Source organism: Pseudoalteromonas sp. TAE56, assembly GCF_000497955.1.
In the GTDB taxonomy this organism is placed as follows: Bacteria; Pseudomonadota; Gammaproteobacteria; order Enterobacterales; family Alteromonadaceae; genus Pseudoalteromonas.
Map to the genome: position 1 here is coordinate 1 of NZ_AUTN01000158.1, position 57,671 is coordinate 57,671.

A 57,671-nucleotide genomic window follows, 5' to 3' on the forward strand; every position below is an offset into this window, starting at 1 on the left:
GGCGAAGCCTTTGATAAAACGGCTAAGTTACTTGGTCTTGACTACCCAGGAGGTCCGCGATTAGCTAAAATGGCCGAACAAGGCGTTGCGAAGCGTTTTATTTTTCCTCGCCCGATGACCGACAAACCAGGTCTTGATTTTAGTTTTAGTGGTTTAAAAACTGCAGCATCCATCACTATTCGTGAAAATGACGACGACGATCAAACTAAAGCTGATATAGCGCATGCATTTCAAACAGCGGTTATTGATACGCTGGTTATTAAGTGCAAGCGAGCGCTTAAACAAACAGGTATTAAGCGTTTAGTAATCGCCGGTGGCGTAAGTGCAAATACACAGCTTCGACTGCAGCTTGAACGCGTAATGAAAGGTATGAAAGGCGAAGTTTTTTATCCGCGTACTGAATTTTGTACCGATAACGGTGCAATGATTGCTTATGCCGGAATGCAACGTTTAAAAGCAGGTCAGTTTGCAAGTCTTGATATGAAAACAAAACCGCGTTGGCCAATAGATAGCCTTGAGCCGATTTAACTGCTCAAATTTTAAAGATTTTTGTTTTCATCAGTGGGCGCTTTTTTAGCGCCCACTTTTGGTTCTTCCCCACTAAATAATCTAATAATATTAGTACGATGACGAAATATAATTAACAGCGTAATAAAAGTAACCGGAAGAGTATAAAGTGGTTTTATTAGCCATGTATATAAAGGTGCTAAAGATACAGCTACAAGCGCCGCAAGTGATGAATAGCGTGTTATTGCCACTATAACCAGCCATGTGCAAACAAGTAAACCAGCCAATGATAAGCCAATAGGTAATAATGAGCCAAATGCCGTTGCTACGGCTTTACCGCCTTTGAAGCTAAAAAACAGTGGGTACATATGGCCTAAGCAAGCTGCTACAGCGACTAAACCAAGCTCTAAAGGTTCAACTTCTAAAAAATAAGCTCCCCATACTGGAATAGTGCCTTTTAAAATATCAAACACTAAAACCAAGCAAGCCGGAAATGCTCCGCCTAATCTATAAACATTTGTAGCCCCAGGGTTGTTAGAACCGCTATTACGAGGGTCAGGGAGTTTGAACAACCGCGACACTAAAATAGCCGACGAAATCGACCCAAGTAAATAAGCTAAAACAAACATTAAAGTGGCTAACACACGCTTCCTTATTTTTTAATTGCTATACCAATTGATAGTACTTTTAAGCTATTATTGGCAGCAAAATTTATCGTGAAAATTATTAACAGGCTATTTAATAGCTAGTTTGGTTGTTTTGCTATTGTAGAAGTTATTTTCACATATTTAAACACTGGCTAAACCATATACAGTATTAATTTTATTGATGCTTTGTATCGTTGCTTAGTCGTTTGTTGTTATTTGGAGTATCAATGGATAAGGTTTTTATATCTCAATTGCACGTCGACACTATTATTGGAGTGTACGACTTTGAAAAAGAAAGTAAACAGAGCCTTTATTTTGATATTGAAATGCTTAGTGATATTAAGCCTGCAGCCGAAAATGACGATATTAATTTAGCACTGGATTACTCAAAAGTAAGCGAACGCGTTATTAAGCACTGCACTGCAAAACCTGTTGAGTTGCTAGAAACTTTGGTTGAGCAGTTGGCTGAGATTATTTTAAGCGAGTTTAATACGCCACAAGTTACTATAAGAGTAAGTAAACCTGCAGCAGTAGCACAAGCACAAACTGTGGGTGTTGAAATTACACGTGTTAAGGCAACTGACTAAATGGCCCAAATTTATATCAGCCTAGGGTCAAATATAAATAAAGCGCATTATATACAATGTGCATTAATTGCACTTAAACAGCACTTTGAGCACATTGTGCACTCGTCTGTTTTTGAAAGTGAAGCAGTTGGGTTTGCTGGCAATAATTTTTATAATTCAGTAGTTGGCGCTACAACTGATATGTCGCTTGCTGATGTATGCGCTTTATTAAAACAAATAGAACGTGATAATGGGCGTACGGCAAACGATAAAAAATTCAGTCCACGAACGCTCGATTTAGATTTACTGTTTTATGATGATGTAACTTGCGATTCCCCAGCGCAATTACCACGTGATGAAATAACTAAAAATGCATTTGTATTACAACCTCTGAGTGAGGTTGCCCCAGATTTTTATCATCCTGTAGCTAAGCAAACGATTGCGCAGTTATGGAATGAATATAATAACCCTCAACAAAAGCTATGGAAGGTGGAGTTTTCTAACCTATGAGTATTATCGAAATAATTATTTTAGCCCTCATACAGGGATTTACTGAGTTTTTACCAATATCGAGCTCTGCGCATTTAATTCTCCCATCGCAAATTTTAGGCTGGAAAGATCAAGGGCTTGCGTTTGACGTAGCAGTACATGTTGGTACTTTAATAGCCGTCGTTATTTATTTTCGTAAAGAAGTAGTAGATATACTAAGCGCATGGTTTAAATCTTTTGGTAAGCAAGGCACTACCGATGACAGTAAATTAGGCTGGTGGATTATATTAGGTACAGTGCCTGCCGCTATTTTAGGTTTACTTTTAAAAGATTTTATAGAGTTGTACCTACGAAGCGCTTGGGTAATTGCTACTACCACTATTGTATTTGGTTTATTGCTTTGGTACGCGGATGCAAAAGGTAAGCAAATTAAAACTATTTATCAGCTTAATTGGAAAACAGCACTTATTATTGGTTTTGCACAAGCTGTTGCAATGATCCCGGGTACTTCTCGATCAGGTATCACGATGACCGCTGGTTTAATGTTGGGTATGAATAAACAAAGCGCAGCGCGTTTTTCGTTTTTACTAGCGATTCCGATTATTTCTATGATGGGGCTTTATTATATTGCAGAGCTTGCACTGGGTGACCATGTAGTTGATTGGAATACATTATTACTGGGTGTGGTGCTATCGTTCTTATCGGCTTATGCATGTATATTTATGTTTTTAAAAGTAATAGAGCGAATGGGTATGTTGCCATTTGTGATATATCGTTTATTACTCGGTGTCGGTTTGATTGTATTTTTAATGATGTAGAAAATAATTGACTAGATAAAAAAGCCTTCTAACTAAGAAGGCTTTTTTATTATCAAGTGGACATTTTGGCACGAGTGAAATGCTTACTCGCAATGGTAACTAAGCACGAATTTTGGCATTATAGCGCCATTAAACTTTGCATAGCGCTAAAGTGAGCATACGATTTAAGGAAAGTATATGCATATACATATTTTGGGCATTTGTGGCACGTTTATGGGTGGCATTGCAGCCATTGCTAAATCATTAGGTCATAAAGTAACGGGTTCTGATCAAAACGTTTACCCACCAATGAGTACGCAACTTGAAGAGCTTGGCATTGAACTGACTCAAGGCTACGATGTATCTCAATTAGAGCCAAAGCCAGATATGGTAGTTATCGGTAATGCAATGAGTCGTGGTAACCCGTGTGTTGAATATGTGCTTGATAAAGGTCTGCCTTACACCTCTGGCCCTGAATGGCTTAAACATAATTTATTACAAAACTCGTGGGTACTTGCTGTCGCCGGTACGCATGGTAAAACAACCACAGCAAGTATGCTTGCGTGGGTGTTAGAGTACGCAGGTTTAAAACCAGGGTTTTTAATTGGCGGCATAGTCCAAAATTTTGGTGTATCGGCCAAAGTCGGCGAAACGCCATTTTTTGTTATTGAAGCCGATGAATACGACACTGCTTTTTTTGATAAGCGCAGTAAGTTTGTACACTACCTTCCGCGTACGCTTATTTTAAACAATCTTGAATTCGATCACGCTGATATTTTTGAAGATTTAAACGCAATAAAAAAACAATTTCATCACTTAATGCGTACATTACCTCAAAGCGGCAAGGTAATTTGGCCTAAGCAAGACGTAGCGCTTAACGATGTAATAGCACAAGGGCTTTGGAGCGAAAGCGAAACGTTAGGCGATGATTGGAGCTATGAATTAATAAAAGCCGACGGTAGTGAGTTTAATGTGCTTTTAAATAACGAAAAGCAGGGCACTGTTTGCTGGCAAGCAATAGGCGAGCATAACGTTAAAAATGCAATTATGACTATCGCAGCAGCGCGCCATGTGGGTATAGCTGTTGATCATAGTATTGATGCCTTAGGTGAGTTTATTAGCCCTAAAAGGCGTATGGAGCTAAAGGCTGATATAAATAATATTAAGGTGTATGACGATTTTGCGCATCACCCAACAGCAATTAAAACTACGCTTGCAGGACTGCGCGCAAAAGTAGGCGATGAAAAAATTATCGCTATTTTAGAGCCGCGCTCAAACACCATGAAAATGGGTGTGCATCAATATACATTATTAGATTCACTGCGTGATGCTGACGACGTACTACTTTTTGAACCAGAGAATCTAAATTGGTCGCTAAAAGAGCAAGCAGATAAAGCGGGTATGCAGTGCTTTAGCAGCACACAAACAATTATTGATACGGTGCTTGAAAATATTGAGCCTAATCAACATATTTTAATTATGAGCAATGGTGGTTTTAATGGCCTTCATCAACACCTTGTTGATGGTTTAGCTGATAAATACAGCGGAGAATAGTGTGCAATTTAAAGATAGAATTACGCTCGCTTTTAGCGGTGCATCAGGTGCACCTTATGGTTTAAGGTTACTTGAAGTATTGCTTGAGCAGCAATTTCAAGTTTACGTACTAATCTCAAGTGCAGCACGAGTGGTGCTTGATACAGAATCAAATATTAAGCTCTCTGGTAACGAAGATAAAGCCACTGAGCAGTTAAGTACGCTGTTTAATGCTAAATCTGAGCAGTTAAAAGTATACGGTAAAGATAACTGGTTTAGCCCTGTGGCTTCGGGCTCTGCTGCACCTAAAAAAATGGTGGTATGTCCATGCAGTGCTGGGTCGGTTTCTGCAATTGCAGTAGGGGCGTCAGATAACTTATTAGAGCGCGCCGCCGATGTCGTTATTAAAGAACGCGGACAGTTAATTTTAGTGCCGCGCGAAACACCATTTAACGAAATTCATTTAGAAAATATGCTTAAGTTATCTCGTTTAGGTGTGACCATAATGCCAGCAGCGCCTGGTTTTTATCATAAGCCACAAAGTATTGAAGACTTAGTCGATTTTATGGTGGCAAGAATTTTAGATCATTTAAACATTGAACATAACCTAACAAAACGTTGGGGTTATGGTGAGGGTAAGTAATGAATAAGCAAAATATTGCTTTAAATATAGAAGGCCTTACCAAGGTTTACAAAAATGGTGTTGAGGCTATTAAAGGCGTTGATTTACAAGTTAAAGAGGGCGACTTTTTCGCTTTACTTGGTCCAAACGGAGCAGGTAAATCAACCACTATTGGTGTTATTTCGTCACTTGTTAATAAAACAAAAGGCAAGGTAGAAGTATTTGGTTGTAATATTGATACTGATTTAGAAGCTGCAAAAGCGCATTTAGGCTTAGTGCCGCAAGAGTTTAACTTTAGTCAGTTTGAAACACTTAGCCAAATACTTGTTAACCAAGCCGGTTATTATGGTGTGCCACGTGGCGAAGCCCACAAACGTGCTGATAAATACTTAGCACAGCTTGGCTTACTTGAGAAAAAAGACAAACAAGCACGTACGCTTTCAGGCGGTATGAAACGCCGATTAATGATTGCGCGTGCCCTTATGCACGAACCTAAGTTGCTTATACTTGATGAGCCAACAGCGGGTGTAGATATAGAATTACGCCGTTCAATGTGGGATTTTTTACGCCAAATAAATGAGCAAGGCGTTACTATTATTTTAACTACACATTACCTTGAAGAAGCAGAGTTACTGTGTAAAAACATCGCCATAATCGATAATGGCCGAATTGTTGAAAACACCACCATAAAAGCATTGCTTGCAAAGCTTGATAAAGAAACCTTTATTTTAGATTTAAAAATGCCAGCAAGCCCTGTCACGCTTGAAGGTTATAAATTTACCATGACGGACGATCATACTGTTGAAGTGGAAGTCGCTAAATCTCAAGGGCTAAATGCTGTATTTAGTGCATTAACAGCTCAAGGTAATACTGTGTTGAGTATGCGAAATAAAGCAAACAGATTAGAAGAGTTATTTGTAGGATTACTAGAGCAAGGGCGGGGCGAATAAATGTTTAAATATGGTGTAGCCTTAAAGAGTTTATGGATTAAAGAGTGTATCCGTTTTTTACGTATTTGGGTGCAAACTTTAGTACCGCCAGCAATTACGATGAGCTTATATTTTGTTATTTTTGGTAACTTAATTGGTTCACGCATTGGTGATATGGGCGGCTTTAGTTATATGGAGTTTATTGTACCTGGCCTTATAATGATGTCGGTTATTACTAACTCTTATTCCAATGTAGCCTCTAGTTTTTACTCAACAAAGTTTCAAAAAAGCATTGAAGAGCTTTTAGTTGCACCTGTACCTAACTACATCATTGTTCTAGGTTATATGGGGGGCGGTATGACGCGCGGCATTATGGTGGGCTTTATAGTGACCTGTGTGTCGTTATTATTTGTTGATATTCAAATTCATAATATTTTTGTAATTATGGCGACGGTTATTTTAACCTCAGCCGTGTTTGCTTTAGGTGGTTTAATTAATGCAATTTACGCAAATAGTTTTGACGATATAAGCATTATCCCCACCTTTATACTAACGCCATTAACTTACTTAGGCGGTGTATTTTATTCAATTACGTTGCTGCCTGAGTTTTGGCAGAATGTATCACAAATCAACCCTATAATTTATATGGTTAACGCATTTCGTTATGGCTTTTTAGGTGTGTCGGATGTTGATTTGAGCGTGGCTCTTGGGGTTATTTTAATATTTATAACAGCGTTATTTACATTAGCGCTTACATTGATCAAAAAAGGTGTGGGGCTAAGACACTAATGAGTGATGCAAATTCACGTAGTATTGTATCTAATCAAGCGGGTATTCACGAAAAGCTTGATGAAATAGTAAATAAGCACTTAGATGCTGAATTTAAAAAGCCAATTGCAGCGCATACCCAAGCCGCATTTGATGAGGTTAATGCCAAAGTACAAGCCTTTAGTGGTCCGCTTATTTTAGACTCGTGCTGTGGCGTGGGTGAAAGTTCAGCTAACTTAGCTAAGCGCCACCCTGATGCACTTGTAATCGGTATTGATAAATCGTCGCACCGCTTAGATAAGCACGATGTTGAATATAAGCAAACCGACAGTGGTCAGTACATCTTAGTGCAAGCAGACTTAAATGACTTTTGGCGTTTAGCGGTTGCTGCTAATTGGCAACCTACGCACCATTATTTGTTGTATCCAAACCCGTGGCCTAAATCTAAGCATATTCGTAGGCGCTGGCATGGCGCAGCTATTTTTCCATTTATCGTTAAGTTAGGTGGAAAATTAGAAGTGCGCAGCAATTGGGATATTTACGTTAAGGAGTTTGCTCGGGCGCTTGAATTAACAGGCAACCCTTGCGATGTGACACTTTATGAATCAGACGATGCAATTACGCCTTTTGAGCGTAAATACTGGGCCAGTGGCCAGCAAAGCCACCGACTCGTTATAAACTTACCTTGCTAAAGTAAGTTAAAGTGCTAATTCTTCTGTAACCGTATTAACATGTGGCACTGGGTGGGCAAAGTAGTTGCCTTGCATTAGTGTCACATTCGCCTTTTTAAGTGCGGTTACTATGGTTGCATTTTCTACGGATTCTGCCATTAATTGTAAACCAAGTTGATTAGCAAAACTGGCTATATGTTCAATAAACAAGTAGATATCTTTGTCATTCACTATTTGCTTTATTAGTGCGCCATCGAGCTTAATACCATCTACTTCCAGCTTAAGTACGTTTGATATATTTGAATAACCACTACCAAAGTCATCAATAATAACCTTAACGCCTTTCGTTTTAACCATTCCAATAAATGCTTTTACTTCAGAAAAGTTAGCAATAGCTTGGGTTTCTAAAAGCTCTAGTGTGATATTACCAGGATGCGGGTAACGCTTAAGTTCGTCTGCAATAAACTCACTTAAATTAGGGTCGAGCATATCTTGTGCAGTTATATTTAAACTCCAGCAAATATCTGTTTTTCTAAAGCGACTAACACATTGTGAAAATATAGTACGGGTAAGTATTCCGTCCATTCTTGAGCGAGTAACAACATTTAAAAATGCATCAGGTTTTAATACTTCACCTTGGGCTGTTACCATTCGAGCTAAACATTCGTATTGAACAACTTTATTGGTATTAGTATCAATAATGGGTTGAAAGTAAGGCACTATACGGTTGTTATCAAACGCTTCACGCACCTCTTTAGCCATTTCAACATTGTATTGATATTGCGTTTTTACATCGTGTAGCGCTTTTGAGTAGTTAACTACGCTATGCCTGCCTTGTTTGGCTTGCAGCGCCGCTATATGAGCGTTTTCAAGTAGTAGCGATTTATTGCCACTGGCAATACCTGCACATAGAGTTATATAAATAAAAGGGTCAGTTAACACTGGGGTATTAAAGTTATATGTTTTTACGAGATCGGTAAATTCGTCATTACTCATTTCTTTAGGCGCGAGTAATACTATTTTGTTGGTTGCTAGTCTGTATATATGGCAATGCGCAGAGCTTCTGAGTTTAAAGTGAATGAGTAAGTTTTTCATTACTTTATCACCCACTTCAGTGCCGTAGAAACTGTTTATATCTTCTATTTCATTAACCCAAATAACGGCTAACTGCATGTGATGAGCATTACTTTTTTTAATAAAGTACTCAAGAGCAATATGATTAGAAAAACCAGTACTTGAGTCAGTTGCTAAAGAGCGCTTTAGTAAATAAATATATATGGCGGCAACAAGTATCGCGATAAAAAAGAAGAAGCTCGCCATTGCAGCAGCTTTCGATACACTTTCTTTAAGTTTCTCGTTTAAATTGTAAATAGTTATATCGGCACCCGTTAAATAGGTATTGCCGTTAATAGGGTCAACGTAAGGAATAAAAATAGTTTTAAAGTGGCCCCACTGATCGCTCGATATTTCAAATACAGGCTCGGTTGAGTAAAAAGCACTTATATTTGCATCGGTAGCTTCAGGGTAGAGATCTAAAAATTGAGTTACTTTGCCATTATTCTGATCGTCTTGCGTGTAGCTTGATGAGCTAAAAAGAACCTTTCCGTCTTTTAAAATCATTGAATACACATAAGCAATATCAAGTGCTTGAGCAAACTCAGAGAGCTGTTTACTCTTATTTTGATAGTAAGAAAAACTTATGTTGTCGCCTTGATTAACCGCACTTAAGTAATTTTCACCTAGAATATGTTTAACGCTGGTGGCGGCATTAAGTAAGCGATTATCAACCGACTGCATTATTTCAGCACGCGTGGTTTGGTAAGTGTAGTAAACATAGGTAAGCAAGCTTATTAAAAATAAGCTAAAGCCTGCCACTATCCAACTAACTTTGACTCTTCCTTCTGGCATATGTGTCCCTTTTTTGTTATCAAATTTATTATACCCAAAATAAGTAAATGCCCAATAAATAATTAGGTTTAGTCAAATTTTAATTAAATTATCATTTTTTTGTCATCGCTTTGATTGCTTTTACAGGTTTAAACGAGACATTTTAGTTATATTGCAGTAAAGTTAGCGCAATTTTTAAAGAAACACGATTGCTCTAAATGTCCTAATAATTAGGAGTTTTTGATGGGTAAGCGCGTGTTTTAGCTACACACACTAGGTATTGAGATGGATCAAAAGCGTTGTGCCGTCGCCTCTAAAGAAAGCCTTAAGCGTATATTTACTGTACCTGAAGCGCCAGACTCAACTTTAAGCAAAATCGAGCTTGAAATTTCGAGTAATTTAGCAGGTTTCTTAAACGAAAATATAGCGGCAATTGAAAAACCATTACATGAAATCGAAAAAGATTTTCAGTCGGCAGTAATCCCAGAGGATCCAACGTTTGTATCTGCTTATGCTCAAGATATAATGGAGCAACTTGTTGCGCATTCTGTGCATACAGCTGCGCCTAGCTTTATTGGTCATATGACCTCTGCCTTGCCGCATTTTTTATTACCGCTATCAAAATTGATGGTAGGGCTAAATCAAAATCTAGTAAAAATAGAAACGTCTAAAGCGTTTACGCCTCTTGAGCGTCAAGTGCTTGGAATGATGCATCATTTAGCTTATGGGCAAGAAGATTCGTTTTATTCTAAATGGATGCACAGTGCTAAAACCTCATTAGGTGCATTTTGCTCAGGTGGAACGGTTGCAAATATTACTGCGCTTTGGATTGCGCGAAACCGCTTATTAAAACCCGATGGTGATTTTAGAGGTATTGGCGCACAAGGCCTAATTGCCGGTATGCTGCATTACGGCTATAAAGGTTTAGCAGTATTAATATCAGAACGCGGACATTACTCATTAGGTAAATCAGTTGATTTACTCGGTATTGGTCGCGATAACTTAATTGGTATTAAAACCTGCGAAAATAATAAAGTTGATGTAGGAGCTATGCGCGAAAAAGCACGTGAGCTTGAATCGCAAGGCATTAAAGTAATGGCGATTATTGGGGTAGCGGGTACAACCGAAACCGGTAATATTGACCCACTTGATGAAATGGCTGACTTAGCACAAGACATTAACTGCCATTTTCATGTAGATGCTGCATGGGGAGGAGCGACCCTTTTATCGAACACGCATCGCCCTTTACTAAAAGGGATTGAGCGAGCAGATTCAATTACCATCGATGCACATAAACAAATGTATGTACCAATGGGAGCGGGCTTAGTTTTATTTAAAGATCCCGCTGCCACAGATGCAATAGAGCATCACGCTGAGTACATATTACGTAAAGGTTCAAAAGACTTAGGTAGCCACACGCTTGAAGGCAGCCGACCTGGTATGGCAATGTTAGTACATGCTTGCTTACGTGTTATTGGTCGTAAAGGTTACGAAATGCTGATTGATCGAAGCATCAAAAAAGCACATTACTTTGCTGATTTAATTAAAGCTGATGAAGACTTTGAGCTTATTTCAGAACCTGAATTGTGCTTATTAACGTATCGTTATGTACCTAAGCAAATTAAACAAGCAATAGCCGATGCAGATGCTGCAACTCGGTTAGATATTTTTGCTTCATTGAATCGATTTACTGCCAGTATGCAAAAACGTCAGCGAGAGTCTGGTCGCTCATTTGTATCACGTACTCGTTTAACGCCTTCTAAATACGATAATCAACCTACAGTTGTATTTAGAGTGGTACTTGCAAACCCGCTTACCTCAGGTGCTATTTTAAAAGAGATATTAGCTGAGCAAAAAGAGTTGGCTGCAACAGATCCGGTATTCAAAAAATATTTAAGAAAATATATGTAATCTAAATACAAAAAAGGGTCCATATGGACCCTTTTTTAATATCAAAAGTATTTATTAATGTAAAATACGTGCTCTAATTGTACCCTCAACAGCGCTTAGTTCTTTAAGTGCTACCTCAGATTGATCTGTATCTACATCAATAACTACATAACCAATAGATGCGTCTGTTTGTAGGTATTGCGCAGCAATATTAATACCGTGCTGTGCAAACGCTTGGTTAATTTGCGTTAGTACACCAGGGCGGTTGTGGTGTACGTGTAATAAACGGCTACGATTAGCAAGCTCAGGCAGCGATACTTCAGGGAAGTTAACCGCAGTAATAGTTGAGCCATTATCTGAGTATTTAGCCAGTTTACCCGCTACTTCAATACCAATGTTTTCTTGTGCTTCTTGTGTAGAACCACCAATGTGCGGCGTTAAAATAACATTGTCGAATTGGCGCAGTGGCGATACAAATTCTTCATCGTTAGATTTTGGCTCAGTAGGAAACACATCGATTGCTGCACCACTTAGTTTTTTCTCTGTAAGCGCTTCTGCAAGAGCATCAATATCAACCACAGTTCCGCGTGAGGCATTGATCAAAATAGACCCCTGCTTCATAACAGCAAGTTCTGCGCTACCAATAAGGTTTTTAGTTTGCGGTGTTTCTGGTACATGTAAGCTAATAATATCAGAGCGTTGTAATAGCTGAGTTAGGTTATGAACTTGTGTTGCATTACCCAGTGATAACTTATCTTCGATATCGTAATATTCAACGTTCATACCGATATTTTCAGCCATAATACCTAGCTGAGTACCAATGTGACCGTAGCCAATAATACCTAAAGTTTTACCACGTGCTTCAAACGAACCATTTGCTGTTTTTAACCAGCCACCACGATGAGCCGCTGCATTACGCTCTGGAATACCGCGTAATAAAAGTAGAATTTCACCAAGTACAAGTTCAGCAACTGAGCGAGTATTAGAAAACGGTGCGTTGAACACAGCAATACCGCGTTCGCGTGCTGCATCTAAATCAACTTGGTTTGTACCAATACAAAAACACCCAACAGCAACTAGTTTGTCAGCTGAGTCTAATACGGCTTGGTTAATATGAGTACGAGAACGAAGTCCTACAAAGTGAACATCTTTAATGCGCTCTTTAAGCTCGTCCTCAGGTAAGGATGTTTTAACGTAGTCGATATTGCTGTAACCGTTACGTTTTAGCGTTTCAACAGCGCTTTGGTGAACACCTTCAAGCAAGAGAATTTTAATTTTGTCTTTTGCTAACGATACCTTACTCATAACCTCATCCTATTTAATTTGTGGCCCATTTTTGGTACCGATAATCACTTTATCAGCACCTCGCATCGCAAATAGGCCGTTGGTAACTACGCCAACAATTGAATTTATTTGTGCTTCAAGTTGTTTAGCATTGGTAATTTTTAAGTTAAATACATCTAATATCACGTTACCGTTATCGGTAACTACGCCTTGGCGATAAACAGGGTCACCACCAAGTTTTAATAATTCTCGTGCAACGTAGCTGCGTGCCATTGGAATAACTTCTACCGGAAGCGGGAAGTCGCCCAATGTATCTACCAGTTTTGTGTCATCAACAATACACACAAACTGTTTTGCAACTGCCGCTACTATTTTTTCACGTGTTAGCGCTGCGCCGCCGCCTTTAATCATTTCGTTTTGAGCGTTTATTTCGTCAGCGCCGTCAACGTATACATCTAAAGCAGCAACGTTATTAAGCTCAAATACTTCAATACCCAACGCTTGTAGGCGCGCGGTTGAGGCTTCTGAGCTTGATACAGCGCCTACAATAGTGTCCTTTACTGAGCCAAGGGCATCAATAAAGTGATTAACAGTAGAGCCTGTACCCACACCTACAATGGTGTTTTCTTTTACAAACTCGAGTGCTGCCCAAGCAGCTGCTTTTTTTAATTCGTCTTGTGTCATTGCTTTGTGCTCATGTATGTCAGAAATATGCGGTTAGTAATCAAATTTAATTGTTACCAACAGTATGTTTTATCTGGGGTGATAATGGTTTTAAGTGGTACATCCCACGACTCGATTGGTAGGGCCTCAACTTTTTGGCATTCATGTGCAAGGCCAATCAGTTGTGGTTTTTGCCAATTTTGTTCGTGTAAACGCGCCAAAGTCCGGTCGTAAAACCCACCTCCCATTCCTAGGCGATTACCTTGTTTATCAAATGCAACTAATGGCATAAGGAGGTAATCAAGCACTGGTAATGGGCATATTTGAGAGCAGTTCAGCTTAGGCTCCAAGATACCATAGCGATTTGCTCTCATGGGTGAGTTTTTCTCATAGCGCTGAAATAGTAAATTAGCGCCATTGAATGGGTGTATTATAGGTAGGTAAACGGTATGATTTAAACTCCATAATTCTTTAATTAACAATGAAGTGTCTAGCTCCCCATCGTTACTTAAGTAAATGGCAATATGCTTTGGATTCGTTGTTTTTTCGCTTTTTAAATGTTGAATAAAATTCATTTTTAGCGATTGCGCAGCAATTATTTGCTGATTGTTTGACAAGTTTTTACGGGTGTTACGAATTTCTGCTCTTATTTTTGTGCGTTTATTGCTCATTAAATTAATTAGCCATTCTTAAAAAGAGAATAAATCGGGAAAAATTAAAAAAACAGCCAGTACTACTAGCAAAATGGTGGCAGTTGCAATCAATGAATATAAAAGTAAGTTACTGCGTTTTTTAGGAGGCGCTAAATCCTCATCTAGCATTAGGTCGTCATCTTGCCATTCGTCAACATTTTCGTCTGGTGCTTTTAATTGAGCTTCAGGAAGGCGTTGCTCTAGCTCGTCTAACTTTTCTTCAAGGCGAATTAAGCTGCTAGTGATGTAATCAAGTGCATCAAAAATACGTTCATCACGTTGGTTGTTTGCAGCAGGGGCAGAGCTACTTTGAATAGCGTTTGAAACAGCTTGAAGCTTACTTTTAATGCCTAAGCTCGCTAGTAACTTAGCCTGTTTTAACGCTTTGTCTTTATCGCTTGGCGCAAACAGTGGCTTTCCTTTAAAAAAAAGAGCTACTTTTTCATCTGACGTTTTTAATTTTGCAGCTAAATTTGTACATGCTGTTTTTATATCAACGTTATCGGCAAGTCCTGCAAATATAACGCGAAAGTTATCGGCCATTTAACTATCCCTAAAGCTTTTATAATGAAATGAGTATATACCTAAAGTACAAAAGAATTCGAGGTCGATTTTATAGTTATTTTGTAGACGCTCTACAAACAATATAGCGAATAAGTTTTAGATGCAAAAACGACCCTTAAAAGGGCCGTTTTTAATTTATTACAACACTTTTGGCTTAAAGGCCAGCAGCTGCGCGAAGTGCGTCTGCTTTATCTGTACGTTCCCAAGGGAATTCGTCACGACCAAAGTGGCCGTAAGCCGCTGTAGGAAGGTAGATAGGGCGCTCTAAATCAAGCATTTGAATTAAGCCGTAAGGGCGTAGGTCAAAGTGTTCACGAATAAGCTCGATTAAACGGCTTTCTTCTAGCTTGCTTGTACCAAATGTTTCAACGCTGATAGAAGTAGGCTCTGCAACACCTATTGCGTAAGAAACTTGTAGCTCACACTTGTCAGCAAGACCAGCAGCAACAATGTTTTTAGCAACGTAACGTGCTGCATATGCTGCTGAGCGGTCAACTTTTGATGGATCTTTACCAGAGAAAGCACCACCACCGTGACGAGCCATACCACCGTATGTATCTACAATGATTTTACGACCAGTTAAACCACAATCGCCCATTGGTCCGCCAATTACAAAGCGACCTGTTGGGTTAATGAAAAACTTAGTTGCGCTTGTAATAAGTTCTGCAGGAAGTACAGGCTTGATGATTGTTTCCATCACAGCTTCTACTAAATCTTTTTGTGAAATGTCTTCGCTGTGCTGAGTAGAAAGTACAACAGCATCAATACCTACAGGTTTGCCGTTTTCGTATGCAAAAGTAACTTGAGATTTTGCATCTGGACGTAACCAGTTAAGCTCGCCGCTCTTACGCACTTGCGCTTGGCGCTGTACTAAACGGTGTGAGTAAGTAATTGGAGCAGGCATTAGTACTTCTGTTTCGTTACATGCGTAACCAAACATTAAGCCTTGATCGCCCGCGCCTTGCTCTTCTGGGCTAGTACGGTCAACACCTTGGTTAATGTCTGGAGACTGTTTACCAATAGTGTTTAAAATTGCACATGAATCGGCATCAAAGCCCATGTCTGAATTTGTGTAGCCAATGTCACGAATTGTTTTACGTGTAATTTCTTCGATATCAACCCATGCGCTAGTAGTGATTTCACCACCAACCATAACCATACCGGTTTTAACGTAAGTTTCACACGCTACGCGAGCCTGAGAGTCTTGCTCTAGGATTGCATCAAGTACCGCATCAGAGATTTGATCGGCGATTTTATCCGGATGACCTTCAGAAACAGATTCAGAAGTAAATAAATGTTTTGCCATTGTATTTCTGCTCACAAATATTGCGCTTCACAAATGTCGGTATTAGCGCTAAAAAATTAAGGGGCGTATTTTATCGAAAACAAAACGCATTGCATAGTGTTTTTACGCCTAGACGTCTAAATAAAATTACGAATGTCATTCTAGTCTCAAAAAAAATTCATAATGCTGCCTTTTCTGGGGTTTTTAATTGCACACCGCCCCCACAATAAGTAAGAATGGATACATAACAGTATCCAAGTTATTTGGTTACATAAACAAACACATAAATACCCGCGCAAATACACATATAAGGTAGGAGAATTCATGCCATCTCGCAAAGAACTTGCAAATGCTATTCGCGTCTTGTCAATGGACGCAGTACAAAAGGCCAAATCTGGCCACCCTGGAGCCCCTATGGGCATGGCTGATATCGCAGAAGTATTATGGCGCGATTATCTAAAACATAACCCAACGAATCCAGAGTGGGCTGACCGTGACAGATTTATTCTTTCAAACGGCCACGGTTCAATGCTTATCTATTCTCTATTGCACCTAAGTGGTTACGACTTACCACTGGACGAAATTAAAAACTTCCGTCAAATGCATTCTAAAACACCAGGTCATCCAGAATACGGCTATGCACCAGGAATCGAAACTACTACGGGTCCATTAGGTCAAGGGATCACAAATGCCGTAGGTATGGCAATTGCTGAAAAAGCGCTAGCTGCACAGTTTAACCGTGAAGGTCACGATATTGTTGATCACTTTACCTATGCATTTATGGGCGATGGCTGCCTTATGGAAGGTATTTCTCATGAAGCAGGTTCACTTGCAGGCACTCTAGGCTTAGGTAAGCTTGTTGCATTTTGGGATGACAACGGCATTTCAATCGATGGCGAAGTAGAAGGTTGGTTTACAGATGACACGCCAGCTCGCTTTAAAGCATACGGTTGGCATGTAATTAGTGGTGTTGATGGCCACGATAGCGATGCTGTAAGTGCTGCAATCGCAGAAGCAAAAAGCGTTACCGATAAACCTTCACTAATTTGTTGTAAAACAATTATTGGTTACGGCTCACCTAATAAGTCAGGCAGCCACGATTGTCACGGTGCACCACTGGGTGATGACGAAATTAAAGCGTCTCGCGAATACTTAGGTTGGACTGGCGATGCGTTCGAAATTCCTGATGATATTTACGCACAATGGGATAGCAAAGAAAAAGGTCAGCAGCTTGAATCAAGCTGGGACGAAAAATTTGCAGCATACGCAAAAGCATACCCAGAGCTAGCGTCAGAATACAAGCGTCGTATTAACAACGAACTTCCTGGCGATTGGGCTGAAAAATCTCAAGCGTATATTGAGCAATTACAAGCAAACCCAGCAAACCCAGCGTCTCGTAAAGCATCGCAAAATGCATTAAATGCGTTTGGTCCGTTATTACCAGAATTCATGGGTGGCTCAGCCGATTTAGCTGGCTCAAACTTAACAATTTGGGATGGCTCTAAAGGTTTAACGCACGACGACGCAAGCGGTAACTACATTTACTACGGTGTACGTGAGTTTGGTATGTCGGCAATTATGAATGGTATTGCCCTTCATAAAGGTTTTATTCCTTACGGTGCTACGTTCTTAATGTTTGTTGAATATGCAAAAAATGCTGTACGTATGGCTGCATTAATGAAGCAACCAAGCATTTTTGTATACACGCACGATTCAATTGGTTTAGGTGAAGATGGTCCAACTCACCAACCAGTAGAGCAAATTGCAAGCATGCGTTTAACGCCTAACTTATACAACTGGCGCCCATGTGACCAAGTTGAGTCGGCAATTGCATGGCAACAAGCTATTGAGCGTAAAGACGGTCCTACATCGTTAATCTTTACTCGCCAAGGTCTTGAGCAACAAGCCCGTGACGCAAAGCAATTAAGTGACGTTAAAAAGGGTGGTTACATCCTTAGCTGTGACGGCAACCCAGAGATTATCTTTATTGCAACAGGGTCTGAAGTGCAACTAGCACAAGATTCAGCAAGCGAACTACGCAGCCAAGGTAAAAAGGTACGTGTTGTATCTATGCCATGTACTGATGCCTTTGAAGATCAAAGCGCAGCATACAAAGAAAGCGTATTACCGGCATCTGTTTCACGCCGCGTAGCAGTAGAAGCAGGTATTGCTGACTACTGGTATAAGTACGTAGGCCTAAACGGCGCAGTAGTAGGTATGACTACCTTTGGTGAGTCAGCGCCTGCAGGTGAGTTGTTTGAGCACTTTGGTTTTACAGTGGCAAACATTGTAAGCAAAGCAAACGAGCTTTTTTAATCGCTTTGATTAAATAAAGTAAGTAATTGAAGAACCCGCACATGTTGCGGGTTTTTTTATGCCCTTACATGAAGCAACTTCACCTTGAACAATGCTGCTTTCCTTGCAAGAAAGTAAGCTATCAGGCAAGGTAGTGCGATAAAATTTATAAATAAAAATCTTAAATTAATAGCAGGAGCTAAAAATGCCAAAGTTCGATAACGTAAGTGTAGTAAAAAAAGCCAATGTATATTTTGACGGAAAAGTGTCGAGCCGTACCGTTATTTTAGGTGATGGAGAAGCGAAAACGTTAGGCTTTATGCAACCAGGTGAGTTTGTTTTTGATACAAACCAAAAAGAGTGCATGGAGCTTTTAGCTGGCCAATGGGATATTTTATTACCAGGAGCAAGCGAATGGAAAACATTTAACGCAGGTGAATCGTTTAATGTTGATGCAAATGTAAGCTTTAAAGTAAAAGTATCTGATTTTGCTGACTACTGTTGTTCGTACACAGATTAATCAGTACAGCTAGACGTCTGAAAGCCCATGCACTATGGGCTTTGCATAAACTTTGCGCAACGCATGATTTAAATCACCAAAAACCGCAAATAAACCTCAAATATCTCTCTTTTTTCCTTGTGTTAATCTAAATAGCCCCCAATACTATTTATGAGGTAACAAATAAAAGGATACCCTATGAAAATTAATCTTTCTGGTCACCATGTTGAAGTTACTGACTCTATTAGAGAGCACATCAACGAAAAATTTTCAAAAATCGAGAGCCATTTTCCATCACTTATTGCACTCGATATTATTTTGTCTAAAGAGCATCATAAAATCCAAGCTGAAATTAGCACTAATTACGAAGGCACGCGCATATCGGTAAAAGGGGAAAACGAAGTTATGTACCCAGCCATTGCAAGCGCAGCTAAAAAACTCGATGCGGCACTAAAACATCGAAAAGGGCAGATAAAAGCAAACTTACACGAAAAGCCTGTTAGCACTACACCTGAAATCGCACACGAGATCATCCAAGAGATGGATCTTAAATAAAATTTAGTCACAAAGTATTGTAAAAAAGAGCCGTATGGCTCTTTTTTATTGCCTGTAATTTAGGTAAGTTATGCGCTCTTGCAGTTTATTAATTATAAAAATTAATAAAAAGAACACACAACACACATATTTTGAGAAATTAATGCACACAACAAAAGCAGTATGGAAGTCTCGACTAGGTGCGCTTGGCCCTGGGATCCTAATGGCAACAGCCNGGTTCTCACTTAGTTGCCTCTACGCAAGCTGGGGCAATATTTGGCTGGCAATTATTTTGGCTTATCCTCGTTGTTAATGTTTTAAAGTACCCGTTTTTTCGCTTTGGGATGGAATACACACTCGCTACTAAAAATAGCCTAGTGGAGGGCTATAAAAGCAAAGGCCCGTTTTACTTTTACAGCTTTATTGGTTTAAACATTGTAGCTGCTGTAGTTAATACTGCCGGTGTATTACTGCTTACCGCAAGCTTACTGCATTACGCGCTGCCTATTGTGATTGAAGTAACCTTGCTTTGTTGGATGCTGTTAGGGGTATGTTTAGTTATATTGCTACTTGGGCACTTTAAAGCGCTAGATAACGTTGCCAAAGGCATTATGGGGCTGCTTACGCTCGCTACTTTGATTGCCCTTGCCATTGCATTTAGTAACGGCCCAATGGCACCTGCTGATTACATAGGGCCTTCACCGTATGAACTTGCCATGCTTAGCTTTATGGTGGCTTTAATGGGCTGGATGCCAGCCCCTATCGAAATATCTGCATTAAGTTCTTTATGGCTAAAAGAAAAACAAGCGCAACAAACAGTGTCTAAAAGCCAAGGCTTGTTCGATTTTAACGTAGGTTACTGGCTTACAGCAGGCTTAGCCTTAGTATTTTTTAGCTTAGGTGTATTAGTGCAGTACGGGCAAACCAGTAGTATAGAACTCGGCGGTGTCGCGTTTGCCAAGCAGCTTATTGATATGTACGCATTAACAATAGGCGAGTGGGCAAGGCCGCTTGTATCAGCAATCGCCTTTTTATGTATGTTTGGCACTACACTCACCGTACTAGATGGCTACGCCCGCACGCTTAACGAGTCTCATAAGTTACTTGGCTTTAAGCAATCCAAACACAGCCTAAATATTTGGTTAATACTACAAGCACTTGCCGGTATGGCCGTTATTTTATTTTTTAAATCAGCCCTTGGCCCCATGCTTACGTTTGCCATGACGCTTTCATTTGTTACCACGCCTGTATTTGCATGGCTCAATTTTAGCCTTGTGCGATCAGAGCCTGCTATAAAGCACAGCGTGTTATTACGTATCTTAACGTGGTTAGGACTAGTGTATTTAGTAGGCTTTGCAGTAGCGTTTGTAGTGTGGAAACTAGCAGCCTAAATATAGCTATTTACTTTAGGGTTTTAATTTAAGCCCTAAAGCTTAAAATTTAAACGAGGTATAAATGGATATTAGAATAGACGAGCTTTCAAACCCACACGTTATAAAGCTACTACAAGCGCATCATAACGATATGCTAAAACATTCGCCTGTTGAGAGCGTGCATGCACTTGATGTGAGCAAACTCACTCAGCCCGATATAACTTTTTATAGCTTATGGATTGATAATAATTTAGCGGGTGTTGGCGCTTTAAAAGCACTAAATGTGACCGAAGGCGAAATTAAATCAATGCGCACATCAAGCAACTATTTACGCCAAGGCATAGCCGCTAAGTTACTCACGCATATTATTGAGCAATCAACACTGCGAGGTTATAAAAAGTTAAGTTTAGAAACCGGAACAGCAGAGGCATTTTTGCCCGCACAAAAGCTTTACACTCAATTTGGTTTTAAAGAGTGCGAGCCGTTTGGGTGTTATGAGCTAGATCCGTATAGTTTGTTTATGAGTAAAGTGCTTTAAGTTGTATGCGCTCATTATTTATAGCGAAACGAAAAGTCATGTTCAAAAGCAGATCATAAAAAGCAATTAAAAGAGTTTTTAGAGGTATGGCGCAATGAGCAAACGTGATTTATTTTCAGAATTAACGACAGCACTTGTGGACGCTAAAGCGCATTCACAAGGAAAGCTAACGTTTAGGTACTCATTCAGTAAATGATATTAACGATCTTGTTATCTCCCCTGATGAAATAGTAAATATTCGAGAAATATTCAGCATACATCAGCAAGAACGCTCGAAAATTGGGAACAAGGACGCAGCGCACCAAATGGGCAAGCGATAACATTGTTAAAGCTTGTGCAGCGTCAACCTGAGACGCTAAATCATATAGCGGAGTTATAGAGATTATGAATCTCATTCAAGTAAATACGACACTTAGGCAAGTTTGATTTATTATGAATCATAAAAAGAGACGCGACCCCATCATATTAAATGTTTGAAACTTGAATAGCGTAAATATTTTGATTCCAACTTTTCTGATTGTGCTGTATGAGAGGGATGAAATAAGCTTCCATTCTCACCGCTAAAAACTGAGCAAAAATATAATGAGTTTAATATATTAATCAATCTAAAAAAATTACTTTCTGTACCGTAGTTACTTTCAGGTTTTAGGGCATGCAGTATTGAATGCCTATTTAGGCTATGAGATTCATTAAATGTATTAGTATGTTGGTATAAAGATTTTTCTAAAAACCACTTTAAAGATTCAATTACTTGGATGCTTTCATCATAAGTGTCATGCAACTTTATATCTAGGAAATCTTGAGGGACATAATCACAAGAATTAAAGATATAGTGCTTAATATAGTAGCGCTGGAGCTTGATGAGATTTTCCATTAACTCTTTGGAATAAACAGATGAAGCCTTTACGCCAAGATCCCTAATTATACCCTCTATACATGGTAATAATGAAATTACTGCAACTTTAAATAATCCTAAGTGGTAAGCTTTTAGCGACTCTCCTAATATTTCAATGTACTTAGAAATATGTTTGTTGGTTGAGTATGTGCTTGTTAAAAGTTCAGGTAACCCTAAAGTACTTTTGAAAAAATCGGCAATTATTTTTTCATTTATATTGTTATCTTGGTTTTCAGATAATGTCTTTAAAAGCATTTCTTGATCACCATTAGAGATTAAAGTTGGCAGAACCATACCAATTTTATAAAATTCATTTCTAAAAAATATCAACCCATTAAGTTTATTATTTTTAAGAGCTCTTGATTTACTAACAGGGAAAAAAGCTGTTCTTTTTCCTATAGTAACTTTATATCCTTTAATACCTAAAAACCTTCCTACTGTAATTTTTTCCAATTTAGCATGAGAGTAAATTGACTTAATTATCGAAGATGTCTTTTCAAAGTCATTTAGTGAGTTCTTCTTTAATAAATCTTTATAGAGCTTTCGAAATTTAAGATCGCAAATGGTAGGTTCTATCATGTCAAATCACTTTATTATTAACGCGGTAAGTTGGATTGTTTCTAGTAAATTCATCATTTTTGTCGGATGGCGCGGCTTTGCCACTTATCCGACCTACGTCAAAAGGTAGGTTGGTTAAGCCGAAGGCGCCACCCAACAGAGTTTCAGATAAACGCCTGAGGGTCCGCTACTGGAACTGAACTGTCGTTAATTTGCATCTAACTCAGCTCTTTTATCGCTCTACTTATCCCATCCAAACTCAGCGGGTACATTCTGTTACCCATCAACTCTTTTATAAAGCCAATAGATTGATAGTACGGCCAGTGTTCAACGGGTTGTGGGTTGAGCCAGGCGACTTTATCAAAGTGGTTGGTAATGCGTGCAAGCCATGCACTGCCGGGCTCTTCGTTGTAATGCTCTACCGAGCCGCCCGGGTAGGCTATTTCGTATGGGCCCATAGTGGCATCGCCGACAAATATTACTTTGTAGTCGCTGGTAAATTTATTAATCAGCGTCATGGTGTCAATCACGTTTGAATGGCGGCGCGCGTTGTCTTGCCATACGTGCTCGTATAAACAGTTATGAAAGTAGTAAAACTCTAGGTGTTTAAACTCGCAGTGGGCGGCGCTAAATAATTCTTCGCAGGTGTGAATATAGTCATCCATTGAGCCGCCAATATCAAACAGCATGAGTACTTTTACGGCGTTGTGGCGCTCGGGTGCCATTTTTACGTCCAGCATGCCGCCTTGTTTTGCAGTAGCGCGAATAGTTTCGTTTAAGTCCAGTGTGTCGCTTGCGCCAGTGCGGGCAAACTTACGTAACTTTTTAAGGGCGAGTTTAATAGTACGCGAGNGAGCCAATTTCTCTGTCGGTGTCGAGGTTTTTGTATTCTCGTTTATCCCACACTTTTACCGCTTGGCGGTTACGGTTGCCATCTTGACCAATGCGCACGCCCTCAGGGTTATAACCATAAGCGCCAAAAGGTGATGTGCCGCCAGTGCCCACCCATTTATTGCCGCCTGCGTGGCGTTTTTGTTGCTCTCCTAAACGCTCTTTTAGGGTTTTCATAAGCTCGTCGAGCCCGCCCATGGCTTTTAGTTGGGCTTTTTCTTCATCGCTTAGGTTTTTTTCAAACTCTTTACGTAGCCAATCTTCAGGTAAGTTGTGCTGTTGCTTTAAACTCTCGAGCAAATCAAGGTCAGCAATACCGCTAAAGTAGTCGCTAAAGGCTTTGTCGAATCGATCAAAGTGCGTTTCATCTTTTACCATTATGGTGCGCGCTAAATGGTAAAAGGCGTCTACGTCGGCAAATATAACGCCTTTTTTTAAGGCGTTAATTAAATCGAGTAGTTCGCGCAGGCTTACCGGTAAACGGTATTTACGTAGCGTGAAAAAAAACTGTACTAACATATAAGGGCCTGTTTATCTTTCGAGGTTAAATTTGCAGCAGTGTATTTGGTATTTAGGCAAGGCAGAGCCTATGTAGTGTGGTTATTCCCCATAAATAGGCGATAACACAGCATAAATACCAAACACGCGCTGCCAGAAGGTTCGTTCTAGGGACGATTAACTCTTTGTTGCTCGGCTTTTACTTAGCCCACTAGGTTACAAACCTCGCGCCACGATTAAATCGTCCCTAGTTAGAACAAATTTTAATCCTGAAAGGTCAACAGGCCCTAGCGACGGCTCATAAAGGCGAGCTTTTCGATTAGGCTTATGTCTTGCTCATTTTTAAGTAGTGCGCCAAACATGGGCATTAAACCGCCTTTTTTAGCTTTGTCGTGCAGTGTTTTAGCGTCTATGTCTTCTGCCATAAGCAGTTTAAGCCAATCGAGTAATTCGCTGGTGGATGGCTTCTTTTTAAGGCCGTTAGCTTCGCGCAGATTAAAAAATACTTCGAGTGCTTGGCGTACTAAATCTTGTTTAACGTTAGGGTAGTGCACGTCAATAATTTGCTGCATTTCATCGCTGCTAGGAAAATCAATATAATGAAAAAAGCAGCGGCGTAAAAATGCGTCCGGTAATTCTTTTTCATTATTGGAAGTGATGATCACAATTGGGCGCTCTTTTGCGACAATACGCTCATTAGTTTCATAAACATGAAACTCCATTTTATCAAGCTCAAGCAGTAAGTCGTTTGGGAACTCGATATCAGCTTTGTCTATTTCATCAATTAATAGTACAGGGCGTTTACCGTTAAGCTCTGCATACGTAAATGCCTGCCAAAGCTTACCTTTAACAATGTAGTTACTAATGTTGTGTACGCGCTCGTCACCTAATTGGCTGTCGCGCAGGCGCGAAACCGCATCGTACTCGTACAAGCCTTGCTGCGCTTTGGTGGTCGATTTTATATGCCACTGAATAAGCGTGGTGTCTAAACTTTTAGCAAGTTCTTCAGCCAGCATAGTTTTACCTGTGCCGGGTTCGCCTTTAATTAAAAGTGGTTTTTCGAGCATAATGGCAGCATTTACAGCTTGTTTAAGCGAGCTGCTAGCTATGTAATTATCGGTTGAATTAAATTGCACGAGTTAGCCTCTATCTGGTCAGAGCAGTATTGAATGTATTCATGATGCCATAGTTAATCTATTTCACCAATATAGGCAAAACGCGGTATTGTGTTGCCGTCTTTTTCTATTGTTTCGTTAAACATACTAAGTGGACGTGCCCAAATACCAAATTCACCGTAAAGAGCCTGATAAATTACAAGCTGTTCCTCGGTTTCGCTATGGGTGGCAACGTGAATAACTTTGTATTGCGGCCCTTTGTAGTGTTGGTATAAGCCTGGTTTGAGGGAAAGTGGTTTTATTGCTGTAGTCATGTTTTGATCTCTTGTATAATTTGGCTTTGCACTTTTAATGTTAACTAATTTGCCGACACTATGAACTATATTTCTTTAGATGATTACAAAAAGGCGTGGGTTTTTCGCCACAAAGATTTACCTGTATCTGATGAAGACGCAGCAAAAATAAAGCCTATGAGCGACGAGCGCGCAGCCGTACTTTGGACAACCATGGTAAGCCGTGAGTTTGATCACCCTGATTTTTTTGAAGACACCGATTGGTGTGGCCAAGAAAAAAGCTTTAGCCAAGAAGTAGATTGGCAAGATGCGTGGGAAAATGGGGATGCGCAACCTCCAGAAGCAATCTTAACGTTTTTAGATTGGGAAGCTAACACCACTGTTTATTTTTGTATGGCACGCGATAATATTATCGAAACAACATTTGATGTATTTAAACGCAATTGGCAAAATTTTATGTTTTTAGCTGATGGCAGTTTATTGATTGGTAAAAAGCGTAATACGGTTGTGCAATTTTTAGAATCAGGTAAAGCAAAATTAGGTGAAAAGCCAAGCGCTTAAATTAGTGCGCTGCGCTTAAAAAATATTCAATACTGTGTTATAAAACATTTACCTAAATATTTTTGAGTACAGCTTTTGGTCGCTAAAAATCAGTCACTTGGTGCTCAGCAGCAAGTTGAAATTTGGCAAACTGATGCACAAAAAGTGCTGTATGCACAATTGTGTAATGCGTTTTATCAGCGTGAGGTTCAGCGATTAGTTGCAGAGCCTAATGCGGATAAACTGCGCCGCCAGTTAAAAAGCCTACCTTATTATATTGAGCGAGCTGCAACGTTAGTTGCCAATGGTGACACGCCTTTTACGCTGGACGCACAAAATGGTACGTGGCTTGAAAAGCAAAAACCAACCCCACCCGATGTGAATGTTCAAGCTAATGAACTTTTTTATCAAACGTATGCCAAAGTGGGGCTTATAGTGCCCGTTATATTAAATGGCTACGATCAGGTGCGTCTTAGAATAGACAGTATCGATCAGTTAGGCGAAAATAAGCTGCATTGTAACGAGCTTGGTTGGTTTGATTTTTTAGGAAATGGGCTAGAGCAGCAAAATGCTCAGTTAATAAAGCCAAGTAAAGTGAGTTTAACGGGGGCATGTTGTGGGCACCAGTGGCAATTTTCGAAGCGTTGCATGCCACGGGTTTTATCACTACGCGAAATGCTTTTAGCGGGTAGTATTAATTGGCGCAATTTAAAGCGCCCCTTAGCGTATTAAAGCTAAGGTATTTGGAATTTAAAATAAGGAGTGTTAAATGCGTATTTTTCAAGTTGGCTTACTGTGCTTAGCACTGTTTGTACAATACAGATTATGGTTTGGTCATAATGGTTTACAAGACTACACACGGCTAAAAGGTGCTGTAGCGTCGCATCAAGTAACTAACGAAAAGCTCATTAAACGTAATAAAGTACTTAAAGCAGATATTGAAGACTTAAAGCTTGGCCAAGAAGGCATTGAAGAGCGTGCACGCAACGAATTGGGAATGATTAAACCGGACGAAACATTTATTCGTGTTTTACCGGGCAAACAATATGACAAATAAACAGACTATTGCAGCAATTGTACCTGCAGCGGGTGTTGGCAGTAGAATGCAGCACAATGCGCCTAAGCAATATATACAATTAGCCGGTAAAACCATTTTAGAACACACCTTAGCTAAACTTTCCCAATTATCTCAATTACGTACTATTGTTGTTGCTCTTAGCGACAGCGACCCTTATTTTGATGAACTCCCACTGCTTGATAAGCGCATTGTGCGAGCCAGNCCCGCCTACATGGGTATTGGTGCACGATGCTGCCCGTCCGCTAGTTAATATCAGTGATATAGAACGTTTGATTGATGAATGCGTAAGCGCTGATGAAGGCGGTATTTTAGCTAGTAAAGTAAAAGACACCATAAAACGTGGCCACGAGTACAGCGAACAAACGGTGCCACGAGACGATTTATGGCAAGCACTTACCCCGCAGTTTTTTAAATATAACGAGCTTAAAAGTGCGCTTCAAAACGCATTAGCAAGTGGGGTAACTATTACAGACGAAGCAAGCGCAATTGAGTGGGCAGGTAAACCGGTAAAGCTTGTAGCAGGTCGCAGCGATAATATTAAAATAACCACGCCAGAGGATCTAGATTTGGCTGGGTTTTTATTACACAAACAACAAAACGAGAGTGCATTATGATACGAATTGGCCATGGTTTTGACGTACATAAATTTGGCGGCGAAGGCCCGTTAACTATTTGTGGTGAAAAAATTGATTACCCACAGGGCTTTTTAGCGCACTCAGATGGTGATGTTGCTATTCATGCATTATGCGATGCTATTTTAGGCTCACTTGCAATGGGTGATATTGGTAAGCACTTTCCAGATACGGCAAGCGAGTATGAAAATATCGACAGCCGTATTTTACTTCGCCATGTGGTGGGCTTAGCTAAAGAGCAAGGTTATGTAATTGGCAATGGCGATGTGACTATTGTTGCACAGGCGCCAAAAATGCTGCCACATATTCAAGCTATGCGCGCTAATTTAGCCAGCGATTTAAATTGTGACCTTAGCCAAATAAATGTTAAAGCCACTACAACCGAAAAGCTAGGCTTTGAAGGACGCAGGGAAGGTATATCAAGCCATGCTGTGGTTATTATGAGTAAAGAGCTTACGAGTACAAAAAACGCATGAGCGATTTAAATTATTTATACGGTGCACCGCTTTCTAAAGCAGACTTTAAAACAACTGCTGAAGACTTTATGGTTGATGAAGATCTTGGTATAGAATTTACCGGCAGTGGCGAACACGTGTGTTTGCAGGTAGTTAAAAAGGGCGAAAACACGCAATATGTTGCAAAGCTTGTTGCCCAGCGTGCAGGTGTTTCACCGCGAGACGTAAGTTACGCAGGTATGAAAGATCGCCACGGTGTGTGCTCGCAGTGGTTTAGTGTAAAGGTGCCAATTAAAAAACCTATCGATTTTAGCGATTTAAATAGCGAGAGTATTTTTATTGTGTCGCAACAGCGCCACGACCGTAAATTACGTACGGGTTGTCACAAAGGCAATAAATTTACTATTACGCTTCGTAACGTAACCAAGCCGCTTGATATTTTATGCCGTATTAACGCAGTACGCGCAGGTGTGCCTAATTACTTTGGCGAGCAGCGTTTTGGACATGGCGGCCATAACTTAGTAATGGCTGAAAAAATGTTTGCCGGGGAGCGCATTCGCGATAAAAAGCTGCGCGGTATTATTATTTCAGCAGCGCGTTCGCATGTATTTAATCAAATAGTAAATTTACGTGTAGCCGAACACGGTTTAGCTAAAACAATGCACCGTGAAGTATTTATGCTCAGCGGCAGTAATGCATTTTTTGAAGATGCAATTAACGACGAAAACATAGAGCGATTAGCCACTGGCGATATTATGATGTCGGCACCTATGGTGGGTAAAAGTGAAAAAGGCTTAACCGAGCAAGAAAAAGTATGGCTCGAACCATATCAAACATGGTGTGATGGCTTAGGTGAGTTAGGCCTTAAAAATGAGCGCCGAATGCTGCGCTTAATTCCACAAAACTTAACTGTTGAAACACTTGATGAAACCACACTAAAACTAAGCTTTGGTTTGCCAAAAGGGTGTTTTGCAACCGCATTATTACGTGAGCTAGTGGATTACACAGATGCTAGCCCTCGAGAGCGCAAAGAAAAGGATAATGGCATAAATGAAGATACTGTTAAGTAACGATGATGGCGTAAATGCCAAAGGCATTGCGGTTTTATATCAGGCGCTTATACAAATTGCAGATGTAACCCTTGTTGCACCTGATCGCAACTGTAGTGGCGCGAGTAATTCTTTAACACTTATGAACCCGCTACGAGCAACTACACTCGAAAATGGTTTTATGTCGGTTAATGGCACACCCACTGATTGTGTACATTTAGGTGTAAATCAGTTAGCTGATGAAAAGCCAGATCTAGTTGTTGCAGGTATTAACCATGGTGCTAATTTAGGCGATGACACGCTTTATTCCGGTACTGTTGCCGCTGCAACTGAAGGTCGCCATTTAGGTCTGCCTGCAATTGCGGTATCGCTTTGCTCACATAATGGCGATCATTTTGAAACAGCCGCTGCAGTTACCGTCAATATTATTAAAGGCTTGGCTTCGCATCCGCTTCCAAAAGATCAAATAATAAATATTAATGTGCCAGATATTCCATTAAGTGAATTAAAAGGGGTGCAAGTAACACGTTTAGGTGCTCGTCATAAAGCCGAAACGATGACGAAACAAACCGATCCTTGGGGCCGTGATATTTATTGGTATGGATCGCTTGGCACCGAAAGCGATGCTGGTGAAGGCACCGACTTTTACGCAATCAATAATGGCTATGCCTCAGTTACGCCACTGAGTGTTGATATGACAGCTAAAGATAGCTTAAAGGCAGTAGGAGAATGGTTAGCCGATTTGGAGATTAATCGTGCTCGCTAATTATACCCGCAGTGCAAAAGCGCTTTCTGACTTACTAAAGCGTGAAGGTGTTGAAGATACGCAAGTACTTAGTGCTATAGCTGATATTCCGCGCCATATTTTTATAGATGATGTGCTAAAACACAAAGCCTATGAAAATACAGCGCTCCCTATTGGGCAAGGGCAAACAATTTCTCAGCCTTACATAGTAGCGCGCATGACAGAGCTACTTCGTTTAGCTGGTGTGCTCAATAAAGTGCTAGAAATAGGTACAGGATCTGGGTATCAAACTGCAATATTGGCCAAAACGTTTGCAAAGGTTTACTCGGTAGAGCGTATTAAAACACTTCAGTGGCAGGCAAAAAGACGTTTGCAGCAACTCGATTTATATAATGTAACCATGAAGCATGGTGATGGTTGGCAAGGCTGGCAATCACAAGCGCCGTTTGATGGTATTATAGTGACTGCTGCGGCCTCTAAAGTTCCGCAAGATTTACTTGCTCAGTTGGCCGATGGTGGCGTGTTATTAGCGCCCATTGGTGAGAGCGTTCAAAAATTAGTAATGGTTATCCGCAAAGGCGATAATTATAAAGAGCATGTTATTGCTCCCGTTAGATTTGTGCCGTTAGTACCTGGCGATATTGAATAGGAATTCATTTTGAAGTTGTTTACCAAGTTATACGATATGGCCCTAGTGTGGGCAAAACACCGTCATGCGGAACGTTACTTAGCTGCGATGAGCTTTGCAGAATCAGTTTTTTTCCCGATACCACCCGATGTAATGCTTGCACCTATGTCACTTGCGCAACCAAACAAAGCATGGCGATTTGCAAGCTTTGCCACAATAGCATCGGTTATTGGTGGAGTGGTTGGTTACTTACTTGGTTTTTGGCTATTTGAACCCGTTGTAGAGCCATTGATTGCACAAATGCACTGGCAAGAAAAGTTTGATATAGCGCTAAACTGGTTTAAGGATTACGGTGTTTGGGTTGTGTTTTTAGCCGGTTTTTCGCCTATACCATATAAAGTATTTACGATTGGCGCAGGCGTTTTACAAATGGCATTTTTGCCATTTTTAATAGCATCAGCCATTGGGCGCGGTGCGCGATTCTTTTTAGTTTCAGCCTTAATGAAGTGGGGCGGAGCTCAAATGGAGCGAAAATTACGTCAGTATATTGAAATACTTGGTTGGGGATTAGTGGTATTAATTGCGCTAGCTTACTTTTTATTGCGTTAAGCGTTAAAAATATCAATTTTCTAATTTAGGGGAAAAATACAATGAATAAACAGTGTTTACTGTATGTAACTATATTTATTAGTATTTTTCTCTTTGGTTGCTCTTCTCGCCATGTTCCTGCACCTGTTAGTAGCTTAAATAATAATGTTAATGATTTAGGTCATACTGTTAACATAAATGGGGCTAGCTATAAAGTACAAAAAGGAGATACGCTCTACTCTATTGCCTTTAGTGCTGGGCAAGACTTTAGATTACTTGCAAAAAACAATTCAATTCCATCACCTTACACAATTTTCCCAGGGCAAAACATCTCCTTACTCCCTAAGCCCGAAAAAACAAAAAGGGATGGAAATTATACGAATTCGAGTAAAAAGTCTATAAAAAAATCACAAAAAAATAACAAAATTTTAAAGAAAGAGCTTGATCCTCCAAAACAACGAGAGTATGTTCAGAAACAAGCCAGTAACAAAATTAGTAATACTAAACGTTTGTCGAGCAGTAAAGTTAAGTGGTTTTGGCCTGCACAGGGCAAAATTACCAAACGCTTCTCTAATAAGGAAAACGGTTATAAAGGTTTACAGATTACTAATCGCAAAGGGGCTTCAGTCTTAGCTGCGGCACAAGGAACAGTGGTATACGCGGGTAACGCCCTTCGAGGTTATGGTAGTTTAATCATATTGAAACATAATGATGATTACCTAAGTGCTTATGCACATAACTCGAAATTACTTGTTAAAGAAAAGCAGAAAGTTAAGGCAGGACAAAAAATAGCAGAAATTGGTAATTCAGAATCTCCGGTCACCGCGCTTCGCTTTGAAATTCGCTACCGAGGGCAAGCTGTCAATCCTGCTAAATACCTACCCTAATTTTTAGGTATTGATAATTGCTCGGGAGAAGGCTTATGGCTAGCGCAGCAAAACTTGACAAACATACTACGACTGACGAAAAGTTCGATGACATCGATGTTGATGAAAGCACAGCTCTACTAGATAAAGTAGACGACGATGAAATCTTTGCTAAAGAAGAAGTAACTAAAAATCTTGACGCAACTCAACTTTATTTAGGCGAAATTGGTTTTTCTCCTTTGCTTAGTGCTGAAGAAGAAGTGTTTTTTTCTCGCAAATCACTTCGAGGGTGTGAAGCCTCACGTAAACGTATGATTGAAAGTAACTTACGTTTGGTTGTTAAAATAGCACGTCGTTACAATAATCGCGGCCTTGCTCTACTTGATTTAATTGAAGAGGGTAACTTAGGCTTAATTCGCGCAGTTGAAAAATTTGACCCTGAGCGTGGATTTAGATTCTCTACTTACGCTACATGGTGGATACGTCAAACAATTGAACGTGCCATTATGAACCAAACGCGTACCATTCGCTTACCTATTCATGTAGTTAAAGAGCTTAATGTGTATTTACGTACAGCGCGTGAGTTAACTCAAAAGCTTGACCATGAGCCAACAGCTGACGAAATTGCAGCTTGCCTAGATAGACCCGTTGAAGACGTTACTAAAATGCTACGTTTAAACGAAAGAATTGCATCAGTAGACATGCCTATTGGTGTCGAAAACGACAGTGTACTACTTGATATCATCCCAGATGAAAAAAGTGCTGGCCCTGAAGGCGAAGTACAAAATAATGATATTAATAAACATATTGTAGACTGGTTAGGGGAATTAAACCCTAAACAACGTGAAGTATTGGCACGTCGATTTGGATTGCTTGGTTATGAGCCATCAACACTTGAAGATGTAGGTCGTGAGATAGGCTTAACACGTGAGCGTGTAAGACAAATTCAGGTAGAGGCATTACGTCGTCTAAAAGACATTTTGCAACAAGAAGGTTTAAGTACAGATAGCTTGTTTAATCAGTTTTCGTAACTAGTTAAATAGTTTAAGAGACTATGTGTGTTAAAAAGCCGAAGAATTTATTCTTCGGCTTTTTTTATGCTTGTAAATCAGATGATATAAATTACAACAATGCTTTTAGTTTATATAACAAATCGTGCGCTTGGCGTGGCGATAAATTATCAGGGTCAATTGCACTTAACTGCTCTTCAACTTCTGAAGGTGTACTTTGTGCAATTTCGTTATTAAAAGTAAAGGCTTGCTGCTCTGTATTTGGTGCAGTAAAGCTTTGATGATTTTCAAGCAACTTAAGTTTTTGCTTTGCTTGTGCAATCACAGCTTTTGGCACACCTGCAAGAGCAGCTACCTGTAAGCCAAAGCTCTTACTTGCTGCGCCATCAAGTACTGTATGCATAAAGGCGATTGTATCGTTATGTTCTATTGCATCAAGGTGCACGTTGACCAGACCTGTTGTCTGTTCAGCAAGTTCTGTTAACTCAAAGTAGTGAGTAGCAAATAATGTTTTAGCTGATATTTTTGACGCTAAATGATCGGCTGTTGCATACGCAAGCGAGAGCCCATCGTAGGTACTTGTACCGCGACCAATTTCATCCATTAACACTAAAGACTGCGCCGTGGCATTATTTAAAATAGTCGCTGTTTCGGTCATTTCTACCATGAAGGTTGAGCGACCTGATGCTAAATCATCGCTAGCACCAATACGTGTAAATATGCGATCGATATTGCCTATTTTAGCGCTGTCTGCAGGTACATAACTGCCAATGTGAGCCATTAATACAATAAGTGCTGTTTGGCGCATATAGGTTGATTTACCGCCCATGTTTGGACCCGTAATAATCAACATTTTACGTTGGCTGTTTAATTCAACAGGGTTGGCAATAAATGGTTCTTTCATTACTTGTTCAACAACAGGGTGACGACCTTGCTTAATGCTTATATTGTCGTTATCGCACAGTTCTGGTTTTGCATAATTGAGTGCAAGTGCACGTTCGGCCAAGTTATTTAACACATCTAAATCGGCCAGTGCTGCTGCCATCATTTGAAGTTGCTCTATGTGTGGAGCAATAAATCTAAACAACTCTTCGTATAGTTGCTTTTCAAGCGCTAAGGCTTTTGATTGGCTACCGAGTACTTTATCCTCGTGTTCCTTAAGCTCTGGAATAATGTAACGTTCGTTATTTTTAAGCGTTTGGCGACGAATGTAGTCGGCTGGAACCAAGTGCGCGTTAGCTCTACTTACTTCTATAAAAAAGCCGTGTACTCGGTTATAGCCAATTTTTAATGTACTAATTCCTGTACGTTCACGCTCGCGTTGTTCAAGCTGTTCAAGTACATCGGTGGCACCTTTGCTTAAGTTACGCCACTCATCAAGCTCACTGTTGTAACCAGGGGCAATAACACCACCGTCACGAATTAGTACCGGTGGGTTATCGATAACTGCACGTTCTAATAATTCTCGTAAATCAGGGAGTTCAGGCGAGTGCTTGATAATACCTGCTATACGAGGATCGTTAGCGTCAGCTAACAAAGTATGCAGTGGTGCAAGTGCTTGTAGAGCACTACGCAGGCGAGTTAAGTCGCGCGGGCGAGCTGTGCATAAAGCTAGGCGTGCAATAACACGTTCTACATCACCAATTTCTTTTAATGATTCGTGTAATTCACCGCCAAGCTGCGCATCTAAAATTGCACTAATTGCATTTAAACGTGAATTTAGCTCGTCTTTATTACGAATTGGTGTATGAATACGGCGCTTAAGTAAGCGAGAACCCATTGGCGTTGCTGTTTTATCAAGTACTTGAGCAAGTGTATTTTCAAACCCGCCCGATAGATTAACGGTAAGCTCTAAATTTTTACGTGTTGCGGCATCTAAAATAACTGCGTGCTCGTTGTGCTCAAGCGTAATTGCACGAATATGCGGCAATGCAATACGTTGTGTATCTTTTACGTATTGCATTAAACAACCTGCAGCAACAAGCGCGCTGTGGGCTTTATCTACCCCAAAACCCACTAAATCCTTAGTACCAAACTGATCGCATAATAAGTGCTGAGCCGTATCTAAATCGAACTCCCATTCTGGGCGACGGCGGGCACCTTTTATATGTTCAATTAAATGAATGTTCTCAAAGCTTTCGCTATACAGAAGTTCTGCTGGTGATAGGCGTTGAATAGTTGAGCTAAAGGCTTCGTCGGTATTTACTTCGACAATATTAAAACGACCAGAGTTAATGTCTAAATAAGCAATACCGTATAAGCCTTTTTTACTTTGCCAAACACTGGTAAGGAGATTGTCTTGACGCTCTTGTAAAAGCGCTTCATCAGAAATTGTACCGGGTGTAACTATACGCACTACTTTTCGATCAACGGGGCCTTTACTGGTTGCGGGGTCACCCACTTGTTCGCAGATAGCGACTGATTCACCCATTTGGACTAGACGTGCTAAGTAGTTTTCTACCGCATGGTAGGGTACGCCCGCCATAGGGATAGGATCGCCGCCAGCTTTACCACGATGAGTTTGCGAAATATCGAGTAATTGAGCGGCGCGTTTAGCGTCATCAAAAAAAAGTTCGTAAAAATCGCCCATACGATAAAACAATAAAATATCGCGATGCTCTGATTTTATTTTTAGATACTGCTGCATCATAGGGGTTTGTTGTTTTATAGTGTGTGGTGCATAAAGATCAAACGACATGTATTTACCCAAAGGCTGAATATGGAATTACATCAAGAGATTAAAACACTTGCTGCGCAATTAGGCGCTATTTTAACGGATAAATGCTTATGGATCACTACTGCTGAGTCATGTACTGGTGGCGGAGTGAGTTATGCGCTTACCGATACACCTGGAAGTTCAGCTTATATCGACCGTGCATTTGTCACTTATAGTAACCAAGCAAAGCAAGATTTGCTCAATGTTAGTGCTAGTACATTAAATCAATACGGTGCTGTGAGCGAGCAAACAGTCCATGAAATGGCAGTAGGTGCTATTAAAGCAACAAACGCTAATATATCTATAGCTGTATCGGGCATTGCAGGGCCTGGCGGGGCGACAGAAGGTAAACCTGTTGGACTTGTATGGTTTGGCATACAAATTGATGACAAAGTACTGACCTTTAAACAAATATTTACTGGTGATAGGGCTCAAGTAAGGCTGCAAGCTATTGTATTTGCATTAAAAAGTGTAATAGATGAGATAAAATGAAAAAATTAGCTTGATACTGTGATTTCATACAGTATACTTGTTCGCATTAGCTGGATTGGAGAACAAAATGAACGATAACAAACAAAAAGCGTTAGACGCAGCACTATCACAAATTGAACGTCAATTTGGTAAAGGCTCAATTATGAAATTGGGTGATAACAAAGCGTTAAATATTGAATCTGTATCTACAGGTTCACTAGGTATTGATATTGCCTTAGGCATAGGTGGCTTACCTATGGGACGTATTGTTGAAGTGTATGGTCCTGAGTCATCTGGTAAAACAACGCTTACTTTACAAGTTATCGCAGAAGCTCAAAAAGAAGGTAAAACATGTGCCTTCATTGATGCTGAGCATGCTCTTGATCCTGTATATGCACAAAAACTAGGTGTAAATATTGATGACCTTTTTGTATCTCAACCTGATACAGGTGAGCAAGCACTAGAAATTTGTGACATGTTAGTACGTTCAAGCGCAGTAGACGTCGTTATTATTGACTCGGTTGCTGCACTTACACCAAAAGCTGAGATTGAAGGCGACATGGGCGACTCGCACATGGGCTTACAAGCACGTTTAATGTCACAGGCATTACGTAAGCTTACTGGTAATATTAAACGTTCTAACACGTTATGTATTTTCATTAACCAAATCCGTATGAAAATTGGTGTTATGTTTGGTAACCCAGAAACAACAACGGGTGGTAATGCACTTAAGTTTTACGCATCGGTACGTATTGATATTCGTCGTATTGGTTCGGTGAAAGAAGGTGATGAAGTTGTTGGTAACGAAACCCGCGTTAAAATTGTTAAAAACAAAGTAGCGCCGCCATTTAAACAAGCTGAATTTATCATCATGTATGGCGAAGGTATTTCTAAGCAAGGCGAGTTAATTGATTTAGGTGTTAAGCATAAAATTGTTGAAAAAGCAGGTGCTTGGTACAGTTACAGTGGCAACAAGGTTGGCCAAGGTAAATCTAACTCAATTAAGTTTTTGAAAGAAAACCCAGAAATTGCAGATGAGATTGAAGGTAAGTTACGCGAAATGCTTTTACTAAAAGCAACTATTGAACCTGAAGACGGTGAAGATAAGTTAGGCGACGATCCAGACCTTTAAACTGCACCCAAATGAGTTTTTAAGCTTGATTTGACCCGAGCTTTGAAAAGCGCTAATCAGTAATGATTAGCGCTTTTTTGTTTATTCAAAATTTAAAGCAGGTAAAAATATACGCTATACATTTTAATCGGGTAAAAGCATTCTCTAATAATTAAGAATGCGCACTAATTAAAATAGAACTTTAAAAGCGATAAGTTAAGCTAACTTTACCGCTAATAGGTGAGCCATAAAAACCAACATTGGCTAAGCTAGTAATATGTTTTTCATCTGCGATGTTATCAATGTTAGCTTGAATCGATAAGTCTTCGCTAGCATCCCATCGAGCAAATGCGTTCATAAGTAAATAAGAATCCTGCTTAACATTACTGGCTATATTTGCTGTTTTTGATTGCCATTTACCGGCTAAGCCGAATTGGAACTGAGGTAGTTGAGGTGGCGTATAATCTAATGAAAAATTAACAACATTTTCAGGCTCCCACTCATGAGAGCTATCACCAGCATCATCATTGATATCTAAGTATGTATAAGCAAATACAGCGTTTAGATCATCAGTTATTTGTCCTGTTAATTCTAATTCAAAGCCCTGAGTATCTTGATCTGCTCCTTTATAGTAAGTAAACCCAGATGCATTTAGCCCAGCATAAGTTGCGATGTTATCTTGTTTTGCGCTAAATACTGCAAAGGTTGCAAGTAGTTGATCATCAAACCATTGAGTTTTAACACCTACTTCGTAATTAACACCTTTACTTGGATCTAAAAAATTACCATCGTAGTCGTATTGTTCTTGTGGTTGATAAATATCGGAGTAGCTTACATATAAGTTAACATCATCATTAATTGCATACGTTGTTGCTAGGTAAGGGCTTATCTCACTTTCATCATTATCTATATCAACGCCTTGACTAAAACCTGTGCGCTCATAATCGATAGCGTTAAAGCCTGCAATAACAAATATGTCACTTGTTAGATTTAATTTAGTTGAACCAAAAAAACGCTTCAAAGTAACATCAATATCAGCATATTTAGTTTGCTCGCCCCAAATAGGTTCAGCGATCGCATCTAAAGCATATGGAAAAGCAGGAGCTAAACCATAAGCTTCTGTCGTTCCAGCATCGTAAGAGTTAGTAAAAGAGTAGGATGTGCTTTGTGAAATACTTCCACCAAGCATTAACTCATGCTCTTGACCAAACAAGCTGTATTCACCCTTAGCCGTTATATCAAACAAATCAGCTGAGAACTCTGTATCATATCGTCCAGGAAGACTGGCTAAACCTAAATTAGTTTCACTATCAAACATTCCATAAGGGTCGTAAAGATAAAGTAATTTGCTTTGATCTTCTGAGTCTTGGTAATTATAAGTTGTTTTAATTTCCCAATTATTATCGAATACATAAGTATATTCAATAAAAGCTGTGGTATTAAGCGTATCCCATTTAGTCCACTCTTGAGTAGTACTAGTACCTACATCCCACTCTGCTTGTGTACCATCGGCATATGAAAGTGGTAATCCTCCCCACATGGTTCCATCTGTATTGGCATCTTGATGTGAAGCACCAAATGAAAGTGTTGAATTACCAGTAAGTTGTCCATCAACTACAGCAGAGAAGTAAGTACGATCGTTTTCTAAACCATCAAGGTATGAATCAGAGCCTTCTGCAGCACCAACAACACGTGCAGCCCAGCTACCAGAATCTGTTAATAAAAATGAATAATCAGCTTGTAAGCGCTTTAAACCATAAGTACCTACAGAAATGCTTACTTCACCTTCATTCTCATTTGTCGGACGCTTTCGAACATAGTTAATTGTACCCGCAGCATTACCAACGCCTGTTAATTGCCCATTAGCACCACGAATAACTTCTATTTTTTCATAACCATAACTTTCCATTGCACCTGTAACAAGGCCCCAGTTATTAGGCAGTCCAACTCCATCAACTTGTGTGCTTTTAATATCAAAACCACGTGATGTATATCGTGTACGGTTAGTTTCACCTTGTTCTACAGTAATACCCGTTGCCATTTTCATTGCGTCATTAATACTGTTTGCTGCAAAGTTTTGAAGTTGCTCTGCGCCTATTACACTAATAGATTGTGGTGTTTCGTTAAGTTCCATAGTTAAACCAGTAGCACCTTGGCTAACTCGGTCTTGACGTACACCAACTATTAATATTTCTTCCATTGTTTCGTTGTTATTTTCAACTGTATTTTTGGTTGATGTTTCTTGTGCTTGAGCTGAAAAGCCCATGGCTAAAACTAATGAAGAAAGTGCAAAAGTGCGATTGAGTTTCATGTTTTCCCTTAATTAATATTTAATATTATTTGTGTTTATTTAAATAATTGGGACATTCTACTATTTAGAATCAATAAACTCAAACAAAAACTATTATCATTTGCAAACGCGTTAGCGCTGTTTTAGGGGAAATTACTTAGCCTGTAAATAATATTATGATTAGGATAAACGATACGGCTTATAAAAATATGGTTGTTTTTTTAACTTAAATTGAATTACAAAAAAAGCGGCCTAGGCCGCTTTTTAAAGTAGTTAGCTTTTTAGCTATTAAAAAGAGTATTTAACAGAAAACTGTAAGCGGTCTAAATCGCCATCAACGCCGCTTTCAGTTTCACGCTCAGCATGCTTTAGCTCAGCACCAAAAGTTAGACGTTTAACCGGTGAGTATAGAATGTTAGCGCTATAGCTTTGGCTTGATTCAGTCGGATCACCAGAAATAGCTAATAAATCAGTGTTGTTATCAGCACTGAAGAATGAATATAAGAACGTTGAACGCCATTGGCTTGTCCACTTGTGCTGGTAAGCAACAAAACCAGAAGTCGAATCAATCGCATCTAGTTCATCGCCATTAAGTACTGCGCCATGTGCAACGTTTAAGCCTACGTAACGGCCTAAGCCTTTACCTTGAGTAAGCATAAACTTAAGGTTGTCTTCACCAAGGTTTATTTTACCTGATGCACTAATACCAAAAGAAGTTTCATCTGCATCAACACTGCCTACTTTATAAGTAAGTTGGCGAGCAAGCGCTGCAACCACAATGTTACCCCAATCGGCTTTGTGTGTGTAACGAGCTGTAAAGTCAGGCAATGATGCATCATCAGTTACTACCATACCGCTAGTAGTAGAAATTGTACTTTCTGGGTTTTCTAATGAAAACGACCATGCGCCAGTGGTGTATTTAATTTGCGATTGACGCACAAACACAGTGCCCTCAGCAGGGCCTACAAAATCAAGCGTTTCAGCAAGCGCCCCCACGTTTTGGAAGTTAGACCATGTTTGACCAAATAACCAACCATCGTAAGTCACAAAGGCATGGCGAATACGCGGGGCGTAAGAATTTGAAACTCGCTCATTACCGCCAGCAGCCGAGGCCAAAAAGTCAATTTCAATTTTAGTATTAACGGTTTTACCGTTATCCATAACAGTGGCTGTGCCAAAGTTAAAACGTGACTCACGAGCATGCATATCAAATACAGCATCTGAGCTGTTATCATCGCCAACTGTTAACGTACTTGGTACGTAAAAGTCACGACCTACGTTTGAGCCTGCAGGCGCACCCGCTGAATAATCACTCCACATAGAGTCGAGTTTAATGTATCCACCGTAAGTAAATTCCGTATCACCAATTTTTGCGGCAGTCGCTGCATAAGCAGTGCTTGATAGTGCACATAATACAGCGCTTGCTGCTAATGTTTTTAATGGGGTAAATTTCATTGTGGTGTCCTTTATAGGCTACTTGTTGTTTGTTGCTTTTTTTTTCATGTAAGGTTGTATTACTTGCTACTAGTATTACTTACGAATAAAAAAGGGTGTTAGTTTGGCTTCTCAATACACATATTGTTTTCATTCGTTAAATAAAGCTTTAGCAAGTAATACCGCAAATATCTTTATTAAAGTGCACAAACACTTTTGAATATGTGCAATATTTACTCAATTACCTATTGGTCTATAAGACTAAGGTTTTAGAGTTGATTAGTTTGCATTTACTTACATTTAACGCGTTGTATTATTTATGTAAAAAAATTGAAAGCAGGTGGATTATAAACTACAAATGAGCAAATTGGAGTAGAGTACAACTAAGGTCTAATACTTAATAAAGTACTGCTGAGTAATCCTTGATAAAAGCTTAAGGCAAGTAATTTAAATGGAGACGAAGATGTCACAAAGTATCTATCCAGTTCCTGCGCATATTAAAGATGCGACTCTCATTGATAAAAATAAATATAATACGCTTTATAAGCAATCTATTGATGACCCTGAAAGTTTTTGGCGTGAGCATGGCAAACGCCTCGATTGGTCTACTCCTTACATTAAAGTTAAAAACACCTCTTTTGATAAAGGCCACATCAGTATTAAATGGTATGAAGATGGCTATTTAAATGCGTCTTACAACTGTATTGACCGCCACTTAAAAACGAAAGCAGACAAAATTGCGCTTATTTGGGAAGGTGATGATCCTTCTCAAAGTGAGAACATTACTTATCAAAAACTTCATGATGAAGTGGCTAAATTTGCCAATGGTTTAAAAAAACTGGGTGTACAAAAAGGTGACCGCGTAGCTATTTATATGCCAATGACCCCACAAGCGGTGTATGCAATGCAAGCCTGTGCACGTATTGGTGCTATTCATTCTGTTGTATTTGGTGGTTTTTCACCATCGGCTATTGCTGATCGTATTAGAGATTCTGGCGCTAAGGTTGTTATTACTTCTGATGAGGGACGCAGAGCAGGAAATTGTGTTCCATTAAAAGCAAATGTAGATGAAGCGGTAGCGCAAGAAACTGTAACCACAATTGAACACGTTATTGTGCACCAATTAACAGGCGGTGAAGTTGATTGGAATGAGCACGATATATGGTGGCACGAGCTAGTTGCTGACTTACCAGCACAGTGTGAGCCAGAGCCAATGAATGCTGAAGATCCTTTGTTTATATTGTATACATCAGGTTCTACTGGTCAGCCTAAAGGTGTTGTACATACTACAGGTGGCTACTTAGTTTACTCATCAATGACACATGAATACGTATTTGATTTAAAAGAAGATGATGTGTATTGGTGTAGTGCCGATGTAGGTTGGATCACAGGCCACAGTTACATTGCGTACGGGCCATTAGTAAACGGTTGTACTCAGGTTTTATTTGAAGGTGTACCCACTTATCCAACTGCAGGGCGTATGGGCGAAGTAGTTGATAAACACGGTGTTACTATTTTATATACCGCCCCTACAGCAATTAGAGCACTAATGGCTAAAGGTGATGAGCCTACAGCTTCGTCACATCGCGATAGTTTACGTATTTTAGGTTCAGTAGGTGAGCCAATAAATCCAGAAGCGTGGACATGGTATTACGAGAGTATTGGTAAATCTAATTGCCCGATTGTTGATACATGGTGGCAAACAGAAACCGGTGGCATTATGATCACACCACTTCCGGGTGCTACTGATACAAAACCAGGTTCTGCAACACATCCATTTTTTGGTATTGCGCCTGCATTATTTGATGCTGAAGGTAATACACTCGAAGGTGCCGTAGATGGTAATTTAGTTATTTTAGATAGTTGGCCATCGCAAGCTCGAACTGTTTATGGCGACCATGAACGTTTTGAACAAACTTATTTTAGCGCCTACCCAGGAGTTTACTTTACAGGCGATGGTTGTCGTCGTGATGAAGATGGTTATTACTGGATCACAGGTCGTGTGGACGATGTACTTAATGTGTCTGGGCACCGCCTTGGTACTGCCGAAATTGAAAGTGCGTTAGTTGCGCATGAAGCGGTAGCAGAAGCTGCTGTTGTAGGTTACCCGCATGATATTAAAGGCCAAGGTATTTATGTTTACATTACGCCTAACGAAGGTATAACAGTAAGCGATGAATTAACTAAAGAGGTACGTAATTGGGTTCGTAAAGAGCTCAGCCCAATTGCATCTCCAGATATGATTCAATGGTCACCGGGTTTGCCAAAAACACGTTCAGGCAAGATTATGCGTCGTATTTTACGTAAAATCGCTGCAAATGAGCACCAACAACTCGGTGATACGTCAACGCTTGCCGATCCTTCAGTTGTCGATGAACTAATCGAGAACAGATTAAATCGTTAAATGTGCGTTAAAAACTTGATTACAAGTTGATTCTAAACGTAGTATATCGGCTGTCAGTAAAGGTCTTAAACCTAACTGGCAGCCGAATTTATTAGGAGTGAACCATGAGTCAGTTTTTAATAGCGGACGATCATCCGTTATTTCGTGAAGCACTAAAGGGCGCACTGAGCGCAAAATTTGAGGGTTTAGCCGTTTTTGAATCATCCGATTTTGACAGCACACTGCAAGTGTTAAGCGAGCAAGAGGATCTTGATATATTACTGCTAGACCTTCACATGCCAGGTAATGGTGATTTATACGGTCTTATTCGTATTAGAGAAGAATACCCAAGCTTACCTATTGCCGTTGTTTCGGGTAGTGAAGACGTGAATATCGTTTCTAAAGTAATGGGTTATGGCGCTATGGGTTTTATTCCTAAATCATCATCGTCTGATGATATTGCCAGTGCGATTAACCAAATACTTGAAGGCGATACATGGCTACCAAAAGAGCTAAAAAACAAAGTAGCTGAAATTGAAGGTGAAGATAGAGAAATAGCAGCGCAAGTTGCCTCATTAACGCCCCAACAATACCGAGTGCTGCAATATTTGCACGAAGGTTTACTTAATAAGCAAATTGCTTATGAACTACACATATCAGAAGCGACAGTAAAAGCACACATTACAGCCATATTTAGAAAACTCGGTGTGTACAATCGTACCCAAGCCGTTTTAATTGCCGCTAAATTAAAGCTCGAACCAATAGAGCAGGCATAATTTACATTTAAAAAGTTATTAGCTTATTTATGATAAAAAAATGCCAGCAACAATGCTGGCATTTTTTATGTGTAGAATAATTAAGCAGTTGGATTAATGCTAAGAAAACACCACGGTTTTATTACCATTAATAAATAGCTTATGCTCTGAGGCAAGTTGAAGTGCTTTACAAAACACAGTCTTTTCAACATCTTTGCCCATTTTAGCCATCATTTCGGCGGTATTCGCATGTGTAACGCTGGTTACATCTTGCAAAATAATAGGACCTTCATCAAGCTCATTATTAACAAAGTGAGCGGTAGCACCAATAATTTTTACGCCGCGCTCAAATGCTTGATGATAAGGTTTAGCACCTATAAATGCAGGCAAAAATGAGTGATGAATATTAATTATTTTACCTTCAAATCGACCCACAAATTCAGGACTTAAAATACGCATGTATTTAGCAAGGCCAATAATGTCAGGGTTGTAGCTGGCAATTAAATCGCCTACCTTTTTATCATGCTCGCTACGGGTTAATCCTTCGTGCGATACAACATGAAATGGCACACCAAACCCTTTAGCTAGCGGCTCTAAATCAGCATAGTTAGCAATTACAGCGAGTACTTCAATATTAAGAGTTTGTTCAAATTGCTTTAACAGCATACCACCTAAACAATGAGCTTCTTTAGTTGCCAGTAAAACTACTTTAGTTTTTGCGCCGCAATGTAGCGCAAGTTTAGCGCCTTGTGGCAACAGTGCGCGTAGTTGATCTAAAAAGTCGCTTTGTGGCTCACCTGTAAGCTCTGTACGCATAAAAAACCGCTGCGCGTCTTTATCTACAAATTCGTTGTTACGCGTAATGTTTAAATTATTTTTATGGCAAAGCCCTGTAATTTTAGCTATTAAGCCTACATCATCAGCACATTGGGTGGTTAGTATATAGCTCATTGTCCTCATTCTTACCCTGTAATTAATCCTTTCATTATTTGTGTTTTGGCACATAAAGCAAGGGCTTTGTGAACTAATCCAATATTAATCATGTTGTTGAGTGCAAAAGAGGTAATAAAGTTAAAAAGTATTGAATAGAGGTTAAAAAAAATGCCACCTAAGTTAACAAGGTGGCATTTATAAAAGTTATCTAGGTTTGAGGTTAATTAACCCTTGGGCTCGGGAGATAAGTTTTCTTCTTGTCTTAAATACCCGGCAGCTTCTTCATCATCTTTCGCTATCGCTTGCTGAGCAGGTATAGCGCGCGTTTGTTGGTTTAGTTGATGTATTTGTGACGCATTACCTAAATCACGCTCACTGGTGATTGAGGCGATAGATTCGCGGTCTTTTAAGAACGCAATAACGTCTTTTTTGATTGCTTGTAATTGCCCTTCGTCTTTATGCATTTCCATAATGTGGCGAGGATGTTCAAGGTTTTTCATACCTGTTGCAGCAAACGTAGTAGAGATAACACGAGAAACAATAATCCAAGGCGTTATGCTACTGCGTACTAAAGTATTTTCTGAGCGGGTGCTATCGTGAATACCAGTACCTGTTGATATTTTAGACTCAGTAAAAGTGCCTTCACATTTAAAGTACACAAGCAGTGACTCAAATTGCATTTCTGCAAAAAATAGATGCGCTGTGTTTGCAAGTAATTGCGCAAATGCTTTAATAAGTACGCCTATTAGCAATAAGTGAAAGCTTGTCATTAATAGCTCACTAAATTGAATGACATGTTGGTTATTAAATGCCTGTTTAAAACTATTAATATTTGCCGCATCAATGTAATGGTAAATATTAATAAACGAATACGCTAAAAGTACAGTAAATGCTAACGCTACAATATAAAGTAAGTTACCGCTCACCAAAGCAAGTAATCTCGCGAGTGTAAAGTTTTTACCTAAGTCCATTGAGTGCAGTTTAGGCTGAATCTCTTGGATCATTTCACCTTTAAAACCGCCTTTACCTTCTATTTGCTCTTGAAGCTTAGGGTCTAATTCTCTGTAAACTCTGTTAGGTACTTCTTTATAACGGCGATTAGCCATTACTAGGTTATCGAGGTTTATGAAAATCTCGTCTGGATGAACAGACTCTTGCCAGTTTTCACGTAGTTCAGATACTTCAGCTGAAGGGGTAACTGAATTTAAACGCGCTTTAATCATGATAAAAGCAAGCACACAGCTTAGAGTTGCTAATATAATAATTGCAATTAAGTACATTCCAGCATGAAGACTAGGTAGTTGCTCAAGCCAGCTATCTATTTCTTGTTTACTAATGTGCTGCTCTTTCATCAACCATGACATAGAAAGACCAATAGCGATGGGTAAAATAAAAGATAAAGAAATAATTTTAGCAAGCGCACCAGTACCAAGTGCTTCAATATTCTTTTCTGCATTTCGAGAGATAGGTTTACCTGTAGAGCGCCAAGAAAAAAGCACGTAAAACATTAATATTGCACTATAAACCGGAAATGCTAATTCCCCAGCTTCACCGGTAAAGCCCGACAAAGATACAAATGCAACAAGTCCATAAGCAATAAGGGCGACAAAGGTGCTTACCCATGAGCCAAATAATCGCTGGGCAACATTACGAATAGGATATGGTAGAAACAATAGCTTAGGGATTAAGCTGTGAAGTAAGCGTGATAAAAAACCATTAGGCTCTTTAAATGTACTGTTTTTACGACCAACCAGCATTTCTTCAAGTGATTGCGCTGTGTAGGCTACTTCTTTTTGTTCTTCTTGAGCGGTTGATGCTTGCGATTTACTGTAGTTATAAGCAAGTGAAGTTGGGTGGTTTCTACCTACAAAGTATTTAAGTGTTGCATAAATACCTGCCGATAGTGAGCGAATGCCGAATGCTAAAATAAGCATGCCAAACACCATTAAAATCCAACCTGCGGTTGTATCTTCTTTCACAGAGCCCGCAGCAATAACAAGTAAACTAATACCTGCTATAGACTCAATGAGTCCTCTTAATGCTGTTACTTTACCTTCCAGTTTGAAGGGGTTTTTTAGTCCAAGATCAATCGATCCATAATCAAAAGCCATTGAATTCTCCATTTAAACAGCACCCCACTTGCGGGGGACAAAGTGTAATTAATCTGAACTTAGGATAATAAATCTATCTAAAGTAGTTACTTTTAGCGCCGAGTGCATCAAGTTTAATCGTAATAGACTCGCTGCTGGCACGTAAGTTCTACCTACTTTTACAAAAACCTAAATAGAATTATTAATATATATTAAGTATTTATAATTGTTGTTTGTTTTTTATTATATATCAATAGTCTTGTTCAGTTTAAGGTTATTTTAAAGTGATACATTTTAAAGCTCGACGCATGCTTAAATATAACTGGAGGGTTAATGAAGCTAATTTATGTAGACGATAATTTACCAGGGATCACTCGTAAACTTAAACAGAAAAGTTGGCTTTACTTTGATCCAATCGGTAAGCAAATAAAAGAGCAAAATGTGATTGATCGTTTGAATGGATTGGCATTTCCGCCTGCCTATAAAAACGCTTGGTTTTGCCCAGAAGAAAACGGACATATTTTAGCGACAGGATTTGATAGTAAGGGGCGAAAGCAATACCGCTACCATCCTGAATTTAGGGCGCAACAAGAAGCAAAAAAATACCAAGCATGTGGAGTATTTGGTAATAAACTCCCTTTGTTAAGAGCGCGTTTAGAAACAGACTTACAAGGCGATGAGCTTAATATTGAGCGCACTTTAGCGGCAGTTGTAAGACTTATGGATTTAGGTGCATTGAGGGTAGGTAACGAGCGTAACGTAAAGCAAAATAAAAGTTTTGGTGCTACAACATTACGAACACGCCATGCAAAACTAACGGGCAAAAATATTCAGCTAAAATATCGTGCCAAATCAGGTAAGGAACGTGAAGTAAATATAACCGACAGGGTGCTTAGCCATGTTATAAAAGACTTACAAGATTTACCCGGGCAGCATTTATTTCAGTATATAAATGAAGGTGAGCGCACAAATGTAACATCAAGTGAAATAAATCAATACATTCAGCAAATAATGGGCGAGGAGTTTAGTGCAAAACACTTTAGAACTTGGCGAGCAAGCGTTATTGCATTCAAACAATTAGCTAAAGCTAAAGGGGCGCTTAGTTTAAAAAGCATGCTTGATAGCGTATCTGAGCAACTTGGTAATACTCCCGCTATAGCACGCAAATCTTATGTGCATCCCGATTTAATTACGCTGTGTAAAGAAGATGAAGATACTCAAACTGCGTGGAGAGAGTCCCTTTCATTACCACGAAAAACAAAGTACTTGAGTCGTTATGAACGTGGTTTTTTAGCTTTTTTAAAAGATTAATTGCCATAGCAACTTTACACACTTGAGCATATTAATTACATATTCTCTAGTTTAATTTATTAACGTTTAGAATAAGGGGTTTTAAAAAGTCATTAAATTTCAATTGTTTATTTTGAAACTTTAATTTGGCATTACCGTTGCACCTCCAGTGTACTACTTAGTGGTAAGTACAAAAGCATTTATCAACGATATTTAGCGAGGAGGTACACAGTGAAGGGGTCATTTTCAAATCAAGCACTTACTAAAGCAAAGGGTTTTACATTAAAAACTGCATTGTTTATTGGCATGAGCGGCTTATGCTCAGCATCCACTCTTGCTGCCAATGAGCTTGAGAGTATGGTACTCGCTAACTCTTCACTAACTACTTACAATTCACAAAAGTACATGCAAGCTGATGACACCTACTACTTTGACCAATATTCAGCGCAGTTAATTGAGCGTACAGAAAAAGCGATTAATTGGTATCAAGAAATAGTTAACAACGGTGGTTTTACACACTTATATAACGATGAATTGCTTGAACTGGGTAGTAATAATAAAGAGGTGAGCTTACTTGCACAGCGTTTATATCAAGAACGTGACTTAAAAAGTAATGTATGCGACGAAGCTATATGCACGTTTGATAAAGATATAGAGCAAGCTGTTAAGCAATTTCAAAGCCGCCATGGTTTAAAAGTTGATGGCCGAGTGGGCAAGCGTACTTTTGCATCGCTTAATGTGCCTGCACAGAAAAAACTCGATAAATTAAAACTTAACTTTTATAGAATAACTAATTTTGCAGGCGCAAGTGATGAGCAATATGTGTATGTAAATATTCCTGAATACAGCTTACGATTTGTAAAAACTGGCGATGTAAAATTAAAAAATAACGTAATTGTAGGTAAACCAAGTTGGGAAACACCTGCATTTAGTGACGAAATAGAAAAGTTTGTAGTTAATCCTGAGTGGCGTATACCCACCTCAATTGCCACCAAAGAAATTGCTCCAAAGGTAGCCGAGGATCCTGACTATCTTGTAAAAAATAATATTGAAATTAGAAAAAACAGCTACCTAGACTCACAAACTGTTAATCCAAGCAATATTGATTGGGATTCTATTAAGCCGTACCAATTTGATCACTTTTTAGTAAAACGTGCTGGTGAAGAAAACCCCCTAGGGGAAGTTAAGTATTTATTCCCCAATGCCGAAGCAATTTATGTTCACGATACACCAGCAAAGCACCGCTTTAGCCAAGCAAACCGAGCCTTATCGCATGGCTGTATAAGAATAGAAAAGCCTTTTTCGTTAGCGCGTGAAATTATTAAGTACGAAGGAGAAGCGCAAACACTCAATAATATGGACAGCGCACTTGCTCAAAACAGTACTCAGACGTTTTATTTAGATGAGCCTCTTCCTATTCATTTAGTTTATTGGACTGCATGGGTTGACGAAAATAAGCTGGTTAACTTTAGAGATGACATATATCAACGCGATAAAAAAGCGCTATTAAAAAATGATGAACAGTCGGTGATTGCCGCTTTATTAAAAAATAGATAATGAGAGGGTTTATGCAATTTATTCATTATATTTCTATCGCCATATTCACAATTATATTTAGCAATAGTGTATTTGCTGCCGCGCCTACAAAGCCTGCGCATCGAGTAGTTGATATAAAAAATAAAGCCAACTTTGAAGATGCAGAATTTAGCCTAAAAGTTAACGATATAGTTATGCCATATTCGGTGTTTTCAGTATTTTTAATGCCCAAAGAGCAAGTTGAGTTTGAAGTGCTTTTTGCGCAATCAAAAAATGCTTACACGCTAATTAACACTCAGGGGAAATCTAAGCTTACAGACACCAACCGTTGGCAATGGCAAGCACCCAAAGAGCCCGGTTTAACAACGGTAATTATTGAGTCGCCCGATAAAAAACAGCGTATGAAAATCAACGTATTTGTAAAAGTACCGGCAGACAATGTTGATGGAGGAAAGCTCAAGTATTACCACATTGGGCACTATCCTAAACCTTCACAGATTAAAGACGCTTCACACTACATAGTGCCCGATGGCTTTGTTAAGGTAACGCCTGAAAATGAAAACGTAAAAATATCACCTCACTTTTCACTAAAGGAATTTGTTAGTAAGCAGCGAAGTAAGTACCCAAAGTATTTATTTTTACAAAATAAGTTGTTACTTAAACTAGAAAAAATACGCAAAGAACTGATTTTAGAAGGTATACCGGTTAGTAATATGGTGGTTATGAGCGGTTATAGAACTCCGTACTACAACAAATCAATTGGCAATGTAAAACTTAGCCGACATGTATTTGGTGATGCTGCCGATATTTTTATAGATAACGATGGCAACTACCGTATGGATGATATTAATAATGACGGTAAGCATTCAATTGGTGACGCTAAAGCGATGGCCGATATAGTGGAGTCGTTAGCTAGACGTGAATCATTTAAAGGTTTACTAGGTGGTTTAGGTATTTATGGGCCTAAGTCGCACAGAGGCGCATTTATACATGTTGATACGCGTGGTTTTAAAGCGCGATGGGTGAGTAAGTAATGGCAACGGCTACCTCATTTAGCATAAAGCTAAACTAGCTAAGTCTAATTGTATAAGAGATTAGCTAAGCCAAGGTAGCTTGGTTTTTATAAGTCCTTTGTTTTATAACAATTTTATACCTTTACTGAGCTAGTCTTTTTTACTTTAAACTGAGGCGCTTATATGAGCTATAAACATGGTGTGTATCAGCCGCTTTCCAATAATTAATTATTTTAATTTTGTACGAAAAGCTTTAAATATAAAGGTTGCATAAGCAGCCTTTATATTATGCTATTGCAGCATAAACGTTTCGTATTCTAAATCTTCAAATTGTTTAGAAAGCCAAAATAACCCAACAACAGAGGTAACAATAGTTGAGAGAGCAAAGCCGTAACCATAAAACTGCGGCCCAAAAGCGATTGATAGCAAAGTTAAAACAACGTTTATTACCAAAAATAGCCCCGCTAAAAACAGGACGGTTGAGCGTTTATCTAAATAAAACAAAATATTTAAAATAGACAAAAATATAACTTGTACACCCACACCAACTACATCAATAAATAAAAGCGTTTTATAGTTTGGATCAATACCAATAAAGGTAAGTATTTGCTCGCCCCATAATAATAAGCAGGCAACGGTAATACCTTGAATTTTAAATATATCGTATAAACCGGCACGTGCAGTTTGGATCATATTATCTTTTAAATAGTAAATCTCTTCTAACGATGAACCCTCTCGAATAGCTGTGTAAAAACGGTCGTATTCTTCTACAAAGTCGGTTTCCATTTTTACTAAAAATACTGCCATACCGGGAATAATAGACAAATAGGCTAAAAATATAGGTAAGTCGTAAATTGGGCTGGCTCTTAACGTGCCAATAATCTGAATTGATGTGCTTGGTGAATACCAAAAAATGATTTTATCAGCCCACACACCAATGTTATAAAACAGACCACAAAAGAATAGGCTGTAATACACTTTTTTATTGCTTAAAAAGTCAAAGCTTATAAGTTTTTCACCAGGGTAGCGGCGAATAATCATAAACAAAAAGCTAAAAAAGAGCAGAGCTTCGCCTGCAAAAAACGCAAGGAATAAGCCGTCTAACTGCCAGTCTCTTAATAAGTATGCAAGTAATACCATAAAGGCGTAACCACTTAGCATGGTTATTAAAATTAACCTGTATTCTTTCATACCTGATAGAAAAATAGCGCCAAGCCACTGATTACATAAGCTTACAAAGGCACCTAAAATTATAATCTTAGTAACAACGGGTATAGGGAGCATAGGCCATACAGCCAAGCCTACCAATAACGCGGCTATTGTCGTTATAAGCTGTGCACCAAGTAAATTAGGCAGTACCTTTGCCTCTTCTTTTTGAAAAAATAAATCGGCAATAAATCGAGTTAGTAATAACTGCAAACCACCCGTTAAAATAAGTGAGGCGGCCATCATGTAGGTAACAAGCGTTAAAAATTGAATAATAAGTACTTTAGGTAATACAATTCCTAAACTTAAAATACCAATAAGCATTAACGCTACAATAGAGAGCAACCAAGGCCCTGAGCCTATTAAACCTGCGTAGCCGTATGCTTCAAAAACTGAGAGCAGGGTATTTTTTTTGAGAATTTTTCGTATCTCAAAACCTATTCCAGCCATGCTATTGTATCCTTATAAAGTTTATCGTAACGGGCAAACATGTGGCTCTCGTCATAAAATTTTTGTACGCGGTCTAAACCACTTTTTTGATACTCAAGCCAAGCTTGCTCATTTGTTAGCATGTTTGATATTTGCTTTGCTGTGTCGCTCGGAGAAGCAATTGGGACAACTTCACCGGCTTTACCTAATGCTTTATCTTCATCGGTTCCGCCTTCGATTATTTCGCGGCACGAGCCAACATCACTAGCAAGTACAGGCACACCAGCCGCCATTGCCTCTAAAAGCACTAAAGGCTGCGCTTCAGAAATCGAGGTTAAAGCTACAATTCCGAGCTGAGGCAAAATTTTAGTAATATCTTGCATACCTAAAAACTTAACACTGTTTTGTAAATCAAGGCTGCCTACCAGTAGCTCACACTCTTTGTAGTATTGTGGATCTTCTTCGAAAGGGCCGATGATCCAGCCTTCGACCTCTGGTAATATCGATTGCGCTTCTTTAATCGCACGTATAAAGGTTTTAATATCTTTTATAGGCACTACACGTCCAATTAACCCAACAACCGGGGGTATCTGTTTTGGACGCTGATCAAACGCTTCAATAAAGCGCACTGTTTTAATGCCATTAGGCACAACAAATGCTTTTTCAGGTGCTGCACCATCTTTTATTTGGCGCTGCCTGTTACCGTCGTATAGCGAAATGATCTTATCTGCTTCTTGGTATGTTGTTCGACCAATTTGCTCAAAAAAGCTGATCCACATACGGCGAATAAAGCCCATCTCGGTATTTAAGTTTTTACCTAGGCTTTGTTCTGACTCTTTGATCCAACTGGCTTGAATAAGATCTATTTTTCTCTCTTTGGTGTAAATACCATGCTCGGTCAACAAAAAGGGAGTATTACTTATTACACTGGCGCCAGATCCTAAAATACCCGCATACCCGGTAGATATTGAGTGAATAAGTTTAACTTTAGGAAGCCCTCGTGCAATTTCGGCTATTTTAAATAGCGGTTTATATAAATTGCGATATGACCAAAAAAAGTCAATAAAAGAGGATTCATCACAAAAAGTTGAATAATAATTAGTGAGTACTTGCCATGAAGATTCACTATATAAAAAGTCGGCTTCGTTAATACCGTCTTTTTTAGCTAAAGTTTCAAATGCAAACTTTAATAATTCACTCGGGATTGGCTCGTTACAGTCTCTAAAATAATTTTGTAGTTGCTGCCAAAAATCAAAAAGTTCTTTTTTATATTTAACCCCGTGCTTAGCTTTTATTTCAGAGGTATCATTTTGTACTAAATAATGAACATGCAGCTTGGTAACGTTTTCAGGCAAGGTATATTGAATCTCGCCATAATGCTCTGGCGCTCCACCTATAAAAACAAGCTCAAAGTTATAATGAGGTAACCCTTCAATTATTTGATGAACCCAGCTAGATACGCCACCACGCACATAAGGGTAAGTACCTTCTAAAAGCAGTAAAATGTCTGCATTTTTGTTACTCATGCCAATACTCCTGTAAATGACGTAATTCACTGCCCTTAGGTTGTTCTGGGAGTTCTTTTAAGTAGCGTTTACAGTCGTCAAACTTGTTCATACAAAAGGCAACTTCGGCTTTATAAGGGAGAACATGACGCCTTGCCATGCCCGACTCAGTTGCTTTTAGTAAGTACCCATGGGCTATTTCGTATTTGTTTAAGGCTAAAGATATACGCCCTAAAAATATAAAGGTTGCAGGTGTTTTTACGTGCTCAATACTTTGCTGTGCAAGTGCTTCGGCTTTTTCTAAAACGTATTTACGAAGCGGACCTTGTGCTAAACCTAAGTAGCTAAGTTCCCAATAAAGTTCGGCTAGTTGTTTTTGTAAATTACTTAACTTTGGCTGCTTAGTCGTAATGGCTATTTCTTGCTGGTACAAACTGATTTTTTCGTTGAGTTTGGTTTCTTTACCATCAAGGGTTGAGTAGGCGAGTAGGCGAATATCATCTTCTAAATCTTTAAGTGCTAGCTTTAAAATAGGAATAGCTTGTGAGTCACTCATGTGACGAGCCGCCATTACGGCACTTAGACGTTTATTTGGTTCACTCGCGTGCTTCAAAATTGCTTTAAGTCCTCCCATAAAATAGGTCGGGTTTGCTGATATTGCTCTGGCTTCAAAAGGAAGCTCAGGTATTTTATGCTCTTCAATTTCTATGTCATCGTTTTTGAGTGGTTTACACAGAGCAAACGTAAGCGCTACTACAACGCCTATAATTCCAAGTACAGGCAATGTAAACAACAATAAAAACATGAGTACTAAAGAGCTATAGGGAGTCGTTTTGTATTTTTTAGGTATCAGGAAATAGCTAACAAAAGCAAAAAGGATGCTAGCAATAGCATGCAATAGTATAGCTAAAAACCAATTAGGTGTTTCCAGTACTTCTATTAGTGCAAAGTACTGACAAATACACCCTAAAATAGCCGCTACAATAATTATAATCATGAAAGTGAAACCAATCTCTTTATGTCATCTGAGCTTATTGGTAGTGCAAGTTGTTGCTCAATAACAATATCAAGCTCAGCTAAAGTGCTACCAGTGCGCTCTTTACACCAAGTGTTCATTCGGGCAATAAAGCCTGCTTTTTCAAGTTCATCAGCTAATGGCATTAATAGCAGTAATACCTGATTTTTATCATCATATAAATAAATGTCTAAACCACGACGGGCTTCACTTAAATAACTCATAAGTTGAGTCGATTTATCAGTAATATTGTTGGCTTTTATTTTTAGTAGCTGCGATGGAATGTTGTATCGTTTTGCTTCTTTATTTGCGCGCTTAACTTGGCGAATAAAGTATGGAGACTCTTCATACGTCATTACTGGGTTTGTTATTTCATGACGAAGTAAATCGCCTATATGCCCAGCCATTACAGCAAGTAATGTTAGAGTTGTATTTTTAAGCGCAAAAAATTGTATTCTTTCAACCAAAATAGCGCCGTAAATAGTATTGTTTACGTCGATAAGTGGGATTGCCATATGGTATTTACTTATACCCGATGATGTTTTTCCGTCTTTTACCGATACTAATTCTTTTTCTTCGATCATTGCTAATATAAGAGGATCGTTTTTAGCTATTGGACTCATTTTACCTATAGAGGCAAGTGGTGGCTCTAAAACACTGTCGTTTTCAACTTTATATAACCCCGCTCTTTCTAGCGAACCGTACTCAACAAACAAGTCGATTATTTTTTGCGCTGCGCTATCAAGTCTTCTTTCTTTTAATAGCCCGATAGAGGTTCTTACTGCTTGTAGCGATTCACGTAAACTTAACGTATGGCCAGCTAGCATTTGCTCAATTCTATCGTGAGATGAATTAATTAAATGATACTGACGAGTAAATGTTTCAAGACGATCTGTTACGTACTCAAGCTGAATACTTTGCTGCTGATTAGTACGCTCCCACACATCTCTAAATTCGCCTGTGATCATAATTACAATGATGTAGCCAATCATAGCGTTAATATTGAAGTCGCTTTGCGGTGATAAAATATTTGCTTGAAGTAAAAAAAGTTGGCCAACAAGCAAACATAAAATACTAATAAAGCCTTTTGAAAAGCCATAGCGTAAAGAAACTAAAAGTGGGCCAAGTACAGGCCACGAAAACCCTCCCTCAGTCCAAAATGGGTCCTGTGCGTTAAATAATACAGGCAGCCCTAAAGCAAGCGCGGTAAATATAAATACCTCAGCCCATATTTGTAGCTCAGGAACGTCTCTTGGTCTAAGGAAATGTGTTTTCACTCACTAACCTCTATATAAGAAATTAAATCGGCAATCACATCTTGTGCTGTTGCTGCAATGCTATCGCGGCCCCAGCCACTTTTAGCAATAGTACCTGTCCAAACTGGTGTGGTTTGTCCATTTACAGTGAGTGATAATGTAAGTGCAACAACAGGTTCGCCATCAAGCCCTGCTTTATAACGCCACTCTTCAATGCTGCCTGTTAGTACATAGTCAGCTTGTTGAGTGCTTAACCATTGCATAGCATTGTCTAAACGGTATTGATCATCCAGCGGTGGAAGCTCTTTGCTATTTACGCGAGGTGCACGTATTAGAGTTGGTAATTTATTTTGTTGCCAAATACTGGCTAAAATATCTTCAGCACGCTCACCGGCAAGCGGTGTTTGAGCATGATTAACAAGCGGCATTAGTGCCACTGTTTTCGAAGGGCTAAGCTCTATATCATCAGCAACTCTGCTGGTGGTACATGCTGATAATAGTAATACCAAACACGGTATAATTAAACGAAACATACTCTCTCCTAACATTAAAAATGTACGTAATAACCTAATTGTAATTGTGTATCTGAGTTACCCACTTTATTACTACTTTGGTAACCCAGCTGTAATTTAAATAAATCATCGCCCAGTACAGACCAACCTGCGCCACTTGAAACTGATACATCTACTGTATCGTTAAGTGTTTGATAGCCAGTACTTATATCAAATAACCACGAAGGGCTTGCGCCTAAATAAGGAGGTTCTAATGAGCCAGTTGAAGCAAATGAAGTCCCTAGTGCAAAACGTCTAAATGGTTGAAGGTCAACTCTTAGCGGTCTTCTGCTTGAATCTGTATTTATTAATGCATTAACACGTTCAAAGTCTTGCCATTGCGCACTAAAATAAGCGTTCCAAATTGGGCGGTCTTTTAAAATGCTGTATTGGTAACGAGCATTATATTCTTGGCCGTTTATTAGTGAGCTGCCATCGCTTCTTCGAGAAAAAGACATCGCTGCTGCTGATAGCTGTACGTTTTGTCTACCATCAATGTTGTAGTTAACATAGGCCGTGGCTTTATCTAGCTGAGCATAGCTAAGTAGTGCTTCTGATTGGCGGTTTTCAACATTATATTCAAGCTTTAAACCTACCTGTGTTCGTGAATCCCATTGATAACGAGAGTCTAAGCTAAGACCTTGGCGGCTAACTAAGCTGCCTTGGTGCGAATCTATTTTTGCATCAAAATACCAACGACCAAAGGTCATTTTATCTTCTATCGCAAACAGTAATCCGTTGTTATCAAGGTTTTGCTGATTACTTAAACTTAATTTCCATTGCCCATTAGCATAAGGAAAATAAACGTTTACA

Annotated in this window: 52 protein-coding genes and 4 pseudogenes (1 of these 56 running past the window's edge); 34 read left to right on the plus strand and 22 right to left on the minus strand. The window is 39.3% G+C overall.

The genetic code is table 11. From position 1 onward, the window contains the following. Window positions 1–528 (plus strand): Kae1-like domain-containing protein (locus L656_RS0120375; protein ID WP_024600588.1); only part of this gene is annotated, 528 nt, incomplete at its 5' end. Window positions 529–539: 11 nt separating this feature from the next. Here the strand turns inward: L656_RS0120375 and plsY are convergent. Continuing rightward, window positions 540–1,151, minus strand: coding sequence for a glycerol-3-phosphate 1-O-acyltransferase PlsY (gene plsY / locus L656_RS0120380; RefSeq protein ID WP_024600589.1), 612 nt, complete (start codon window positions 1,149–1,151; stop codon window positions 540–542). 230 nt (window positions 1,152–1,381) lie between these two features. Here plsY and folB point away from each other — a divergent pair, with 230 nt between their 5' ends. The 8 genes from folB (at window position 1,382) to trmB (ending at window position 7,550) form a co-directional block, all read left to right on the plus strand. Beyond that, complete coding sequence (folB, locus tag L656_RS0120385) at window positions 1,382–1,741, plus strand: dihydroneopterin aldolase (RefSeq protein ID WP_007584738.1); 360 nt, start codon at window positions 1,382–1,384, stop codon at window positions 1,739–1,741. Then, entirely contained in the window at window positions 1,742–2,230 is a 489-nt protein-coding gene (folK, locus tag L656_RS0120390; RefSeq protein WP_007584740.1) for a 2-amino-4-hydroxy-6-hydroxymethyldihydropteridine diphosphokinase, read from the plus strand. Beyond that, a complete protein-coding gene (locus tag L656_RS0120395) occupies window positions 2,227–3,027 on the plus strand; it encodes an undecaprenyl-diphosphate phosphatase (protein WP_024600590.1) in 801 nt (266 codons plus the stop codon). The genes folK and L656_RS0120395 overlap by 4 nt, the downstream gene beginning before the upstream one ends. A gap of 177 nt (window positions 3,028–3,204) precedes the next feature. Beyond that, window positions 3,205–4,560 (plus strand): UDP-N-acetylmuramate:L-alanyl-gamma-D-glutamyl-meso-diaminopimelate ligase, encoded by a 1,356-nt coding sequence (mpl, locus tag L656_RS0120400; RefSeq protein WP_024600591.1) that lies wholly within the window; start codon window positions 3,205–3,207, stop codon window positions 4,558–4,560. A 1-nt stretch (window position 4,561) separates the two neighbouring features. After that, window positions 4,562–5,182 carry a flavin prenyltransferase UbiX gene (locus L656_RS0120405; RefSeq protein WP_024600592.1) on the plus strand — a complete coding sequence of 207 codons (621 nt, stop codon included), beginning with the start codon at window positions 4,562–4,564 and terminating at the stop codon, window positions 5,180–5,182. Then, a complete protein-coding gene (locus L656_RS0120410; RefSeq protein ID WP_024600593.1) occupies window positions 5,182–6,111 on the plus strand; it encodes an ABC transporter ATP-binding protein in 930 nt (309 codons plus the stop codon). Before L656_RS0120405 ends, L656_RS0120410 begins: the two co-directional genes overlap by 1 nt. Further along, window positions 6,112–6,879, plus strand: coding sequence for an ABC transporter permease (locus L656_RS0120415; protein WP_024600594.1), 768 nt, complete (start codon window positions 6,112–6,114; stop codon window positions 6,877–6,879). Further along, window positions 6,879–7,550, plus strand: coding sequence for a tRNA (guanine(46)-N(7))-methyltransferase TrmB (trmB, locus tag L656_RS0120420; protein ID WP_024600595.1), 672 nt, complete (start codon window positions 6,879–6,881; stop codon window positions 7,548–7,550). The genes L656_RS0120415 and trmB overlap by 1 nt, the downstream gene beginning before the upstream one ends. Before the next feature lie 6 nt (window positions 7,551–7,556). Here trmB and L656_RS0120425 read toward each other — a convergent pair whose 3' ends face one another. Continuing rightward, the gene (locus L656_RS0120425) at window positions 7,557–9,437 is read right to left on the minus strand and encodes a bifunctional diguanylate cyclase/phosphodiesterase (RefSeq protein ID WP_024600596.1); all 1,881 of its coding nucleotides are present in this window, start codon (window positions 9,435–9,437) and stop codon (window positions 7,557–7,559) included. 264 nt (window positions 9,438–9,701) lie between these two features. Here L656_RS0120425 and panP point away from each other — a divergent pair, with 264 nt between their 5' ends. After that, window positions 9,702–11,327 (plus strand): pyridoxal-dependent aspartate 1-decarboxylase PanP, encoded by a 1,626-nt coding sequence (gene panP / locus L656_RS0120430; RefSeq protein ID WP_024594075.1) that lies wholly within the window; start codon window positions 9,702–9,704, stop codon window positions 11,325–11,327. A gap of 54 nt (window positions 11,328–11,381) precedes the next feature. Here panP and serA read toward each other — a convergent pair whose 3' ends face one another. From serA to metK, 5 genes are all read right to left on the minus strand, one after another. Continuing rightward, window positions 11,382–12,611, minus strand: coding sequence for a phosphoglycerate dehydrogenase (gene serA, locus L656_RS0120435; RefSeq protein WP_024600597.1), 1,230 nt, complete (start codon window positions 12,609–12,611; stop codon window positions 11,382–11,384). 9 nt (window positions 12,612–12,620) lie between these two features. Beyond that, window positions 12,621–13,274: a ribose-5-phosphate isomerase RpiA gene (rpiA, locus tag L656_RS0120440; protein WP_024600598.1), complete on the minus strand. Its 654-nt coding sequence runs from the start codon at window positions 13,272–13,274 to the stop codon at window positions 12,621–12,623. A 53-nt stretch (window positions 13,275–13,327) separates the two neighbouring features. Beyond that, on the minus strand, window positions 13,328–13,924 hold the full coding sequence (locus L656_RS0120445) for a 5-formyltetrahydrofolate cyclo-ligase (RefSeq protein WP_024600599.1): 597 nt from the start codon (window positions 13,922–13,924) through the stop codon (window positions 13,328–13,330). A gap of 18 nt (window positions 13,925–13,942) precedes the next feature. After that, window positions 13,943–14,488, minus strand: a complete 546-nt coding sequence (locus L656_RS0120450) for a hypothetical protein (RefSeq protein WP_024600600.1) — start codon at window positions 14,486–14,488, stop codon at window positions 13,943–13,945. 175 nt (window positions 14,489–14,663) lie between these two features. Beyond that, the gene (gene metK / locus L656_RS0120455) at window positions 14,664–15,815 is read right to left on the minus strand and encodes a methionine adenosyltransferase (protein ID WP_024600601.1); all 1,152 of its coding nucleotides are present in this window, start codon (window positions 15,813–15,815) and stop codon (window positions 14,664–14,666) included. Window positions 15,816–16,118: 303 nt separating this feature from the next. Here metK and tkt point away from each other — a divergent pair, with 303 nt between their 5' ends. The 6 genes and pseudogenes from tkt (at window position 16,119) to L656_RS1000000123675 (ending at window position 21,412) form a co-directional block, all read left to right on the plus strand. Next, window positions 16,119–18,110, plus strand: a complete 1,992-nt coding sequence (tkt, locus tag L656_RS0120460) for a transketolase (RefSeq protein WP_024600602.1) — start codon at window positions 16,119–16,121, stop codon at window positions 18,108–18,110. Between the two features lie 184 nt (window positions 18,111–18,294). Continuing rightward, on the plus strand, window positions 18,295–18,609 hold the full coding sequence (gene ppnP / locus L656_RS0120465; RefSeq protein WP_002958974.1) for a pyrimidine/purine nucleoside phosphorylase: 315 nt from the start codon (window positions 18,295–18,297) through the stop codon (window positions 18,607–18,609). 177 nt (window positions 18,610–18,786) lie between these two features. Continuing rightward, window positions 18,787–19,143, plus strand: a complete 357-nt coding sequence (gene hpf / locus L656_RS0120470; RefSeq protein WP_007376058.1) for a ribosome hibernation-promoting factor, HPF/YfiA family — start codon at window positions 18,787–18,789, stop codon at window positions 19,141–19,143. A 202-nt stretch (window positions 19,144–19,345) separates the two neighbouring features. Beyond that, window positions 19,346–20,513, plus strand: a pseudogene (locus L656_RS01000000122480) (NRAMP family divalent metal transporter). A 64-nt stretch (window positions 20,514–20,577) separates the two neighbouring features. After that, complete coding sequence (locus L656_RS0120480; RefSeq protein ID WP_024600603.1) at window positions 20,578–21,033, plus strand: GNAT family N-acetyltransferase; 456 nt, start codon at window positions 20,578–20,580, stop codon at window positions 21,031–21,033. Window positions 21,034–21,127: 94 nt separating this feature from the next. Next, window positions 21,128–21,412: pseudogene (locus L656_RS1000000123675) on the plus strand (helix-turn-helix domain-containing protein). A gap of 81 nt (window positions 21,413–21,493) precedes the next feature. On the opposite strand, the gene L656_RS0120485 reads toward L656_RS1000000123675, so the two are convergent. From L656_RS0120485 to L656_RS0120500, 4 genes and pseudogenes are all read right to left on the minus strand, one after another. Beyond that, window positions 21,494–22,507 (minus strand): hypothetical protein, encoded by a 1,014-nt coding sequence (locus L656_RS0120485; protein ID WP_024600604.1) that lies wholly within the window; start codon window positions 22,505–22,507, stop codon window positions 21,494–21,496. Window positions 22,508–22,704: 197 nt separating this feature from the next. Beyond that, a pseudogene (locus tag L656_RS01000000122485) lies at window positions 22,705–23,896 on the minus strand (vWA domain-containing protein). 266 nt (window positions 23,897–24,162) lie between these two features. Beyond that, a complete protein-coding gene (locus L656_RS0120495; protein WP_024600605.1) occupies window positions 24,163–25,011 on the minus strand; it encodes an AAA family ATPase in 849 nt (282 codons plus the stop codon). 53 nt (window positions 25,012–25,064) lie between these two features. After that, entirely contained in the window at window positions 25,065–25,304 is a 240-nt protein-coding gene (locus L656_RS0120500) for a DUF1653 domain-containing protein (RefSeq protein WP_024596334.1), read from the minus strand. A 60-nt stretch (window positions 25,305–25,364) separates the two neighbouring features. Between L656_RS0120500 and L656_RS0120505 the strand changes: the two genes are divergently transcribed. The 11 genes and pseudogenes from L656_RS0120505 to rpoS all read left to right on the plus strand — a co-directional run bounded on the left by L656_RS0120505 (window position 25,365) and on the right by rpoS (window position 32,895). Continuing rightward, complete coding sequence (locus L656_RS0120505; RefSeq protein ID WP_024596335.1) at window positions 25,365–25,844, plus strand: DUF2947 domain-containing protein; 480 nt, start codon at window positions 25,365–25,367, stop codon at window positions 25,842–25,844. A gap of 75 nt (window positions 25,845–25,919) precedes the next feature. Then, the gene (locus L656_RS0120510) at window positions 25,920–26,555 is read left to right on the plus strand and encodes a hypothetical protein (RefSeq protein WP_024596336.1); all 636 of its coding nucleotides are present in this window, start codon (window positions 25,920–25,922) and stop codon (window positions 26,553–26,555) included. 37 nt (window positions 26,556–26,592) lie between these two features. Next, window positions 26,593–26,880: a cell division protein FtsB gene (gene ftsB / locus L656_RS0120515; RefSeq protein ID WP_024596337.1), complete on the plus strand. Its 288-nt coding sequence runs from the start codon at window positions 26,593–26,595 to the stop codon at window positions 26,878–26,880. Next, window positions 26,870–27,515 (plus strand): annotated as a pseudogene (locus L656_RS01000000122490) (IspD/TarI family cytidylyltransferase). The gene ftsB and the pseudogene L656_RS01000000122490 overlap by 11 nt, the downstream one beginning before the upstream one ends. After that, window positions 27,512–28,009, plus strand: coding sequence for a 2-C-methyl-D-erythritol 2,4-cyclodiphosphate synthase (gene ispF, locus L656_RS0120525; protein ID WP_024600606.1), 498 nt, complete (start codon window positions 27,512–27,514; stop codon window positions 28,007–28,009). The pseudogene L656_RS01000000122490 and the gene ispF overlap by 4 nt, the downstream one beginning before the upstream one ends. Beyond that, window positions 28,006–29,058 (plus strand): tRNA pseudouridine(13) synthase TruD, encoded by a 1,053-nt coding sequence (gene truD, locus L656_RS0120530; RefSeq protein ID WP_024600607.1) that lies wholly within the window; start codon window positions 28,006–28,008, stop codon window positions 29,056–29,058. The genes ispF and truD overlap by 4 nt, the downstream gene beginning before the upstream one ends. Beyond that, window positions 29,039–29,803: a 5'/3'-nucleotidase SurE gene (gene surE / locus L656_RS0120535; protein ID WP_024600608.1), complete on the plus strand. Its 765-nt coding sequence runs from the start codon at window positions 29,039–29,041 to the stop codon at window positions 29,801–29,803. The genes truD and surE overlap by 20 nt, the downstream gene beginning before the upstream one ends. After that, on the plus strand, window positions 29,793–30,431 hold the full coding sequence (locus tag L656_RS0120540) for a protein-L-isoaspartate(D-aspartate) O-methyltransferase (RefSeq protein ID WP_024600609.1): 639 nt from the start codon (window positions 29,793–29,795) through the stop codon (window positions 30,429–30,431). Before surE ends, L656_RS0120540 begins: the two co-directional genes overlap by 11 nt. Before the next feature lie 9 nt (window positions 30,432–30,440). Beyond that, window positions 30,441–31,019: a YqaA family protein gene (locus tag L656_RS0120545; protein ID WP_002958957.1), complete on the plus strand. Its 579-nt coding sequence runs from the start codon at window positions 30,441–30,443 to the stop codon at window positions 31,017–31,019. A 41-nt stretch (window positions 31,020–31,060) separates the two neighbouring features. Then, window positions 31,061–31,885 carry a peptidoglycan DD-metalloendopeptidase family protein gene (locus tag L656_RS0120550; protein WP_024600610.1) on the plus strand — a complete coding sequence of 275 codons (825 nt, stop codon included), beginning with the start codon at window positions 31,061–31,063 and terminating at the stop codon, window positions 31,883–31,885. Between the two features lie 35 nt (window positions 31,886–31,920). Continuing rightward, window positions 31,921–32,895, plus strand: coding sequence for an RNA polymerase sigma factor RpoS (rpoS, locus tag L656_RS0120555; RefSeq protein ID WP_024600611.1), 975 nt, complete (start codon window positions 31,921–31,923; stop codon window positions 32,893–32,895). Window positions 32,896–32,986: 91 nt separating this feature from the next. Here rpoS and mutS read toward each other — a convergent pair whose 3' ends face one another. Beyond that, window positions 32,987–35,572 carry a DNA mismatch repair protein MutS gene (gene mutS, locus L656_RS0120560; RefSeq protein ID WP_024600612.1) on the minus strand — a complete coding sequence of 862 codons (2,586 nt, stop codon included), beginning with the start codon at window positions 35,570–35,572 and terminating at the stop codon, window positions 32,987–32,989. A gap of 21 nt (window positions 35,573–35,593) precedes the next feature. Between mutS and L656_RS0120565 the strand changes: the two genes are divergently transcribed. Both L656_RS0120565 and recA read left to right on the plus strand, forming a co-directional pair. Further along, the gene (locus L656_RS0120565; protein WP_024597314.1) at window positions 35,594–36,082 is read left to right on the plus strand and encodes a CinA family protein; all 489 of its coding nucleotides are present in this window, start codon (window positions 35,594–35,596) and stop codon (window positions 36,080–36,082) included. Between the two features lie 67 nt (window positions 36,083–36,149). Further along, a complete protein-coding gene (recA, locus tag L656_RS0120570) occupies window positions 36,150–37,193 on the plus strand; it encodes a recombinase RecA (RefSeq protein WP_002958952.1) in 1,044 nt (347 codons plus the stop codon). A 181-nt stretch (window positions 37,194–37,374) separates the two neighbouring features. Here the strand turns inward: recA and L656_RS0120575 are convergent, their stop codons facing one another. Beyond that, window positions 37,375–39,483 (minus strand): TonB-dependent siderophore receptor, encoded by a 2,109-nt coding sequence (locus L656_RS0120575; protein WP_024600613.1) that lies wholly within the window; start codon window positions 39,481–39,483, stop codon window positions 37,375–37,377. 267 nt (window positions 39,484–39,750) lie between these two features. Beyond that, entirely contained in the window at window positions 39,751–40,917 is a 1,167-nt protein-coding gene (locus L656_RS0120580; protein WP_024600614.1) for a DcaP family trimeric outer membrane transporter, read from the minus strand. A gap of 442 nt (window positions 40,918–41,359) precedes the next feature. Between L656_RS0120580 and acs the strand changes: the two genes are divergently transcribed. Together acs and L656_RS0120590 are read left to right on the plus strand one after the other, a co-directional pair. Beyond that, complete coding sequence (gene acs, locus L656_RS0120585) at window positions 41,360–43,300, plus strand: acetate--CoA ligase (protein WP_024600615.1); 1,941 nt, start codon at window positions 41,360–41,362, stop codon at window positions 43,298–43,300. Between the two features lie 104 nt (window positions 43,301–43,404). Next, a complete protein-coding gene (locus tag L656_RS0120590; protein ID WP_007376082.1) occupies window positions 43,405–44,055 on the plus strand; it encodes a response regulator transcription factor in 651 nt (216 codons plus the stop codon). A gap of 99 nt (window positions 44,056–44,154) precedes the next feature. Here the strand turns inward: L656_RS0120590 and purU are convergent, their stop codons facing one another. Both purU and L656_RS0120600 read right to left on the minus strand, forming a co-directional pair. Beyond that, window positions 44,155–44,985: a formyltetrahydrofolate deformylase gene (purU, locus tag L656_RS0120595; protein WP_024597310.1), complete on the minus strand. Its 831-nt coding sequence runs from the start codon at window positions 44,983–44,985 to the stop codon at window positions 44,155–44,157. Window positions 44,986–45,191: 206 nt separating this feature from the next. Then, window positions 45,192–47,078 (minus strand): hypothetical protein, encoded by a 1,887-nt coding sequence (locus L656_RS0120600; RefSeq protein WP_024600616.1) that lies wholly within the window; start codon window positions 47,076–47,078, stop codon window positions 45,192–45,194. A 312-nt stretch (window positions 47,079–47,390) separates the two neighbouring features. Here L656_RS0120600 and L656_RS0120605 point away from each other — a divergent pair, with 312 nt between their 5' ends. The 3 genes from L656_RS0120605 to L656_RS0120615 all read left to right on the plus strand — a co-directional run bounded on the left by L656_RS0120605 (window position 47,391) and on the right by L656_RS0120615 (window position 50,917). Then, window positions 47,391–48,368, plus strand: a complete 978-nt coding sequence (locus L656_RS0120605) for a DNA topoisomerase IB (RefSeq protein ID WP_024600617.1) — start codon at window positions 47,391–47,393, stop codon at window positions 48,366–48,368. Between the two features lie 210 nt (window positions 48,369–48,578). Beyond that, window positions 48,579–49,904: a L,D-transpeptidase family protein gene (locus L656_RS0120610; protein ID WP_024600618.1), complete on the plus strand. Its 1,326-nt coding sequence runs from the start codon at window positions 48,579–48,581 to the stop codon at window positions 49,902–49,904. Window positions 49,905–49,915: 11 nt separating this feature from the next. Further along, a complete protein-coding gene (locus L656_RS0120615) occupies window positions 49,916–50,917 on the plus strand; it encodes a D-Ala-D-Ala carboxypeptidase family metallohydrolase (protein WP_024600619.1) in 1,002 nt (333 codons plus the stop codon). Between the two features lie 270 nt (window positions 50,918–51,187). Here the strand turns inward: L656_RS0120615 and pelG are convergent, their stop codons facing one another. The 6 genes in view from pelG to L656_RS0120645 are tightly spaced (at most 14 nt apart) and all read right to left on the minus strand, a layout consistent with a single transcriptional unit that may run on beyond the window. Next, the gene (gene pelG / locus L656_RS0120620) at window positions 51,188–52,552 is read right to left on the minus strand and encodes an exopolysaccharide Pel transporter PelG (protein ID WP_024600620.1); all 1,365 of its coding nucleotides are present in this window, start codon (window positions 52,550–52,552) and stop codon (window positions 51,188–51,190) included. Then, entirely contained in the window at window positions 52,540–54,057 is a 1,518-nt protein-coding gene (pelF, locus tag L656_RS0120625; RefSeq protein WP_024600621.1) for a GT4 family glycosyltransferase PelF, read from the minus strand. The genes pelG and pelF overlap by 13 nt, the downstream gene beginning before the upstream one ends. Then, on the minus strand, window positions 54,050–55,033 hold the full coding sequence (locus tag L656_RS0120630; protein WP_024600622.1) for a HEAT repeat domain-containing protein: 984 nt from the start codon (window positions 55,031–55,033) through the stop codon (window positions 54,050–54,052). The genes pelF and L656_RS0120630 overlap by 8 nt, the downstream gene beginning before the upstream one ends. Next, a complete protein-coding gene (locus tag L656_RS0120635) occupies window positions 55,030–56,328 on the minus strand; it encodes a PelD GGDEF domain-containing protein (RefSeq protein WP_024600623.1) in 1,299 nt (432 codons plus the stop codon). The genes L656_RS0120630 and L656_RS0120635 overlap by 4 nt, the downstream gene beginning before the upstream one ends. After that, window positions 56,325–56,840 (minus strand): hypothetical protein, encoded by a 516-nt coding sequence (locus tag L656_RS0120640; protein ID WP_002958938.1) that lies wholly within the window; start codon window positions 56,838–56,840, stop codon window positions 56,325–56,327. The genes L656_RS0120635 and L656_RS0120640 overlap by 4 nt, the downstream gene beginning before the upstream one ends. A gap of 14 nt (window positions 56,841–56,854) precedes the next feature. Next, a protein-coding gene (locus L656_RS0120645; RefSeq protein WP_024600624.1) for a tetratricopeptide repeat protein crosses the window boundary here: on the minus strand, window positions 56,855–57,671 show its 3' portion. 2,471 nt of this gene lie beyond the right edge of the window; the window shows 817 of its 3,288 coding nt (coding positions 2,472–3,288); the start codon falls outside the window, past its right edge; it ends in the stop codon at window positions 56,855–56,857.

What these genes read in the sequence shown, in the direction of transcription:
- L656_RS0120445 (WP_024600599.1), bottom strand. Translation starts at nt 13,924, where the DNA reads ATGAGCAATAAACGCACAAAAATAAGAGCAGAAATTCGTAACACCCGT.
- L656_RS0120485 (WP_024600604.1), bottom strand. Translation starts at nt 22,507, where the DNA reads ATGATAGAACCTACCATTTGCGATCTTAAATTTCGAAAGCTCTATAAA.
- L656_RS0120395 (WP_024600590.1), top strand. Translation starts at nt 2,227, where the DNA reads ATGAGTATTATCGAAATAATTATTTTAGCCCTCATACAGGGATTTACT.
- surE (WP_024600608.1), top strand. Translation starts at nt 29,039, where the DNA reads ATGAAGATACTGTTAAGTAACGATGATGGCGTAAATGCCAAAGGCATT.
- ftsB (WP_024596337.1), top strand. Translation starts at nt 26,593, where the DNA reads ATGCGTATTTTTCAAGTTGGCTTACTGTGCTTAGCACTGTTTGTACAA.
- panP (WP_024594075.1), top strand. Translation starts at nt 9,702, where the DNA reads ATGGATCAAAAGCGTTGTGCCGTCGCCTCTAAAGAAAGCCTTAAGCGT.
- mutS (WP_024600612.1), bottom strand. Translation starts at nt 35,572, where the DNA reads ATGTCGTTTGATCTTTATGCACCACACACTATAAAACAACAAACCCCT.
- folK (WP_007584740.1), top strand. Translation starts at nt 1,742, where the DNA reads ATGGCCCAAATTTATATCAGCCTAGGGTCAAATATAAATAAAGCGCAT.
- L656_RS0120580 (WP_024600614.1), bottom strand. Translation starts at nt 40,917, where the DNA reads ATGAAATTTACCCCATTAAAAACATTAGCAGCAAGCGCTGTATTATGT.
- pelG (WP_024600620.1), bottom strand. Translation starts at nt 52,552, where the DNA reads ATGGCTGGAATAGGTTTTGAGATACGAAAAATTCTCAAAAAAAATACC.
- ppnP (WP_002958974.1), top strand. Translation starts at nt 18,295, where the DNA reads ATGCCAAAGTTCGATAACGTAAGTGTAGTAAAAAAAGCCAATGTATAT.
- recA (WP_002958952.1), top strand. Translation starts at nt 36,150, where the DNA reads ATGAACGATAACAAACAAAAAGCGTTAGACGCAGCACTATCACAAATT.
- mpl (WP_024600591.1), top strand. Translation starts at nt 3,205, where the DNA reads ATGCATATACATATTTTGGGCATTTGTGGCACGTTTATGGGTGGCATT.
- L656_RS0120575 (WP_024600613.1), bottom strand. Translation starts at nt 39,483, where the DNA reads ATGAAACTCAATCGCACTTTTGCACTTTCTTCATTAGTTTTAGCCATG.
- L656_RS0120600 (WP_024600616.1), bottom strand. Translation starts at nt 47,078, where the DNA reads ATGGCTTTTGATTATGGATCGATTGATCTTGGACTAAAAAACCCCTTC.
- L656_RS0120410 (WP_024600593.1), top strand. Translation starts at nt 5,182, where the DNA reads ATGAATAAGCAAAATATTGCTTTAAATATAGAAGGCCTTACCAAGGTT.
- ispF (WP_024600606.1), top strand. Translation starts at nt 27,512, where the DNA reads ATGATACGAATTGGCCATGGTTTTGACGTACATAAATTTGGCGGCGAA.
- purU (WP_024597310.1), bottom strand. Translation starts at nt 44,985, where the DNA reads ATGAGCTATATACTAACCACCCAATGTGCTGATGATGTAGGCTTAATA.
- hpf (WP_007376058.1), top strand. Translation starts at nt 18,787, where the DNA reads ATGAAAATTAATCTTTCTGGTCACCATGTTGAAGTTACTGACTCTATT.
- L656_RS0120550 (WP_024600610.1), top strand. Translation starts at nt 31,061, where the DNA reads ATGAATAAACAGTGTTTACTGTATGTAACTATATTTATTAGTATTTTT.
- serA (WP_024600597.1), bottom strand. Translation starts at nt 12,611, where the DNA reads ATGAGTAAGGTATCGTTAGCAAAAGACAAAATTAAAATTCTCTTGCTT.
- rpiA (WP_024600598.1), bottom strand. Translation starts at nt 13,274, where the DNA reads ATGACACAAGACGAATTAAAAAAAGCAGCTGCTTGGGCAGCACTCGAG.
- folB (WP_007584738.1), top strand. Translation starts at nt 1,382, where the DNA reads ATGGATAAGGTTTTTATATCTCAATTGCACGTCGACACTATTATTGGA.
- rpoS (WP_024600611.1), top strand. Translation starts at nt 31,921, where the DNA reads ATGGCTAGCGCAGCAAAACTTGACAAACATACTACGACTGACGAAAAG.
- L656_RS0120425 (WP_024600596.1), bottom strand. Translation starts at nt 9,437, where the DNA reads ATGCCAGAAGGAAGAGTCAAAGTTAGTTGGATAGTGGCAGGCTTTAGC.
- L656_RS0120565 (WP_024597314.1), top strand. Translation starts at nt 35,594, where the DNA reads ATGGAATTACATCAAGAGATTAAAACACTTGCTGCGCAATTAGGCGCT.
- L656_RS0120630 (WP_024600622.1), bottom strand. Translation starts at nt 55,033, where the DNA reads ATGATTATAATTATTGTAGCGGCTATTTTAGGGTGTATTTGTCAGTAC.
- L656_RS0120500 (WP_024596334.1), bottom strand. Translation starts at nt 25,304, where the DNA reads ATGACTACAGCAATAAAACCACTTTCCCTCAAACCAGGCTTATACCAA.
- trmB (WP_024600595.1), top strand. Translation starts at nt 6,879, where the DNA reads ATGAGTGATGCAAATTCACGTAGTATTGTATCTAATCAAGCGGGTATT.
- acs (WP_024600615.1), top strand. Translation starts at nt 41,360, where the DNA reads ATGTCACAAAGTATCTATCCAGTTCCTGCGCATATTAAAGATGCGACT.
- L656_RS0120615 (WP_024600619.1), top strand. Translation starts at nt 49,916, where the DNA reads ATGCAATTTATTCATTATATTTCTATCGCCATATTCACAATTATATTT.
- tkt (WP_024600602.1), top strand. Translation starts at nt 16,119, where the DNA reads ATGCCATCTCGCAAAGAACTTGCAAATGCTATTCGCGTCTTGTCAATG.
- L656_RS0120505 (WP_024596335.1), top strand. Translation starts at nt 25,365, where the DNA reads ATGAACTATATTTCTTTAGATGATTACAAAAAGGCGTGGGTTTTTCGC.
- L656_RS0120640 (WP_002958938.1), bottom strand. Translation starts at nt 56,840, where the DNA reads ATGTTTCGTTTAATTATACCGTGTTTGGTATTACTATTATCAGCATGT.
- truD (WP_024600607.1), top strand. Translation starts at nt 28,006, where the DNA reads ATGAGCGATTTAAATTATTTATACGGTGCACCGCTTTCTAAAGCAGAC.
- metK (WP_024600601.1), bottom strand. Translation starts at nt 15,815, where the DNA reads ATGGCAAAACATTTATTTACTTCTGAATCTGTTTCTGAAGGTCATCCG.
- L656_RS0120605 (WP_024600617.1), top strand. Translation starts at nt 47,391, where the DNA reads ATGAAGCTAATTTATGTAGACGATAATTTACCAGGGATCACTCGTAAA.
- pelF (WP_024600621.1), bottom strand. Translation starts at nt 54,057, where the DNA reads ATGAGTAACAAAAATGCAGACATTTTACTGCTTTTAGAAGGTACTTAC.
- L656_RS0120415 (WP_024600594.1), top strand. Translation starts at nt 6,112, where the DNA reads ATGTTTAAATATGGTGTAGCCTTAAAGAGTTTATGGATTAAAGAGTGT.
- L656_RS0120480 (WP_024600603.1), top strand. Translation starts at nt 20,578, where the DNA reads ATGGATATTAGAATAGACGAGCTTTCAAACCCACACGTTATAAAGCTA.
- L656_RS0120450 (WP_024600600.1), bottom strand. Translation starts at nt 14,488, where the DNA reads ATGGCCGATAACTTTCGCGTTATATTTGCAGGACTTGCCGATAACGTT.
- L656_RS0120590 (WP_007376082.1), top strand. Translation starts at nt 43,405, where the DNA reads ATGAGTCAGTTTTTAATAGCGGACGATCATCCGTTATTTCGTGAAGCA.